This window comes from Pseudomonas cistanchae, assembly GCF_054483635.1.
On the sequence record NZ_JBTLWN010000006.1, the window covers coordinates 279,912 to 337,582 of the forward strand.

Genomic DNA, 57,671 nt, shown 5'->3' on the forward strand with positions numbered 1-57,671 from the left:
CACCTGGTCCAGTTGGCCCGTCTCGCGCAACAGCAGCATGATTTTGCGCACGAATGGCGAAGTGGCCGAATAAAGCAGGGTCGGTTTGGCGGTGTTCATGCCGTGGCTCCTGTGGAAATGATTGGCTGGTAGGGGCGATTCAGCCGTTTTGCTGTGGCGCGCGCTTGCGCTTCCAATCCTGCGGTAGTGCACTGCCATGGCCGGCCATTACACCCTGATCGGCGAGGTTGCAGCCTGGCACTCGACCAAAGTCGAACTGGCGGTTGCAGGGAGGGCTGCTACGTTACAGGAGGTCAATAACAAAAATAATCAAGGAGTACCCCATGTCCGTCTCTAAGCAAGAGGCCGCGAAGGCCTATTGGAAAGACAACCTGCGGTTGATGCTGATATTGCTGGCCATCTGGTTCGCAGTGTCGTTCGGCGCCGGAATCCTGTTCGTCGATCAGCTCAATACCATTCAGTTCTTCGGCTTCCCTCTGGGCTTCTGGTTCGCTCAGCAGGGTTCAATCTATGTGTTCGTGGCGATGATTTTCTTCTACGTGTGGAAGATGAATCAGTACGACCGCAAACACGACGTCCACGAAGAATAAGGCGCCGAGCATGGATACCCAGACTCTGATCTACCTGATCGTCGGCGCGACCTTCGCGCTCTACATAGGCATCGCGCTCTACACCCGGGCGGGTTCAACCAGCGAATACTACGTTGCCAGCAAGGGTGTACACCCCATCGCCAACGGTATGGCCACTGGCGCCGACTGGATGTCGGCCGCCTCGTTCATCTCGATGGCGGGGATTATCTCCTTCGTCGGTTATGACGGCAGCGTGTACCTGATGGGCTGGACCGGCGGTTACGTGCTGTTGGCCATGTGCCTGGCACCGTACCTGCGCAAGTTCGGCAAGTTCACTGTGCCGGACTTCATCGGTGAGCGTTATTACTCGCAGACCGCGCGCCTGGTGGCGGTGGTGTGCGTGATCTTCATCTCCTTCACCTACGTGGCCGGGCAGATGCGCGGTGTCGGTATCGTCTTCTCCCGCTACCTGGAAGTGGACATCAACACCGGCGTGATCATCGGCATGGCGATCGTGTTCTTCTACTCCGTACTTGGCGGCATGAAGGGCATCACCTACACCCAGGTGGCGCAGTACTGCGTGATGATCTTCGCCTACATGGTGCCGGCGATTTACATCTCGATGATGATCACCGGCAACCCAATCCCGCAGCTGGGCTTCGGCAGTGACGTGATCGGCACCGATACATCGGTAATTGAGCGTCTCAATGGGCTGGGTGCAGAGCTGGGCTTTAGTTCTTACACCGATGGCACCAAATCAACCATCGATGTGTTCTTCATCACCATGGCGCTGATGGTGGGTACCGCCGGTCTGCCGCACGTGATCGTACGTTTCTTCACCACCCCGACCGTACGTGCAGCGCGCTCGTCCGCCGGTTATGCGCTGCTGTTCATCGCCATCCTCTACACCACGGCTCCGGCTGTTGCGGCGTTTGCCCGTACCAACCTGTTGACCAGCATTCCGGGCGTCAGCTATGCCGATGCACCGCAGTGGGTGAAGAACTGGGAGAACTCCGGCCTGATCGCCTGGCTGGATAAGAACAACGACGGCAAGATCCAGTACGGCCCAGGCGCGCCGTTCGCAGGTGCTCCAACCTTCGCCGCCGAGCGCGGTGCAAATGGCGAGCGCGTGGTGACCAACGCCGCAACCCCAGCCGCAACCGAGCTGTATGTGGACCGCGACATCATGGTATTGGCCAACCCGGAAATCGCCGGGCTGCCAGGCTGGGTAATCGCCTTGATCGCAGCCGGTGGTCTGGCCGCGGCGCTGTCCACCGCGGCCGGGTTGCTGTTGGTGATCTCGACCTCGATCTCCCATGACCTGCTCAAGAGCAACCTGGCACCGAACATCAGCGAGAAGGGCGAGCTACTGGCCGCACGCATCGCAGCCGGTGTGGCAGTGCTGGTAGCGGGGTTGTTCGGGATTTATCCGCCGGCCTTTGTGGCGCAGGTGGTGGCCTTCGCCTTCGGGCTTGCGGCAGCGTCGTTCTTCCCGGCCATCGTCATGGGGATTTTCTCCAAGAGGATGAACAAGGAAGGCGCCATCGCCGGTATGGTCGTCGGCTTGGCCTTCACCTTCAGCTACATCGTCTACTTCAAGTTCATCAACCCGGCGATGGATAACGCCGAACACTGGTGGCTTGGCGTATCCGCCGAAGGTATCGGTACTCTGGGTATGATCTTCAACTTCGTTACCGCGGTCCTGGTAGCCAAGTTCACGGCGGCCCCGCCAGAGCATATCCAGCACATCATCGAAGACATCCGCATCCCTCGTGGTGCTGGCGCTGCCATCGATCACTAAGTTGTACCTGTAAACACAAACGCCCCGGTTTCCGGGGCGTTTGCATTTTTTTGTTGTAAGGACGATGCGCAATAACTGGCGCTATAAATTGTGGATAAGCCTGTTGATATCTCTCTGAGACCCTTTATTCACAAGGGCTGAACCTTGATGCGCAACTCTTTGCGCAGCGCTGCGCAGAGAGTTGCGCACTTTTATGTGAGGCTCCGCACGTTGTGACTTTTCTTTATTTCGGGTCACGCTATCTGATTGAATTTTAACTGTTTTTATTAAATGGCACGCTTATCGCTCTAATCCTGGCTCCCGGATCATTAGATCCATGACCCAAGGCAAGGAAAGCACTCATGCCAACTCCCGCGTATCTGTCCCTCGAAGGCACCAAGCAAGGCCTCATCACCGCTGGCACCTTCACCGAAGATTCGGTCGGTAACATCTTCCAGGAAGGTCATGAAGACCAGATCCTGGTTCAAGCCTTCAACCACCAAGTCATCATCCCGCGCGACCCGCAGTCCGGTCAGCCGACTGGCCAGCGCGTACACAAGCCGCTGATGATCACCAAGGTCTTCGACAAATCCTCGCCGCTGATCTTCAACTCCCTGACCTCCGGTGAGCGTCTGTCCAAGTGCCGTCTGGAGTGGTATCGCACTTCCTCCACCGGTACTCAAGAGCACTACTTCACCATCGAGCTGGAAGATGCCGTGATCGTTGACGTGCAGTCGCGTATGCCGAACTGCCAAGACCCGAACATGGCGCACTTCACTCACTTGGAAGACGTTTACTTCACCTACCGCAAAATCGTCTGGACCCACGAAGTCTCCGGTACTTCCGGTTCCGACGACTGGCGTACCCCGATCGCCAGCTAAGTTGGTGGTCGTGCGGTAATCACGTCGGCCAGGCATAGTCCTGGCCGACGTGTTTCAGCGAGGCCGACCGTGCCACGCGCCCCTGGCAATGCCGGAAAAAGTCGAATGCGCACGTTCACCCAGGCAACCTCTGGGTTAAAACGGCTGCGCCAGCTGCATCGATCGACGTTCGACGCTCGACTCATGGAACGAAAGAAGAGGAACAACGAATGTTCGCCCCTGCCAACCAGACCCATTTCAGCCTCAGCATCGAAGGCGTCAGTCACGATCTGCAGGTACTCGAATTCACCGGTCGCGAAGCGATCAGTCAACCCTTCGAGTTTGAACTGGAACTGGTCAGCGAACGTCCTGACCTCGACCTGGAGAGCCTGCTGCATCAGTCGGCATTCCTGACGTTCTCCCAAGCCGGCAACGGCATCCACGGGCAGATATACCGCGTCGCCCAGGGCGAATCCGGCAAGCGCCTGAGTCGCTACCACGTGACCTTGCGCCCGCAGCTGGCCTACCTGGCGCACCGCACCAACCAACGAATCTTCCAGCACCTGACGGTAGAGAAGATCATTAGCCAAGTGCTCGAAGAGCACGGCATCCAGGCCAATGCCTACCAATTCCAACTCGGCTCGATCTACCCCGAGCGCGAGTACTGCGTACAGTACGACGAATCCGATCTGCACTTCGTTCAGCGGCTGTGCGAAGAGGAAGGGATTCATTACCACTTCCAGCACAGCGAGCAGGGCCATGTGCTGGTCTTCGGCGACGACCAGACGCCCTTCCCGAAACTAGCGCCCACGGCCTACCAACAAGACAGCGGGCTGGTTGCCGATAAGCCGGTGATCAAGCGCTTCGGCGTGCGCGTGGAAACCCGCACCAGCCGGGTGACCCGCCGCGACTACGACTTTGAAAAGCCCAAACTGCTGCTCGAAGCCGAGGTCAAGAGCGCGTTCACGCCTGACCTCGAGGATTACGACTACCCCGGCCGCTTCGTCGAGCGCGAGCGGGGCAAACACCTCAGCCAGCGCGCCCTGGAGCGCCATCGCCACGACTTCGAACAGGCTCACGGCGATGGCGACCAGACGCTGCTAGTCAGCGGCCACTTCCTGGCGCTGACCGAGCACCCGCGCGCCAGCTGGAACGACCTCTGGCTGCTCACCGAAATCCACCATGAGGGCAAGCAGCCGCAGGTGCTGGAAGAATCTTTGACCAGCCATACCGAGGCCAGCGACGACTTCCAGCAGGGCTACCGCAACCGCTTCACCGGCACGCCCTGGACCGTGCTGTATCGGCCGCCGCTACACCACCCGAAACCACGCATCCTCGGCAGCCAAAGCGCCGTGGTCACCGGCCCCGTCGGCGAAGAGATTCACTGCGACGAGTACGGCCGAATCAAAGTGCAGTTCTTCTGGGATCGCGAAGGCCAAGCCGACGACAAAACCAGTTGCTGGCTGCGCGTGAGTTCAAGCTGGGCCGGCGACCGCTACGGCGCTATCACCATCCCGCGCATCGGCATGGAAGTGCTGGTCACCTTCCTCGAAGGCGACCCCGACCAGCCCCTGGTCACCGGCTGCCTGTACCACGCCGAACACGTCGTGCCTTACGACCTGCCAGCGAACATGACCCGCAGCGTATTCAAGACCCTCAGCAGCCCCGGCGGTGGCGGCTACAACGAAATACGCATCGAAGACAAAAAGGGTGCTGAGCAGGTCTACATCCACGCCGAGCGCGACTGGGACGAGAACATCGAGCACGACCAGAAAATCCGCATCGGCAACGAACGCCACGACACCGTCGAAGCCAACAGCTACAGCGAATTCAAGGCCGAAGAACACCGCACTACCCACGCCGACCGCAAGAGCGAAATCAAAGCCAACGACCACCTCACCGTCGGCAACAACCAACACATCAAGATCGGCACCGGCCAGTTCGTCAACGCCGGCAGCGAGATCCATTTATCCAGCGGTCAGAAAGTCGTGCTCGAAGCCGGCAGTGAACTGACCTTCAAAGCCGCCGGCAGCTTTATCAAACTCGACGCCAGCGGCATCACCCTGGTCGGGCCGATCGTCAAGATCAACTCGGGCGGTAGCCCAGGCAAGGGCTCGGGTGCGGCGCCGGTGTTGCCAGGCAAGGTCAAGCCGGCGGATGCGGATGTGCCGGGCGCAATACTCAAACAACGCCTGCGCGAAGATGTCCCGATTGTGGAGCTGTGTCAAAAGCCCAAGGGAGGGACACCCCTGCAATGCCCGCTTGCTGATTGCCCGTGTAGAGAGGCCATGAATGCAGGAGCGGACGCATGACGAATGCTCAGAGTTGGCTGTTGCTCGAATACAGGGACGATCTGCCGGAGAAACTCTACCGCTTAGGCGAAAATCCCGATCCGTATCGCCTGTTCGACGGTACTGAGCTCGCACCCTGCGTGGATCAAAGCCCCTTGCTGGTCAGCGTTGCGGAAAATCCCTCCCTTATGGCCGACTTCCTCGCGCAGCCACATGACTGGGCTGGTCTGCAGATCGACAGCGCTCAGCCTTTGTCCAACGTATTGCAGCACTTGCGGCATATTCTTTTTATTGGTTTCGACGGTTCGCGAAAGGGCGTTCTGCGGTACTCCAACCCACGAACCGCGAGCTACTTTTTCCCAGCTCTCGAAGGAGGGGATTTGGCCCTCTGGCTCGGCCCTATCCGCAGGTTAAGTTGGTATGGCGCTACCTGGCGCGAAAGCGCAGACCAGCAGGCCCTTTGGTACAGCCAGGAGAATCCGCACGCTGATCAGTGGCGGGCAATCGCTGGGCGAAAATCCTTTGTTTTAGATGAGGGCCAAGCGCAAGCCTTACAACGTCAACAAACCGAGAAGTTCCTATTTCACTGGTGGCAACAGCAATCCAGTCTTTCCTTTGCCGAGGCTTCCAGTTACCTGGAAGAAGGCATGACGAGCGGTTTTCTTTCGGCGGACTCACTGAGTACGTACTTAGCGATTCGCAGTGACCACCGGGGTGCCACTCCACCGCCCCGGCTGCCACAAGGTAGTGATGAAGTTCGCCTTAACCACCTCAAAACCAGCCTGGAACGCAGCGCGACCGACAAGGAAAGCCACGCATGAGCGCAAATGTTTGCTCCCTGAGTGCAGGCGCCGCCTGTGAGCCCGCCAAATTCATCGTTCAGGTCGTTGGTAAAAACCACCCGGAGAGCCAGCGCCTGGTTATCTATGACGAAACCGGACGCGAACAACAGGAGTGGCTGACCAAGCAGGACAAGCCCGAGCTACAAGAAAGCCCTAGCTTCAGCAGTGTTTTGCATGTGTGGGACTGGGAGAGTCAGCCCAAACGCCACCTATGGCTTGAAATTGCTGCCAGCGAAGGCGGGCCAATTCGCATTCCGCTACTCGACGATGTTCGCCCCACACCGCGTCAGGACGAGCATCAGCAGCAGTGGAATCAGATCGTACCCACAGTGCCCATGACGGCTTTGCCCGGCAGTAAAAGCTTCTATGATCTGGGCACCCCGGTTTTATTGCGCAGTGGCTATATCTACGTGTTCTATCGGAACGCTCTTTGGCGTGAACTGGAAGTGCGGGTCAAGGACGATAAAACCACCTACCACGACGTTCATGTCGAGCGTTATCGACAAGGCAAAGCGTTCAAAATCGGTGCACGCAAAGCCACTGGGCAAGCTCTAGATGACATCTGGTTGCCAGCGCAGTGGAACAACACGCAACGAACCGATTTGCAGCTGTGCTTTTCAGAGGTGCAACTCAGCGCTGCTCGTCTCAAGCGCCTGGAGCAGGATAAGGGCTTACGCAAACAGCGCTGCCAAAGCCCCGACTTGCGAGTTTCTCAGCGTGGGTTTAAGCGCCTGTACGAGGGCCAGCCCAACGGTAAGGACATGCTTGAGGCCTTTGCAGCTTTTAATGTGCGTGACTACGCCAACCAGAGCGCGGTGGCTAAAGCGCGAGTGGTACGGCTTAATCTTGAAATCAACGCCTTCCCAGTGAGCGTGGCGGCACCACAGCGCGTCCGTGAGCCAGGGTATGAGCGGCTGCTGGATCACCCGGGCCGGTATATTTGCGACCTCAGTGGTCAGTTTCCGGTCCAGAGTAAAAAGGCCGCCCAGGCTTACCTCGATAGCTGTGAGAAGGGCACGCCGCAAGAAGATACTCGCTTGCTTGAACTTGAGGCGTGGAGCGATTGCCTGGCGACGCTCGTCAAGTCCAAGCAGCCTGCGAGCAGCGATAAAGACACTGCCTCGGATGGAGCGGTGCTATGGGAAGCCCAGGCCGCGACAACCGATGTGCTAAGCAGTGCGCGCAGTCGTCAGCTTTGTGGCGTGTTGCTGGATGACCATATGCACCGCATGCGTCATCTGTTGTCACGTATCACGGGCCTGCAAAATACCCTGGCGTTTTGCGCACAAAGGGCTTCCCTGCATCGCAACCACGGCAGTGCCTTATTGCTACAACAGTTGGTGGTGCCGAACAGTTTGCAAGGGCAGCGCAACCCATTGCACCAGGCGCTGGAAAAGATCAACGAGCAAGGCAGGCGTGATATCAACCGCTGCACCGCGACCCCAGAACGAATCCTACTGTGGCGCGAACTGGCTTACATGCAGGACAACCTGAGCGACTACCTGGGCAAGAGCGACTACCAACAAACCCTGGCCGACCACCTGAGCCTGGATGGCTTTGACTACCTGGCGGCCTCGTTTGCCATTACCAGCTTGCTGGCCGCGCTTGCCGCCAGCCCTGCGCAGAGCGATCCGTTGGCGGTGAACAGCGATCTGACCGACGCTCTCAAGGGTTATAGCCTCTACAGCCCGAAAGCCAGCCAAGGTCAGGTGTTTCTCAGCAAGCTGGCCAATAATCCCCAGCACCCGCTGTACAGCATGCTCTGGCCAACCCTTGATCTGGATACGCTCTACGCCCCCTATCAGGCACCTGCAAAGAAGGAAGAGAACCAGGGCGATGGGCGCTTTCGGGCAACGGAATTAGCCCAATTTGAAAGCCAGGGCGCACCTGCGGCTAAACCTGACGACACGCTGGATACGAGCGTGCTGATTGGCTTGATGGCCTCCGGCAGTTTAAACAGCACGCTAACCGTACAGCTCAAAGCAGGTGCAAGCGCACTGGTAAGTCTCTATGAGCGCATCCAGGGCGCGGTCGATACCGCGCAGGCTGCAGTGGACAGCGCCAGTGGCGCCCTAAAACCCATACAAAAAGACGCCCAAGCCAGTGCCCGTAAGCATGCACAAGCCAACCAGGCATATGAGCAGCAGCGCACTGCACTCGCCAGCCAGGGCCGACGAATCAATGTGACCCTGCATGGCCAGGGGCTCGGCTTATTGCGCAGCACCTTGCCGCAGTTGTTTGGCGGGGCTGTGTTTATCCGCAGTGGGCGGGTCAATGTTCGGGAACATTATGTGTTTGGTCTGGAAGACCTGCCCAGCGCTCCGGCGCATCGCCCCACGCGCTTCTATGGCCAATACCTGGATGCCGAGGGCAATTTGCTGGCCACCACCAACGGGCGGCAGGCCGCCCGCGCTGGCCTTGATCAGACCAGTGACCATGTACTGGTGGCCATCCCCCGCAACAGCGCGACCGCCCGCATGATCAGAGCCTTGAACCAACAGTTCAATCAGGCCAGTCAGGCCGCCGCTCAAACCCAGGCCACCCAGGCCCGCCTGGTGCGCGCCGAAGGCGTGCTGCAGGAGGCGGTCGATGACCTCTCTGCCCGCAACGGTTCCAGGGCCTACCGGGTGCTTAACGCCAGGCCCTTTGCTGCTGGAGTGCTGATGCTGGAGCTTTGGAATGTGCGGACGGAGTGGAATTCATATCAGGCGAATCTGCAGGAGAAAAGCCAATCAAGAGCGCGCTGGGGGCTAGGAGGGGCTGCCCTTGATCTTGTGATTGCCATGGAAGCTTTGACCGTCAAGTTCGTCAGCAATCAGTCTATTTTGGCTTCAGCACGCAAGGTGTTGTTTACGTTTTCCGACGATGCCGCTGGCCGTATATGGGGCTCTACACTCGGGCCGAAATTCGCCAAAGAATTTACCGGCCGTCTGATCGGCCAAACTGTTGCAGGCTTTATATTCCTCGGCCTTAACCTGTACGACGCCTGGTATGCCTGGCAGTGGGGCGACGAGGCCATGTGGGGTTACCTGCTGATGGCCGGTGGTGGCGCGGTGGGGGTGGCCGCCGGGCTATTTACCGCCGCGCCGGTGTTGGGTCTTACCCCTCTGGGTTGGGTAGCCTTGATCATGATAGTCGCGGGTGCCGGAGTGGCATATTGGCTCAGCAGCAACCCAATCGAGGACTGGATGACCAACGGACCTTTCGGCAGCAGCGATAAAGCCGCCACAGCGCACTTGCGTGACCCGCAAGAGGCCTTCTACCGCTTGCTCGGGTTGTTCGCCGGCATCCGTATCCAGGTCAGCCAGAATCCCGACTACGACCCCAGGGCCAAGCTGGATGCCCATGCGGCTCTGCCCTATAGCATCAGTACAGCCACCACCTTGGTGCGTATCGAAAGCAACCTGCCGGGGCTGGTCGGGCAACTGGGTAGCCTCAACCTCAAGAGTGAGGCCCGCCTGCGTACCACAACCTCAACCTCCAGCCGCGGCGGCAATGTCGAGAGTTCGCGGGTCGGTGCCATCGCAAAACCTGTGGCACAGCGACCCTGGCCCAACGCGCTGGAACTCTACTTCACCACGCCAGCCACGCAGCAGCGCACGGATATGGGTTACTTGCACCGCATCTCGTACAGTTGGGCGGTCAAGGCGCAGTTCCAGTTGACCGACGCGAACGGTAAAACCTGGTACTTTCCGGCACCTTCGCCAAAAACAGTGGTGCTGGCGAGCGAAGCGCATAAACAACCCGATTTCAGCGATAGCGAGCAGCCCTTCTGGGCCAGCGAATAAGCCTTGGATACTCCACACGTGGCAAACGACAACACCTACTACGCCAGCACGGCCTATAGCCCGGCCTGCATCCCCGACCAGCCCCCATCGAGCGAGCGCTCCTGGCTGCGCAAGCTTGGGGCCAGCCGCCTGCCATGGGGCCGCACACAGGAGGTGGCACCGGAAAACATCATGACCGACCCAACCCCCAAGAGCATGCGTTTTTGGGAGCAATTCGATAAGAAGCGGGAAGAAGAAAAGGCCCTGGGTGCCTATAAAAAAAGGCCCATGGAAGGCGTTGAGTTGCACGGTGTCTTTGACCACGAGTGTTTTCGTTATGCGCTGTTGTCCAAGCGTTCGCATTTCTGGATGTATTTAAGTGGAGGGGGGCGATTTCTATTTTTTTTAGGAACAGCTCTTTTTATATTTGTTTATATTGCCGAGCTGAGCATCGTAAAAAACACATCTTGGCTAGAAACTACGGCTTCCTTTCTACCAACATTGCTCATGTTCTCCGGGGTGCCGTTGGCCTGTTGGGCCCTTGGCACATTAGTAATCCACAAATTCCCCCACTTATGGTTTAAGCCCTCTCGCGGCCCTATCTGGGAGCTCAACCGACGTACTGGCTTGGTCACTGTTTTCGACTACGACAATAACGGCGAGTACAAGCAAAACGGCACTATTGGTGAAATCACCGCGCCTTTCTACGAGTTTGACGCCTATCTCAGCACCTCGCCGGACCGCCAAGGCTTGCCGATGAACTTTCTTTATCTGGCCCACCGCTACCGCGATATCACCATTAATTTTGCCTCCCTGATGGCACCAGACCGCCTCCCGCAACCGCCATTGGCCCTGTGGGATTTTTTACAGAACTATATGGATATCAGCCGACCTTTGCAGGAGCTGCCCTGCTTCGAGAAATGCCGCCACCTCGACCCGGTCACCGCCGCGCATGATCAACAGACGGCGCGCGCACCGCGTTACTGGATCGACATGGCCGACGAGACCTTCGAGGCCAAGCTGAAAGAGATGTCCGGCCGCATCCACCTTATCGACACCATGCACCGCCCCAACCTGATGGCGCGGCATGTCGAGTATGTCGACTGAGAGTAAGTCGCGATGGGGTACTTTCCGGCACCCTCGCCGAAAACCGTGGTGCTGGCGAGCGAAGCGCACAAACAACCAGATTTCAGCGATAGCGAGCAGCCCTTCTGGGCCAGCGAATAAGCCTTGGATATCCACACGTGACGAACGACAACACCTACTACGCCAGCACGGCCTATAGCCCGGCCAGCATTCCCGACCAGCCCCCATCGAGCGAACGCTCCTGGCTGCGCAAACTCGGAGGCAGCCGACTCCCCTGGGGGCGCACCCAGGAGGTGGCGCCGGAAAGCATCATGACCGACCCTACCCCCAAGAGCATGCGCTTCTGGGAAGAGTTCGATAAAAAGCGGGAAGAAGAAAAAGCCCAGGGCACCTATAAGAAAAGGCCTATGGAAGGCGTTGAGTTGCACGGTGTCTTTGACCACGAGCGTTTTCGTTATGCGCTGTTGTCCAAACGCTCGCATTTCTGGATGTATTTATGTGGGGGGGCGGTTTCTTTTTTATCTCAACATTTTTTTATCTGTTTTTACCTATCTTGTTGCAGTTACTCAGTCGTATGAGCCTTGGGTGGATACAACAATAGATGTTGCTCCATTTTTTGCTTTTCTTTTGGGTACCCCTCTATTTTGCTGGGGCCTTGGTTCATTAGTTATCAACAAGTTTCCTCGTTTATGGTTTAAGCCCTCTCGCGGCCCTATCTGGGAGTTCAATCGACGTACCGGACTGGTCACCGTGTTCGACTACGACAATAACGGCGAATACAAGCAAACCGGCACTATTGGTGAAATCACCGCACCCTTCTATGAGTTCGACGCCTACCTCAGCACCTCGCCGGACCGCCAGGGCTTGCCGATGAACTTTCTTTACCTGGCCCACCGCTACCGCGATATCACCATCAACTTCGCCTCCCTGGTAGCCCCAGACCGCACCCCGCAACTGCCATTGGCCCTGTGGGATTTTGTGCAGAACTATATGGATATCAGCCGGCCCTTGCAGGAGCTGCCCTGCTTCGAGAAATACCGCCACCTCGACCCGGTCACCGCCGCGCATGACCAACAGACAGCGCGCGCACCGCGTTACTGGATCGACATGGACGACGAGACCTTCGAGGCCCTGCTGAAAGAGATGTCCGGCCGCATCCACCTTATCGACACCATGCGCCGCCCCAACCTGATGGCGCGGCATGTCGAGTATGTCGACTGAGAGTAAGTCGCGATGGGGTACTTTCCGGCACCTTCGCCGAAAACCGTGGTGCTGGCGAGCGAAGCGCACAAACAACCAGATTTCAGCGATAGCGAGCAGCCCTTCTGGGCCAGCGAATAAGCCTTGGATACTCCACACGTGGCAAACGACAACACCTACTACGCCAGCACGGCCTATAGCCCGGCCAGCATTCCCGACCAGCTCCCATCGAGCGAGCGCTCCTGGCTGCGCAAACTCGGAGGCAGCCGACTCCCCTGGGGGCGTACCCAGGAAGTAGCGCCGGATCATTTTTTGAGGGATGACACGCCAGAAGATATGCGCTACTGGGAGCAGGTCGATAAAAAGCGTGAAGAAGAAAAGGTCCTAGGTACTTATATAAAAAAGCCCATGGAAGGCGTTGAGTTGCACGGTGTCTTTGACCACGAGCGTTTTCGTTATGCGCTGTTGTCCAAGCGCTCGCATTTCTGGATGTATTTATGTGGGGGGGGGCGCTTCATATTTTTCTTGGTTACAACAATTCTATTAATCATGTTTTTATTTGAGTTACTTGATAATAAGTATTCCACATCTTTAGAAATGGCAATTTCTTATTTGCCTACATTTTCAATTTTTTCGGGTTTGCCATTGGCTTGCTGGGGCCTTGGCGCACTAGTTATCCACAAATTCCCCCGCTTATGGTTTAAGCCCTCTCGCGGTCCTATCTGGGAGCTCAACCGACGTACTGGCCTGGTCACTGTTTTCGACTACGACAATAACGGCGAGTACAAAAAGAACGGCACCATTGGTGAAATCACCGCGCCTTTCTACGAGTTTGACGCCTATCTCAGCACCTCGCCGGACCGCCAGGGCTTGCCGATGAACTTTCTTTACCTGGCCCACCGCTACCGCGATATCACCATCAACTTCGCCTCCCTGGTAGCCCCAGACCGCACCCCGCAACTGCCATTGGCCCTGTGGGATTTTGTGCAGAACTATATGGATATCAGCCGGCCCTTGCAGGAGCTGCCCTGCTTCGAGAAATACCGCCACCTCGACCCGGTGACCGCCGCGCATGACCAACAGACAGCGCGCGCACCGCGTTACTGGATCGACATGGACGACGAGACCTTCGAGGCCGAGCTGAAAGAGATGTCCGGCCGCATCCACCTTATCGACACCATGCACCGCCCCAACCTGATGGCGCAGCATGTCGAGTATGTCGACTGAGCATGGGTTGCGATGGGGTGCGTTCTCCGCACTATCCCGGCCCAATGTCATGGTGGAACATATTCTGATACAGCGTTAATTCACTCCCTATAACTTATATGAGTGCAATAAACCTTGAAGTTTACTGACGAAGTACAACAAATTCTGAATGGTCCTATCAATGCTGGCGTGCCCTGCGCAACCAAGTCGCTGACGCATGATCAGGCGGTCATTTTCAGCTTTTGGTTGATGATGGCTGGTAACGCATTTCTTCTGTATTTGCGTGGTGATCTGGCGGTGTTTTTGGTGACGGTGATTCCAATCGTCGCAATAGCGATGGTGATCCATTGGCTGACATCGCCTGAGCCGCTTAGTAGCACCCTGAGGATGGAAGTATCCCTGGCCAAGGACTGTTTCAGGTTGGCTGCTCACTTGCGGCTTAGCGATAGCCAGAATAGTAAGGACTTCAAGGTCAACGAGCAGATTCGATTGGCGCAGATCAAAGCCATGCATCCCTTCGTATTTAATGGCTGGTTATTTTGCAAAGCCCGAGGGTTTCTGCTGGAGCTGCATGACGGCAACGCCTTCTTTATTGCGCTCAAGGGTAAGAAGAACGAGGTTGACCGTTGTGTAGAACAACTCAACAGCGCCTTGCAGGGCTCGGCCATAGCGATGGGCAGACTAAGGACATTTCAGCGCTAACGGTTCTTCCCTCATCCCCAAGCCAGTCCCCCGTGAACATGGAACAGTAACGGCGAACGCAGCGGCTGCCGGGGAATTGGTACCTGCCACGCCACAAAACGTGACCCACATCTCGCTTCGACGCGGCTTATATCACCGACAATGCCGCGCCGGCCGGGACGCTGCTGCCTCTCGGCCACTCCATTGCCTCAATCCTCAAGGACGATGACCATGAAACTGCAACTCTCCCTTTCCGCGCTCGCGCTCGCCACCCTGCTTTCCGGCTGTCAGAACATGAGCCCCGACGCCATGCTGAACACCGGGCTGCAAGCCATGCAGGCTGCCACGCTCAGCGACGCTGAAGTAAAGGCCATGGCCGACGATGCCTGCGTGCAGATGGACGCCCAGTCGCCAATCGCGCCAGCCGACAGCACGTATAGCAAGCGCCTGGAGACAATCGCCAGCAACCTCGGCAGCCAGGTCAACGGCACCCCGATTACCTATAAGGTTTACCTGGTCGACGAGGTCAATGCCTGGGCCATGGCCAATGGTTGCGTGCGCGTGTACAGCGGCCTGATGGACCTGATGAACGACAACGAAGTGGAAGGCGTGCTGGGCCACGAGATGGGTCACGTTGCCCTCGGCCACACCAAGAAGGCCATGCAAGCGGCCTACGCCACTTCGGTAGCCCGTGGCGCCATTGCCTCATCTGGCAACAGTGCTGCAGTGGCGCTGTCCAGCTCGCAACTGGGCGATTTGGGTGAGGAGCTGATTAACGCGCAGTTTTCCCAGTCCCAGGAAAGCGCTGCCGACGACTTTTCTTTTGATCTGCTGAAGCAGCGCAACATTCCGCTGCAAGGTCTGGCCAGCGCCTTCGACAAGCTGGCTCAGCTCGGCGGCGGCGACAGCAGCATGTTTGACTCCCACCCAGGCTCGGCCGACCGCGCCGCGCATATCCGCGAGCGCATCGCTGCCAGCAAGTGATTCACGAAGGGGCCGCAGTAGCGGCCCCATTTGTTTCAAGAGTGGGCACCGCGGGGCGGCACGCACGGGCGAAACGCCTACTGATCAACTACCGTCATCCTGCCTGGTTGAATCACTATGGGCGGCACTTTCCTAGAAGCGAAAAGTCTCGAATGCGGTTCTATAAGAACCGCAACTCGGTTTAACGCTTATGGACTTGCCCCCGCAGCAACGGCCAGCAACCAAGCACGGCGGGGAGGGTCAGACCGGCCCAGGCGATGGCGTCCCATGGGCCGTCGCCGAGCAGGGCGCTGATCAGGCCCACTGCGCTTAGCAGGCCGATCAGTAGCGGCAGGGCGAAGGTCGAGCGGCGCCAGTTCATTGGCTGGCTTCCGCGGGTTCGAGGCGTTTGGCGGACGAGCGCTGGCGCACCCACCAGAGGTACAGGCCACTGCCCAGCACGACGATGGTCAGCACATCCAGCACGGCCCAGAGAATTTTCATCGGCATGCCGCCGTAGTCGCCGAAGTGCAGCGGTTGCGACATGGACAGCGCATCCATGTACCAGGGGCGCTCGGCGACGGCGGTTACTGCAAGGGTGCGCGCGTCGATCAGCACCGGTGTCCACAGGTGGGAGGTCAGGTGACTGCTGCCTTTCATGAACACGCTGTAATGATGCTCGCTGGAGAAGCGCGTCCCGGGGAAGGCGATGAAGTCCGCTTGCATGCCGGGCGTGGCGGCCGCGGCGATTTCCAGCACACCATTCACTGGCGCGCGCTGGGTGAGCGGCGGAGCATCGCGGTAGGGCTCGATCATCGCGGCGAGGGATTCGGTGCGCCAGGCGGAGATCAGCAGGTCGGCGCAGGCGCTGATCACGCCCGTCACGCCAACCACCAAGGCCCAGGTCAGGGTGACGATGCCGATCAGGTTATGCAGGTCCAGCCAGCGGGTGCGGGCGGATTTCTGCCGGCGCACTTCGGCGAACCGCAGACGGCGCATAAAGGGTGCGTAGAGCACCACGCCGGAAATGATCGCCACGACGAACAGCAGGCCCATGAACGCCAGCAGCAGCTTGCCCGGCAGGCCGGCGAACATGTCGACGTGCAGGCGCAGGATGACCATCAGCACGCCACCGTTGGCGGCTGGCATTGCCACGGCTTCACCATTGCGGGCGTCGAGCATGAAGGTGTGCGAGGAGTTGGGCTCGGTGCCGGCAGTCGCGGCGGTGATGGCGATCACGCCATTGGCTTCGTCCTCGTCATAGCCCAGGTATTGGATGACCTCGCCCGGCCGGTGGCGCTCGGCGGCGTCCACCAGTTGTTGCAGCGACAGGTGCGGCATACCGTCTGGCAGCTCGCGAAGCTCGGGCGCTTCGCCGAGCAGGTGTTCCAGTTCGTGGTGGAAGATCAGGGGCAGTCCGGTCAGTGCCAGCATCAGCAGGAACAGGGTACAGATCAGGCTGGTCCAGGTATGCACGGAGGACCAGCGGCGGATGGTGGTGGCTTTCATGGTCATTCCCAAAGCAAGGCCGGTCGGTCACCGGCCGTTGCGACTGCGGGCGTGGGCCCAGGTTTAGAACTCCAGCTGAGCAGAGAAGGTCAGGGTACGTGGTGCGCCCAGGTAGGAGCTGCTCAGCCAGTATTCCTTGTTCGCCAGGTTGCTGACGTTGGCGCGCAAGGTGAGGGCGTTGTCGGCGTTGAGCTGCGCGCGATAGCGAGCGCCTGCATCGAAGGTGGTGAAGGATGGCAGGCTATGGAGGTTGGCCTCGTCGCTGTATTGCTTGCCGGTGTAGTAGGCACCGCCAGTCAGGGCCAGGCCAGGCATCGCGTTAAGGTCGTACTCGGCGTACAGCTTGGCCAATTGAGAGGCGACGTTGGTCGGCTTCTGCCCTTCGCTGGCTGCGCCACCCGAGTCCTTCACCTGCGGATCAAGCAGGGTCACACCGCCGACCAGGGTCAGCTCGGGCAGCACCTTGCCGGTGATGCCGAGTTCCAGGCCATTGTTTTCCTGGCGACCGTCCTGCACGTAGTAGCCGGCATCGTTGATATGGGCATTGGGCTTGTCGATGTTGAACAAGGCCAGGGTCAGCAGGGTTTCGCCGACGGTGGCTTTGACGCCCACTTCGTATTGCTCACTGACCAGCGGCGCCATGGCTTCGTTTACGTTGAGAGCATTCCAGGGCGCTAGACCACCTGCCTGCAAACCTTCGATGTAGCTGGCATAGGTGGTCAACCAGGGTTGTGGCTTGTAGATCAGCGACATATTCGGAGATGTCTTCGCCTTTGCGTTATTGATGTCAGCGCTCAAGGTTTCAATGCGCGTGCGGGTCAGGCCAAGAATGCTCGACCACTGCTCGTTGAAGGTGATCACGTCACCGATCAACAGGTTGTCCGACTGCGTGCGAGACGCCAGGCGCTGGTCGCCCTGGCCGATATCGGCGGAAAAGTCCGGTTTGGCAATCTGCGGGTGCTCGCCGTAGGGCACGTTGATACCCATATCGCGGCCATATACCCCTGCATCGGTGTAATTACGCACCCGCGCCACATTGCCCTGATAGCCGAACGTGGTCTTGTGCTGAATGCTGCCGGTGGCGAACTCGGCGTCAAGGAACAGATAGCCCGAGGTCTCCTCAGTTTCCACCGGGGCAAAGGCATACAACGGCTGGGTGTAAGAACCGGTCGGCGTGGCGAGCTCAACGGTCGGACCGGTGTACGCGTATTCCTCGGTGAACTGGGTGTACGCCAGCGCGCCGCGCAGGGTGAAGGTGTCATCCAGGCGCCAATTGAAACGACTGCCAATGCGGTCATGCTCGCTGTCGGAGAACGCCCAACGCTGGCTGTACAGCTTGTCGTTGTCGAGGTCCTTGGCGTCCGGGCGGCGGGCCTGGTCGGCGAAATACCAGTAGCTGGTCAGGCCGCGGTTTTCGGTCTTCTTGTGCGAGGCATCGAACTGGATCAGCAGGTCGTCACTGACGTTCCAGTCCAGCGCAACGCTGATCATGTCCCGGCGGCGCTTCTGCAGATCGATGGCGGTCTCGCCATCCTGGGTCAGCAGGTTGACGCGGTAGGCGAACACGCCGGCGTCGTCGAGCGGCCCGCCGAAGTCGCCGTGCAGGTAATAGTTTTCGCCACCCGCATTGCCGAGCGTCACGCTGTTGTAGCGCTCGTAAGTCGGACGCTTGAGTACGTAATTGACCAGGCCGCCAGGGCTGGCCGGCCCGTACAGGAAGCCACTCAGGCCGGTGAGGACCTCGAGCTGCTGCATTTCTTCGATGAAGTTGCCACCGTCGTAGCTGTTGCTGAAGCGCAGGCCGTCATTGGCGATGCTGAGGTTCCCGGAGCCGCTGAAGCCGCGCATGCTCACCGCGCTGGCATAGCCGGCGGTGGTCGGTGAGGTGAATTGGGTGGAGGCGTTGAGCTTGAACACGTCATCGAGCGAGGTGGCCTGAATGTTTTGCAGCAGGTCCTGGGAGATCACCGACATTGAGTAAGGTGAGTCCTGCAGCGCCATGCCGCCCAGCGCACCGACATTTTTCACCGCCTCGCTGCGATACCCGACCGTTTCGCCGCCTTCGCCCGGTACGGCTGCGGTGACCGTGATCGCCGGCAGCGCCACGGTGTCTTGGGGCAACGGGGCCAGGCTGTACGTCCCGGCGCTGCTCTGTACCAGCTGCAGGCCGCTGCCACGCAACGCCTGCTGCAAGGCGGCGAGTGCGCCGTAGTCGCCCTCGACCGGCTGCGATTGCTTGTCGGCCGTCAGGCTGGGATCGATGCTCAGAACGATGCCGGCTTCGCTGGCAATCCGGTTGAGCGTGCTCGCCAGGGGCGCGGCCGGTAGCTGATAGCTCTGTGCGGCAGCGTTCGCGGCCATGCCGCCGAGCGCGATGGCGGCGGCCAACAGGGTGGGGTGGAACGGCTTGAATGGGCGAGACATTGCGAAAAGCTCCTAAGCGGTAATTAATCTCAATAACCTGTTGCCGTAGGAGATTGTGAAAGTGACAGGGGCATCGCGAAATTTTTTCAGGGGGCCAAACCAAGCCCACCGCTGATTCGATGCGAACGTGATTCTGGTTAATCGGCGGCGGGGACTATCCGCGTCCACCAACGGTTTGGCTGCTCGATTCGCACCGGCAGGCTCGGTGGCAACGCCGCCAATGCCTTGTCACTGTCGCGCAAGGGAAAGCTGCCGGTGATACGCAGGTTGGCGAGCGTCGGGTCGAGCTCGAGGTAGCCTGGGCGGTAGTCGTTCAGGGTGGCGATCAGCTCGGCAAGCCGCTGATTCTCCACTACCAGCATGCCCCGGCTCCAGGCATCCGCCGCCAGCGCCGCCGGTTGGATCGGCCCCAAGCCTTCTGGCCCGAGCATCACCTGTTCGCCCGCGCGAACCACTTGGCGCGTCCGGCCTGCACCTGGCTGCACGGCGACAGCGGATTCCAGCACGGTCAGGCGCGTGGCGGCGCCTTCGCGACGGACCAGGAAGCGCGTGCCCAGTGCCCGCAAGCTGCCCTGGGCGGTGTCGACGATAAACGGGCGCGTATCGCTGGCGGTATCCACCAGAATCTCGCCGCTGCGCAGCCGCAGACGGCGTTGCTGGGCATCGAAGTCGATGTCCACGGCGGTTGCGCTGTTCAGCCAGACCTGGCTGCGGTCAGCAAGCCGTAGCTCGCGATGCTCGCCCGGCGCGGTGAGCTCGTCGGCGAGGTAATCGCCGAGCGGTCGGTATTGATGCAGGCCGAACAGCAGCCCGGCGCTGAGCAGGATACCCAGCAACCCTGCGCCCGCAGCTCTGGGCAGGCGTCGCGGTTTGACCAGCAAGGCCTGCCGCGCGGAGTGCGCCATCGCAGCCGAGAGGTGGGTGTCGAGACCGTTGAGCTGCTGCCAGACGGTGGCGTGATCGGGGTGCATTGCCAGCCACAGGGCGAACTCGCTGCGCTGCTTGTCGCTGGCGTTGCCCGAGCTCAGGCACAGCTGCCACTCGATGGCGGCGTCCAGTACCGCGGCGGGAATGCTGTTCATTGCGGTTGCCCATACAGCGCGACATAGCACTGGCGAAGGCCCTGGGCCAGGTACTGGCGCACCCGCGACACCGATACGCCCAGGCGCCCGGCAATCTCGGCGTGGCCGAGGCCGTCCAGGCGACTGTAGAAAAAGGCCGCCCGCGCCTTGGGCGAGAGTTCGCCGAGCAGGCGATCAACCTTGTACAGCGCATCCAGCGCGATCGCCTGGTCTTCGGGGCTGGGTTGCAGCGCCTGCGGTTGCGCGGCGAGGTCGTCCAGGTAGCTGCGCTGCAGGGCGCTGCGGCGAAAGTGATCGACCAGCAGGCCTTTGGCGATGGTGGTCAGCAATGCCCGTGGCTCGCGGGTCTCCTGCAGGTCCGAACGGCCGAGCAGGCGCACGAAGGTGTCCTGGCTGAGGTCTTCTGCGCGCTCCGGGCTGTACAGGCTTTTACGCAGCCAGGCGAGCAGCCACTCGCGATGATCGCGGTAAAGCAGACCTACCAGATGCTGATGGGTGGAATCGCCGGGCGCCACGCTGACCTCGTCGTTAACTGCGCTGTGAGCATATCGAGAATTATTCGCATATGATCGCAGAGCGTGGCCAATAACCGCAATCGATGGCCGGGTAGCGCGCGATAGACGGCATGTTGCCAGCATCCGACGGGTGTCGCGTTCCAGGCGCAGGTTGCGCGAATGTATGAAATTACAACGAGTGCGCGTGTTGCCGGCGCCGCCAGCCTGCCAGGCGCTGTGCCAGAGCGTGCAGGCTGTCGAGCTGTTGCTGACGCGCCTTGCTGAACAGAATCAGCGCCAGCTCCGCGGTAACCAGCGCGTCCGCGCTGGCGTGATGACGCTGGTGCACCTGCAAGCCGAAATGCGCGGTCCAGTCGTCCAGGCCGCCGCGCAGAATGTTGGCCTGGGGGCACAGCATCGGCGCCAGCTCGGCGGCGTCCAGGAAAGGGTGACGTAATCGGTAGCCGAGGCTCTGCTTGAGCGCGCGCCCGAGCATGCGCTGGTCAAACCCGGCGTGAAATGCCAGCAACGGGCTGTCGCCGACGAACTCCATGAAATCCAGCAAGGCTTCGACCGGTTCGCAGCCCGCGGCGATGGTGCTCGGGGCCAGCTCGTGAATCAGTACGCTGGCGCTGACCTTGTGGTCGGGCCGTTGCAGGGTGCGCTCGAACTGCTGGCCCAGGTCGATCGCGCCGTTTTCGATCACCACCGCGCCGATTGACAGCACCTGGTCGCGTTTCATGTCCAGGCCGCTGGTTTCCAGATCGAGCACCACCACGCGTTGCACACTGAGCGGTTGTTCGCCGAGCGCAGCCGGCTCCGCCAGGGCCGCACGCCGCGTCAGTTGTGCCTCACGCAGCGACGGCCCGCGACGGCTGAACCAGGTGAAATTACTCATGCAGGGGCGGGCTCATAGCTCATAGCTCATAGCTCATAGCTCATAGTTGATAGCGCAGCGCCAGGCTGCTTTGCAGGCGCTGCGCCTGGCGAAAGGACTCGCGCAGGATGCGCCTGTCCAGGTGATTGAGGGTATCCGGGTCGACCCGGTTGGAGTAGGGCAGGCCGTTTTGCGCCTGCAACTGATGTTGCTGCATGCGTGTTTGCTGGATGAAGTGATACGCCTCCTCGTAGGCGGCGCCGTCCAGAGCGTCGATCACGCCGTTGCGGGTCAGGGTCTGCAACCGCTCCAGGGTGTTGCAGGCGCCGATGCCATTGGCCAGGGCGAGCAGGCGTGCGCCGTCGACGAAGGGGGTCAGGCCCTGGATTTTCAGGTCAAGGGTGTCCTTCTCGGCACCGCTGCGCGCCACCACAAAATCACGGAACAGGCCCACCGGCGGGCGATGGCGCAAAGCGTTCTCGGCCAGCATGTGCTGGAACAGGCTATTGCCGGCGATCAGGCCCAGCAGCTCCTCGCGCAGCTGATTGCAGCCTTCGCTTGGCCCCCAGACCAGGCGCAGGTCGAAGTAGATGCTCGAACCCAGCAGGTTCTGCGGGCTCGCTTCATGAACAAAGCGCCGGAAGCGTTTCGACCACTCATGCCGCGACAGGCACAGCTCAGGGTTGCCGGCCATGATGTTGCCCTTGCACAGGGTGAACCCGCATTGCGCGAGGCGCTGGTTGATCTCCGCTGCCAGTGGCAGCAACTGCCCGCGAATCCGCGCGGCCTCTGCGGCGTCCTGCGCCTCGAACAGGATGCCGTTGTCCTGGTCGGTGAGCAGGGTCTGCTCGCGGCGTCCTTCGCTACCGAAACACAGCCAGCTGAACGGGATGCCCGGATCACCCAGGTCTTCCAGGGTGAGCTCGATGACCCGGCAGACGGTGTGGTCGTTGAACAGGGTGATGATGTGGGTGATCTGCGTCGAGCTGGCGCCATGGGCGAGCATGCTGTCGACCAGTTGGCGAATGTCGGTGCGCAGCGCCGCGAGGGTTTCCACCGTGCCCGCGTGGCGGATGGTGCGGGCCAGGTGCACCAGGTCGACGCGCTGCAGGGAGAACAGGTCGCGCTCCGATACCACGCCGCACAGAGCGCCTCGCTCGACCAGGCAGATGTGGGCAATATGCCGTTCGGTCATGGCGATGGCGGCATCGAAGGCGCTGGCATCCGGCGCCAGGTAAAACGGTGCCGGAGTCATCAGCGCCGCTATCGGTTGCTCCAGCGAGCTGCCATCGGCGATGGCCCGACGCAGGTCGCGCAGGGTGAAGATACCTTGCGGCCGATGGGCTTCATCGACCACCACGATGCTGCCGACCTGTTGTTCGTGCATCAGCCTCACGGCCTCGCGTACTGCGCGCTGCGGGCCGCAACTGACCGGGCTGCGCATGGCCAGCTCGCCGAGGCGGGTTTCCAGGGAGTATTGCGAGCCCAGGGTTTGTGCGGCGCGCAGCTGCACCTGCTGATTGACCTGGTCGAGCAGGCTGCTCACCCCGCGCAGGGCAAAGTCGCGCAGCGGGTTGGACAGTGCGAACAGCTTGATGAATGCGGGTTTGTTCAGCAGCAGGCAGAAGGTGTCATCTGCCGCCAGGTGTTCGGTGCGCGTCGCCCGCTCGCCAATCAGCGCCGCCAGCGGGAAACATTCGCCAGTGGTGATTTCGAAGGTGGTCTCGGTGCCGCGGCGTGCCGAATGCGGGCGCTGACCGTGTACGCGGCCCTGTTTGACGATATAGAAGTGCTCGATGGGACCGTCGGTTGGCTTGATGATGGTCTCGCCTTCGCCATAGAAGCGCAGCTGGCAGTTTTCCACCAGGTAGGCCAGGTGCGCCGTCTCCATCAGATTAAACGGGGGGAATTTCTGCAGGAATTCCATGGTGCCCTGGATGTTCTGCAGCACCGCCGTCTTGCCTGCCTCGCTGAAGGCGTCCGCTGTGCTCATGTGCCGCCTCGCCCGTGGTGAAGTGTTTATGGTCGGCCCCGCCACGGCGGGTGCCCATTGGACGTAAGTCTAGGATCTGCTGGCGTTTTCGTGATCGTCCGGAGTGTTCGGTAGATCAATACGCCACAGCCCCCCGCCGGCCGGCACGTGCAGCCGCCCACGAGGCGAGCGCGGCGATGCGACGAAACCCGGGCGGTGCACTAGAGTTGAGTGCATACCCAAGGGGAGAGTCGTATGCCTGCGGTAATCTGGCTGGCCTTGTTTTTGAGTACGGCCGCGTATGCCGAAGATCCCATGCAGGCCGCCCTGACGGAGCTGCAGCCGAGTTCTTTGAGCAGCAGCGAGCAGCGCGCCGAGCTGGCCTGGTTCGTAGCCGCGAGTAAACCCTACCAGGGTGTGCAGGTGCGGGTGATCGCCGAGCGCATTCCAACGCACTGGTACGAGGCCAACGTGCTGGCGCCCTTGTTCGGGCAACTGACCGGCATCCGGGTGATTCACGAGGTCAGCGGCGAAGACGACGTGGTCAACAAGCTGCGTACCCAGCAGGAGACCGGCCTGTCGCTATACGATGCCTACGTCAGCGACAGCGATCTGCTGGGCCAGCATTTTCGCGACAATCAGGTGCAGGTGCTTTCCGATTTCATGACCGGCGAAGGCGCCAGCGTGACCTTGCCGACCCTCGATCTGGCCGACTTTATCGGTCTGCCGTTCGTGACTGCGCCTGACGGCAGGCTGCACCAGTTGCCGGACCAGCAGTTCGCCAATCTCTACTGGTACCGCCAGGACTGGTTCGCCCGGCCCGAGCTGCGCGAAGCGTTTCGCCGGCGTTACGGCTACGAGCTCGACGTGCCGCAGAACTGGACCGCCTACGAGGACATTGCGGCCTTTTTCAGCGAGCACGTCAGGGAACTCGACGGCGCCCGCGTGTATGGCCATATGGATTACGGCGGCTTCGACCCCTCGCTCGGCTGGCGGCTGTCGGACGCCTGGCTGGGCATGGCCGGGGTCGCCGACACCGGCCTGCCGAGCGGTTTGCCAGTGGACGATTGGGGTATCCGCGTGGAGGGTTGCCGTCCGGCGGGCGCCAGCGTGGCGCGGGGTGGTGCCCTGGACAGTCCGGCGGCGGTGTACGCACTGCAACAGTACGTTGACTGGTTGCGCCGCTATGCCCCAGCCGATGCGCAGAAAATGTCATTCAATCGTGCCGGCAATGCGGCCGCCCAGGGTCATATCGCCCAGCAGATATTCTGGTACACCGCCTTCACCGCCGATTACACGGTACCGGGATCCGCCGTGGTCGATGGTGAAGGCAAACCTAAATGGCGGGTCGCGCCATCGCCCCGTGGCGCCTACTGGCGGGATGGGATGAAGTCCGGCTATCAGGATGTGGGCGCCTGGACGCTGCTCAAGGCCACGCCGCTGCGCCAGCGCCAGGCCGCATGGCTGTATGCGCAGTTCGTGGTGTCGAAATCGGTGTCGCTGCGCAAGACGCTGGTGGGGCTGACACCGATCCGCCGGTCCGATCTGAATGCCCCGGCATTACTCGCCGCCGCGCCCAGGCTGGGCGGTCTTGTCGAGTTCTATCGCAGCCCCGCGGCGCAGCGCTGGACGCCAACGGGCGCCAATGTGCCCGATTACAGCGGCATGGCCAGCCTCTGGTGGCGTCAGTTGTACCCTGCGGTCAGCGGGCAGCTCAGCGCCGGGCAGGCCATGCACAACCTGGCCGTCGCCTTCGATCAGCACTTGCTCAAGGTTGGCGAGCGCCAGCGGCATCCCTGCGCGCCCAGGCTCAACCCGCCGCGTGAGCCGGCCTACTGGTTGCAGCAGGCCGGCGCGCCGTGGCCGCAGCTGGCCGACGAGCGCCCGCCGGGACGTACCTTGCCCTACGAGGAGGCCCTGCGTGCCTGGGACTGATCGCGTGTCGAACGGCCATGGCGCGCGCTGCCGGCTAGCCTTTGCGCGCACGCGCGTTGGCGGTCGAGTGGGCATGCTGGTTGCGCTGTTGGTGCTCAGCCTGCCGCTTCAGGCCGACGTGCAACTGTACGCCTGGGAGCGCCCACCGCTGGTGCAGGAAACCGCCGATGGTCTCGGTGCGGGCCTGGTGCCGGAGCTGACTGGGGAGCTGTTCCGCCGTGCGAAGACGCCCTACCGGTTACGGTTCATGCCGTTGCAGCGGGCGCTCAAGCAGGTGAAACAGGAGCCCGACAGTTGTGTCCTGCTGGTGGAGCGCCAGCAAGAGCGTGAGCCCGGTTACGTCTGGGTGGGGCCGATGTTGATTTCCCGCCTGGGGCTCTACGCCCGTTCCGATGATCCCCTGCGCCTGCTCAGCCTGGAACATGCACGTGGCCTGAGCATCCTCAGCCACCATGGCTCCGGCGCCGGCGAGTACCTGCAGGGCAATGGGCTGGAGGTGCTCTATTCGAACAAGGAATCGCTCAACCTGAGCATGCTGCAGCGCAAGCGTGCACGTTTGTGGGCGACCAGTGCGGCGGTGGTGGGGGTGGCCGACCCGGCGCCGCGCGAGGTATTGCCCTTCCTGACGCTGATGGAAGATATCGCCTGCCACCCGCAGCTCGATCCGGAATTGCTGCGGCGTTTGCAGGTGGAACTGCGGCAGATGTATGTCGAAGGCTGGGTGCAGGCGCTATACCGCCGGTATGGCCTGCAACTGGAGTAAGGTGTCTGGCGTGCGGGAGTGGCGTTGCCACTCATCGAATATTGGCGGCTGTACAGAGGTGAACCATGGCGTTACTCAAGACCATCCAGGCGCGTTACACGGTGATTTTCATCGCCATTATCGCGGTCATCTTCGTCCTGACCGAGGAGGGCATTCGCCATTTCATCACGCCGAAGCTGAAGGCCTCCGAAGAGCAGCTGGTGCTGACCAAGGTCAACAAGATCGCCGACACCATTCTGTTCGAACTGGCGAAAGTCGAAGCGCAATCGCGCAGCATCACCCAGACCATCCCGCTGCTCGACAGCGATAGCATCGATCGGGTGGTGCCTGGCCTGGTCGACCAGTACGGCGACCCCAAGGTGTTTGGCGGCGGTATCTGGCCGCTGCCGCAGAAGCGTTCGGAACGCGACAAGCACAGCACCTTCTTCCACCGCGATGCGTCCGGCAAGATGATCGTCAACACCTACTGGAATTCCGACGAGTCGCTCAAGTATTACGAGCAGCCCTGGCACCGCGACGGCATGCAGGCCCCGCGCGGGCAATGCGCCTGGGCCGCGGCCTACAAGGATGACGCCAGCGCCCAGCCGCGCACCAACTGTGCAATGGCCATCAGCAAGGACGGCGCACCGTTTGGCGTGTCGACCATCGACGTGACCCTGGGCTTCTTCAACAGCCTGGTGGCGGAAAAGGAGCAGGAAATCCAGGGCGAGGTGATGATCGTCGAGCCAGACGGCAAGGTGCTGAGCAACCAGGCGCGGATTGGCGGCGAAATCGTGTTGCGCAACGTGTCGGAGCTGACAAGTCAGTCACCCTTCGTCCGGCAGATTCAGGACAGCCTCGGCAAGATTGGTAATGACGCTCTGCTCGAGCACGAGTATCAGGGCAGTGATGGCGAAGACTGGACCTTCTACCTGCAACCGATCGAAGGCACGCCCTGGTTGCTGGCCGCCGCCTTGCCGACCCGCTTGCTTACCGAAAACAGCAGCGACGTGTTGAAGACCCTTGCGCTGCTGCAGATACCCATGGTGATTCTGCTGCTGGCCGCAATGCTGTTTGCCATTCGCCAGCTGATGCATCGTCTGCACGCCCTGCGCGGCAGCATCGACTCGTTGTCGGCCGGCGACGCCGACCTGACCCGGCGTATCACGCTCAAGGGCGAGGATGAAATGGATGCGGTCGGCAGCTCGGTCAACCGCTTCATTGCCTATCTGCAAACCATGATCGCCGACGTTGGCCAGGCGTCCGTGGTGATCGCCGATGAGCTCAAGCAATTGCAGCGGCAATCGCGCCATACCAATGAGGTGCTGTCGCGTCACGCCTCGGAGACCGACCAGGCGGTAACCGCGATTACCGAGATGAGTTCGACGGCCGACAGCGTGGCGCAAAGTGCTACCGAGACGGCGAGCTTCACCCGTACCGCCAACGACAATGCCGAGAAATCCAAACTGGTGGTGGCGGAGGCCTCGCGCAGCGTATTGGCCCTGGTCGATGAAGTGGCGCGTGCCACCGCACGGGTTCAGGACATGCAGCAGGACGCCCAGCGGATCAACGACGTACTTGGGGTGATCGGCGAAATCGCCGGGCAGACCAACCTGCTGGCGCTCAACGCCGCCATCGAGGCCGCCCGTGCCGGCGAACAGGGCCGCGGTTTTGCCGTGGTCGCCGACGAGGTCCGCGCACTGGCCGGTCGCACTCAGCAAAGCACCTCGGAAATCAACGAGATGCTCAGCAAGTTACAGCAAGGCGTGGGTTCCGCAGTGCAGGCGATGGAACAGACCCGTGCGAGCTGTCAGGCCACGGCGGACACGACCTCGCGGGTCAACGTCGGCCTCGACGACATGGCCTCGGCGGTCGGTCGCATCCACGACCTCAGTGCGCAGATCGCCACTGCGGCTGAACAGCAGAGCGCGGTGACCGAGGAAATCAACCAGAACATGGTGGCGATCCGGCACATGGTCGATGAGCTGGTCAGCGGCGGGCAGCAGTCGGACAAAAGCACCGATGCGCTGCTCGCCTCCAACAACCGCCTGGTTGAGTTGGTCAATCGCTTCAAGGTGAAGTAGCAGCCAGCGCGCCGCTCAAGGCGCGCGTTTAAACAGAACGCAGTGCAAAAAAACCGCCCCGGAGGGCGGTTTTTTTATGCAGCACGTACAGGGCTCGCTCTGCAGGTTGCCCGCCGGAGCAAGCCTAGAAACGACAAAGCCGGTGGCGGAACCATCGGCTTTGTCGTGCGGCTGCTGAGAAGACGCTCTCGTCGATCAGGGCAGGGTGAACAGCACCTTTACCTGATCGGTGACCGCCGCGTTGTCGACGTAACCAATCGCATCGACTTGGCCCGCCACTTTTGCGAGCACCGCCGCGTCATCGGCTTCGCTCGGCAGGGGCTGACCCTTGCCGGTGAAGACCAGGCCGGACCAGTAGGACTTCAGCTGTGACTCGTTCTTATTGGTCACCGTTGCATAGAACGCTTCCTTGGTCGGGTTCCAGGCCTTTTGGTCAATGCCTTTGAGCGACTTGTCCTTGCCCAGGAAGATGTTGGCCACTTCGGCTTGCGAGGGTGCTTTCGGCGCGCCCGGATTGACGATCACCGCGACCTCGGCGTGTGCCAGGCTGCCACAGGCAAGCACTACGGCCCCGGCCAGCGCTCGGATAAACAGATTCATCTCGAAACTCCTCAGAATACGAAGTCGACGCCGACGCTGATAATGTCGCCGTCGAAGTTACGTGCCGGCACGCCAAAGCCGGTTGTCGCGTTAAGCGCGTTGTCGAAGCTCTCCTGAGCGCCGCGCACGAATACGCCGTCGTAACCGCCACGGGTGTCGACGCGCTTGTATTCGCCCTTGATGATCACGTTTGCCAGCACGTTGTAGTTGAGGCCGTAGGTCCAGGAGTTCTGACGGCCGCCATCGTCCAACTGGGCGTAGGTGACGTGAGCGAGGAAGTCGCCAAAACGGCGGCCGCCCATCAGGTAGAAGGCTTCGACGCTTTCGGCGTTGTCGCGCTCGATAACCCGACGTGTCCATTCGTTGGCAGTCAGCCAGGTGCCGTTGTCGTATTGGTAACCGATCGAGGTGAACTTGCCTTTATTGCCATCCAGGGCATTGAACGAGGGACGCAGCGGCCCGAAGGGGCTGCTGACATTGGCTTCGACGTCGATTTCAAGGTCCGCTTCGACGTAGCCGACGCGCAGGGTGCCGAAATCGTTGATGGCGAGGCTGACGTTGCTGGCGAAGATCTTCTTGTAGTCGATGTCGTGCATGGCATCGATGGCGAAGTAATCGCGGTTTTCCGCCTGGCCGCCAGCGACCTGGAAGGTTGCCGAACCGAAGGCGAGTGGCAGCGTATAGACCGCATCGAAACCTTCGTAGTTGGACAGCTGGACCTGGCTGTACACCTCGTCCGGCAAGCGCAGCCAAGGGTAGGTGAAGCCGACGTCGAGGGTTTCCGAGTACATGTACACCGGCGTGCGCAGACGCCCGCCACGCACCATCAGGTTGTCGTTGGCCTGCCAGGACAGATACAGCCACTCGAGATTGGGCTCCCAGGTGTCCTGTGCAGCCTTGGCCGTCGCCTGGGCGGTAACGCCGAGCGTGTCGGTCAGGCCGTACTGGAACTGACCGCCAAGCTTGCTCAGCTGTTCGCCACGCCATGAATCGGTGGTCTGGCCGTTGACGCCATAGCTGCGGCCGTCGTCTTCACCACCCAGGTGGGTGATGCCGGCGGTGCCGAAGCCGTTGAAGCGGTATTCGCCTTGTTCGAGGGCGAAGGCAGGTGCGCTGGCCAATGTCATGGCGAGCGCGATCGTGCGAATGGTCATCGCAGGGATGCTCCTAGTTAAGTTAGACGCGAAATTGGGCAGTGGCCGCGCGCAGGTGGTCTCCGGTGCTGACCAGCTGTTCGCCGAGGCGTGCGGTGGCCTCTGCTCCATGGGCGGTTGCTTGGGCATCCTGCTGCAACACTTGGGTATCTTGTTGAATGGAACTCGACAGACCGATCTGCTCTTGAGTGAGCTGGGCAATACCGGCATTCAATTCGTTGATCTGCCCGACGGCCTGGGCGATGGCCTCGAGCACAGCGGTGGCCTGCACCGATTGTTCGATGCTGGTCTGAGCTTTCTCGCCGTTGAGGGTCATGACGTTGAGTACGCCGTTGGCACTGGCCTGCAAGCGCTGGATGATCTGCTGAATTTCAGCAGTGGAAGCGGCCGTCTTTTGCGCCAGATTGCGCACTTCGTCGGCGACCACGGCGAAACCACGGCCTTGTTCGCCGGCACGGGCTGCCTCGATGGCAGCGTTCAGCGCCAGCAGGTTGGTCTGCTCGGCGATGCTGCGGATGACTGTGAGGACCGAGCCGACCTGCTGCGTTTCTTCTTCCAACTGCTGCATGGCCTGCACGGCGCCCATCACACTGCTGCCCAGGTCGCTGATGCTGGTTGACAGGCTGCCGATGTTCTGCCGCGCTTCGACAGCGCGCCGCGACGCATCGCCGGCTTCATCCGAGGCCTGGCGTGAACGCTGGGCGACTTCCTGGATGCTGCTGGTCATGGTCTGTATATCGCGGCCAATCGAGTCGGTGTGGCCCTGCTGCGACTTGGCGTTCTCTTCGGAGTCCTGGGTCAGGCAGTAGAGATCCTTGGACATCCCGGCCAAGGGGCCGGCGGCCTCGATGATCTGGCGAATGGTGCCTTGCAGCTTGTCGAGGAAGCCGTTGAACAGACGGATCATTTCGCCGATTTCGTCCTGCGAATCGACCATAACCCGGCGAGTCAGATCGCCGTCACCGCGGGCAATCGCCTGCAGCGATTCGATCACTCCATGCACGTTGGCCATGATGCCGCGAATGACCAGCCAGGAGCCGAGGCTGACCAGTGCCACCAGCAGCACGGTCAAGATAATGCCAACCCGCGTCGTTGCAGCGTTGTCAGTCCGGGCTTGCGCCAGCGTCTGTTGAAAGTCCTGATAGGCGTGGCTGCGGAAGGTTTCGCCGAGTGCCTGAGCGGCGCTCAGGTCGCTGGCCATGCGGTCGAGATTGGGGCGCAGGTCATCGAAGCTGGCGCTACCGGCAATCAATCGGGCAGACGCGTCGAGCGCATTGTCGGCATAGCGCTGAACGGCAGCGCGCCAGGTGTCCAACTCCGCACTACGGGCCGGCTGGGCCTGGATCAGCGCCTGCAGTTGCTGCTGGTAGTCGACAATGGTTTGCAGCACTTGGCGCGCTTCGCCGAGGGTTTCCTGCTCGCCGGCCGCGACGGCGCTGTTGAGCAGGCCCGGAATGCGCGAGAACTGGAACAGCGCGGCATCGGCTTTTTCCAGGGTGGGGTAGCTGTTGGTTTCCAGCGCGACCAGGCGTGTGTCGTTGGCCGATAACTGCAGCGAGGTATAACCGACATAGAGCAGCAACCCGAGCAGTGCAACCGCGGGCAGCAGTGACAGCTTTAAGGTCAGCGATAGGTGTTTGAACATACGACAGGGTGCTCCAAATCGGGGGCGCGAATAATGCTGGAGTTCGTGGCGCGGCAAACAGCCACTAGAGCGGTCAGTGCATGACCGATAGGAGTCATTTCCGTCAGAGCTGAAGTATCGGCCAGGTTTTTACTTGCTTGACAGTGAGCCGACGAATGACCGGAAGTGTAAAAGGCAGCGCAACGACGAAGGCCTATCCCAGGTCGGCGCTATGCCCGCATCGCGAGTGCGTCGAGCGGTGGAAGTCTGCTCGTAATCGCTTTTGGGGCCGCCTTATGCGGTGGAAATAAAAAAGCCGCCCCGAAGGGCGGCTCGGTGTGCGGGCGTTGCGCTTACAAGCCGTTGGCGGCCTTGAACTCGCGGCGGCGGCGGTGCAGCACCGGCTCGGTGTAGCCGTTCGGCTGCTTGGCACCTTCGACCACCAGTTCCAGGGCAGCCTGGAAGGCGATGTTGCTGTCGAAGTCCGGCGCCAGCGGACGGTACAGCGGGTCGCTGGCGTTCTGACGGTCAACCACCGGGGCCATGCGCTTGAGGCTGGCGACGATCTGCTCTTCAGTGGCGATGCCATGACGCAGCCAGTTGGCCAGCAGCTGGCTGGAGATACGCAGAGTGGCGCGGTCTTCCATCAGGCCGACATCGTTGATGTCTGGCACCTTGGAGCAGCCGACGCCCTGGTCGATCCAGCGCACTACATAACCGAGGATGCCCTGGGAGTTGTTGTCCAGTTCATTCTGGATTTCCTCGGGCGTCCAGTTGGTGTTCTGCGCCAACGGAATGCTCAGGATGTCGTCCAGCGAGGCGCGCTCGCGCTTGACCAGTTCTGCCTGACGGGCGAACACGTCAACCTTGTGGTAGTGCAGCGCGTGCAGGGTAGCGGCGGTCGGCGACGGTACCCAGGCGGTGTTGGCGCCGGCCAGCGGGTGCATGACCTTCTGCTCGAGCATGCCGGCCATCAGGTCGGGCATGGCCCACATGCCTTTACCGATCTGCGCGCGGCCTTGCAGGCCGGTGGCCAGGCCGATGTCGACGTTCCAGTTTTCGTAGGCGGCGATCCACTTCTCGGCTTTCATGGCGGCCTTGCGCACCACGGCGCCGGCTTCCATGGAGGTGTGGATCTCGTCACCGGTGCGGTCGAGGAAGCCGGTGTTGATGAACACCACGCGCTCGCTGGCGGCCTTGATGCAGGCTTTCAGGTTGACGGTGGTGCGGCGTTCTTCGTCCATGATGCCGACTTTAAGGGTGTTGCGCGGCAGGCCGAGGACGTCTTCGACGCGACCAAAGATCTCGGTAGTGAAGGCGACTTCTTCCGGGCCGTGCATCTTCGGCTTAACGATGTAGACCGAGCCGGTGCGGGTGTTCTTGCGGCTGGTGTTGCCATTCAGGTTGTGGATGGCGATCAGGCTGGTGAACAGTGCGTCCTGGATGCCTTCCGGAATCTCGTTGCCCTGGGCATCGAGAATCGCCGGGTTGGTCATCAGGTGGCCGACGTTACGCACGAACAGCAGGCTGCGACCGTGCAGGGTCAGCTCGCTACCGTCGGTCCTGGTGTAGACGCGGTCCGGGTTCATGGTGCGGGTGAAGGTGGTGCCACCTTTGGCCACTTCTTCAGCCAGGTCGCCCTTCATCAGGCCCAGCCAGTTCTTGTAGACCACGACCTTGTCGTCGGCATCGACGGCGGCAACCGAGTCTTCGCAGTCCATGATGGTGGTCAGCGCGGCTTCCATCAGCACGTCTTTGACGCCGGCGGCGTCGGTCTGGCCGACCGGTGTGCTGGCGTCGATCTGGATTTCGAAGTGCAGGCCGTTGTGCTTGAGCAGTACGGCGATAGGCGCGTCGGCAGCGCCCTGGAAGCCGACCAGCTGCGCGTCGTCACGAAGACCGCTGTTGCTGCCGCCCTTGAGGCTGACAACCAGCTTGCCGTCGACGATCTTGTACGCGGTGGAATCGACATGGGAGCCAGCAGCCAGCGGCGCGGCCTCGTCGAGGAAGGCGCGAGCGAAGGCAATCACCTTGTCGCCGCGAACCTTGTTGTAGCCACGGCCTTTTTCGGCGCCGCCTTCTTCGCTGATCACGTCGGTGCCGTACAGGGCATCGTACAGCGAGCCCCAGCGGGCGTTGGAGGCGTTGAGGGCGAAGCGCGCGTTCATCACCGGTACGACCAGCTGCGGACCGGCCAGGCGGGCGATTTCTTCGTCGACGTTCTGCGTGGTGGCCTGGAAGTCAGCCGGCTCTGGCAGCAGGTAGCCGATTTCCTGGAGGAAGGCTTTGTAGGCGACCGCATCATGGGCCTGGCCGGCACGGGCCTGATGCCATGCGTCGATCTGCGCCTGAATCTGGTCGCGCTTGGCGAGCAGAGCACGGTTTTTCGGGGCCAGCTCGTTGATCACGGCTTCGGCGCCTGCCCAGAATTTATCGGCGGTGATGCCGGTACCGGGGATGGCTTCGTTGTTCACGAAGTCGAACAGTACTTTGGCGACCTGCAGGCCACCTACTTGAACGCGTTCAGTCATCACTTGCCTCACTCTGCTAGCTCTTCAGCTCTACTCGATAGCCGCTTCGGACCTGGGATTCAGTCTTGTAGTCCAAGGCGCGGCATACTACATCAAGATCTTGGGAAAATCAGGGGGCGCGCGTCGCTCTGCGACCAGAAGGCGCCTTGCAGTCACTTAATAGACGTGTGGTATCCAAAAAAGCCGATTATTGTTTCATAAAAAGTTAAAACGGGTACACGATTAATTGCGTCATTTTGCTATCAGCGCTACCTGCTGTGTCGGCCGGCGGCGCCTGCCTATACTGCGGCTTCATTTGCTGGAGACCTTCAATGCGCACATTCGCAGCCGGCCTGGCTGACCTCGATGACCTCACTGCGTTATTCGCCGGCTACCTGACTTTCTATGAGAAAGACAAAACCCTGCCACAGATTCGGCGTTTTCTCGCCGCGCGGCTGGAAGGCGGCGACGCTGCATTGTTTATCGCGCGGGACGAGCAGGGCGTGGCGTTAGGGTTCGTCCAGCTCTACCCGCTGTTTTCATCCCTCGAGTTGGCGCCTGCCTGGTTGTTGAATGATCTGTATGTGGCCGAAAGCGCGCGTCGGCGTGGTGTCGGCGAGGCCTTGATGAATGCTGCCCGCGCGCATGCCGAGGCTACTGGCGCATGCGGCTTGCAGCTTGAGACGGCGAAGAGCAACCTGGCGGGACAGGCACTTTATGAGCGTCTGGGCTATGTGCGCGACGAGGTTTTCTATACTTACTGGCTGAGCCTCGGCTAACGCCGGTCGATTGCCTCCGCACCCAATCAGCTAAACGCTGTCCCAGGCGTGTCGCCTAGCAGCACGCCAGTCACGAAGCAGGAGTCGAGCATGGATCATCTGGTACTCACGGTAATTGCCCAGGACCAGCCCGGGCTGGTCGAGCGGATCGCCCGTTGCATCAATAGCCATGGCGGTAACTGGCTGGAAAGCCGCATGTCGCGCATGGCCGGCCAGTTCGCCGGAATCGTGCGGGTGGACGTGCCGCTGGAGTCCCATGCCGGGCTGGTCAAGGCACTGGAGGAAATGAATGCCCATGGCATTCGCGTGCTGCTGGCCGCGGGTGGGGTCGAGCCGCCGATGACCTGGAAGCTGATCCTGCTCGATCTGGTTGGTAACGATCGCCCCGGCATCGTTCGTGATATCACGCGCCTGCTTGCCGAGATGGGTGTCAACCTGGAAAGCCTGGACACAGAGGTATTGCCGGCGCCGATGAGCGGCGAGTTGTTGTTCCATGCCGAAGCCTTGCTCGCGGTGCCGCAAGGGCTTGCGCTGGATGACCTGCAAAGCAAGCTGGAAACCCTGGCCGATGACCTGATGGTCGAACTGAACCTGCGCGCCGAGGACTAGCGCGAACGACGCCCGGTATCTTCGAGGCCTGCAAAATCGTAGGGTGGAGATGCCGAAGGCTTGTCCGCCATCTCAGGCACCAACGGCGGACAAGGCTCCGCCGTGTCCTCCCTACCAAAGCGGGTTGGCCTTGCATGTTACGAACGCCCGGTAGTGGCCCGTAGGCTAGGTAAGCACAACCCCAGCCGTACGACGCTTACTCGATAACCGGCTTTACCCGCTTGCTCATGCTCAGCCAGATATCCAGGCTGTAGATTGCCAGGCCCGCCCAGATGCAGATAAATGCCAGCAGGGTGCTCGGGTCAAAATGCTCGTCGAACAGGAAAATCGCCTGCAGCAGCACCAGTGTGGGCGCGATGTACTGCAGAAAACCCAGGGTGGTGTAAGGCAGGTGGCGTGCGGCGGCGTTGAAACACACCAGCGGAATCAGGGTGATAGGGCCCGCAGCGATCAGCCAGAGCGCCTCCGAAGTGCTCCAGAACGCCGGTTGCGTACTCATGGCCGCGGGGTGCAGCAGCAGCCAGCCCAACGCCAGCGGTAACAACAACCAGGTCTCCACCACCAGGCCGGGCAATGCGGCAACAGGTGCCTGCTTGCGGATCAGCCCGTAGAAACCGAACGTCAGCGCCAGCACCAGCGATACCCAGGGAATGCTGCCGACCTGCCATAACTGCTGCATGACGCCCACGGTCGCCAGGCCGACCGCCAGCCACTGCAGGCGGCGCAGGCGCTCGCCGAGCAGCAGCATCCCAAGCAGCACGTTGACCAGCGGGTTGATGTAATAACCCAGGCTGGCTTCGAGCATGCGTTCGTTGTTCACCGCCCACACATAGACCAGCCAGTTGCTGGCGATCAACACGCCGCTGAGCGCCAGCACGGCAAGCCGCTTGGGATTGTCACGCAGCTCGCGCAGCCAGCCCGGGTGCTTCCACACCAGTAGCAACAGTGCACCGAACAGCGCCGACCAGAGCGCGCGATGGACGATAATCTCCAGCGACGGCACGCTCTGAATGGCCTTGAAGTACAGCGGAAACATGCCCCAGATGATGTAGGCAGTCAGACCGAGGAAGTAGCCGCGGCGCGGGTTGACGGTGGCCATGCAGAATCCTTGGTAAGGCGGCTGACGAGAGGCAGGATTCTAGCCGCGACGTGCGGTACCTGTCTGTTCGTTCAGCTTTGCCAACGCATAGGCCCAGGCGATTGTCGTAACGCTGGCGTTACGGTTCAGGGTAATTCCCTTGCCTAGCTCGCGAGCTTTTGAGCAGGCTGTAGGGTGCGCTGTGCGCACCTGTCTGCGTCGCAGACTCTTGGTGCGCATGGCGCACCCTACAAGCCTGCGGCATGTCCCTGGACTCTAGAACAGCTTCAGCGGCTCTTCGTCCATGGCCGACAGTTGCTCGCGCATGATCAGCACCTGATCGCCCCAATAGCGCTCGGTTCCGAACCAGGGAAAGCTCATGGGGAACGCCGGGTCGTCCCAGCGGCGCGCCAGCCAGGCGCTGTAGTGCATCAGGCGCAGGGCGCGCAGGCCCTCGATAAGCGGTAGTTCGCGCGGATTGAAGTCGTGAAACTCCTGGTAACCATCCATCAGTTCGGACAACTGGCCGAGCCGCTCGTGGCGTTCGCCGGCCAGCATCATCCACAAATCCTGCACCGCCGGGCCCATGCGGCAGTCGTCGAGGTCGACCATATGGAAGGTCTCGTCGCGGCACAGCAGGTTGCCGGGGTGGCAGTCGCCGTGCAGCCGTATGGCCTGCACCGGGTTGTTGGCAAACAAAACGTCGAGGCGTTTGAGCAGGTCACGCGCCACGGATTCATACGCCGGCAGCAGGCTGCGCGGAATGAAGTTGCCGTCGAGCAGGGTGGCCAGGGATTCGTGGCCAAAATTGGTGACCTGCAAGGCCTCGCGGTGGGCGAAAGGCTTGAGCGATCCGACCGCATGCAGGCGGCCGAGCAACTGGCCGAGGCGATACAGCTGGTCCAGATTGCCTGGCTCCGGCGCCCGGCCGCCGCGCCGCGGGAACAGGGCGAAGCGATAGCCGGCGTGTTCGAACAGGGTCTCGCCATCGCGCATCAGCGGTGCCACCACCGGCACCTCGCATTCGGCCAGCTCGAAGGTAAAGCTGTGCTCTTCGCGAATCGCCTCGTCGCTCCAGCGCTGCGGCCGGTAGAACTTGGCGATCAGCGGTGTCTCGTCCTCGATGCCAACCTGGTAGACGCGGTTTTCGTAACTGTTGAGGGCCAGCACGCGGGCATCGCTGAGGTAGCCGATGCTTTCCACGGCATCCAGCACCAGATCCGGCGTGAGGGCGGCAAATGGATGGGACATGGGCGACTCCAGCTAAATTGGCCGCCGAGTTTAGCGCTTATCCAGAGCGCGGCGCGCGCCGCCGAGTCGATTAACGCTGTGCGCTGTGCATCGCGATGTTCTGGTCGTACAGGTCGATGCGGCTGCATGCGGCGCCGTCGGCTCAATCCCCCGGTTTCGGCGTGCGCGCCAGGCAATAGACGTCGACGCGTGCCGCGCCGGCTTGGATGAGTTGGCGCGCCAGGGCTTCGGCTGTGGTGCCGGTCGTCAGTACATCGTCCACCAGCGCGACATGCAGGCCCGCGACCCGACTCTCGGGTGCCAGGGCAAACGCGTTGCGCAGGTTGCGTTTGCGTGTGGCGGCGTTCAGCTGCTGTTGCGCCGGGGTGTCGAGCACCCGTTTCAGCCAATGGCATTGCACCGGCAGGGCTAATTGTTCGCTCAACCATTGGGCGAGCAGCTGTGCCTGATTGAAGCCGCGCTCGCGTTGCCGGCGATTGGCCAGGGGAACCGGCAGCAGCACATCGGGCCTGGGCAGGCCCTCGTCGAAGGCATGGCGCAAATGTTGTGACAAAAGCTCGCCGAGCAGGCGTCCCAGTGGCCACTTGGCCTGGTGCTTGAAGCGGGTAATCAGGCTGTCGACCGGGAACGCGTAACACCAGGGCGCTTCCACTCGCTGAAAGCGGGGTGGCTTGGTTTGACAGGCGCCACAGCGGATGCCTGTGACCGGCAGCGGGAGCGCACAGACCTGGCAGTGCCCGCCAAGCCAGGGCAATTCCGCCTCGCAACTGGTGCAGATGGCCAGTGCGGTGTCGGTCGGCTCGTCGCAGAGCAGGCAGCAATGTTTGTTTTTTAACCAGTTGTAAACCTGGTATTCGCCACTGGGTTGACAGCGCATAAGCCTTCCATAACTATGCCGAACATCCGTGTCACGCCTCTGACTGTAGCAAGGCGTCGCCAACAACAAGGAATAAAACCATGAGCGCTATCGCCGCCGCCCACTTGCGTCACGACTGGACTCTCGCCGAGGTCAAGGCGCTCTTTGAACAACCCTTCAACGACCTGCTGTTCCAGGCGCAGACCGTGCACCGCGCGCACTTTGACCAGAACCGCGTGCAGGTGTCGACGCTGCTGTCGATCAAGACCGGCGCCTGCCCGGAAGACTGCAAATACTGCCCGCAATCCGGCCACTACAACACCGGCCTGGAGAAGGAGAAACTCCTGGAGGTGCAGAAGGTGCTGGAAGCGGCCGCCGAGGCCAAGGCTATCGGCTCCACCCGGTTCTGCATGGGCGCTGCCTGGAAGCACCCGTCGGCCAAGGACATGCCCTACGTACTGAAGATGGTCGAAGGGGTCAAGGCCATGGGCCTGGAAACCTGCATGACCCTGGGCAAGCTGGATAAAGAGCAGACCGCTGCACTGGCTGCTGCCGGCCTGGACTACTACAACCACAACCTCGATACCTCGCCGGAGTTCTACGGCAACATCATCACCACCCGCACTTACGCCGATCGCCTGGAAACCTTGGCCTATGTGCGCGATGCGGGGATGAAGATTTGCTCCGGCGGTATCCTTGGCATGGGCGAATCGCTGGACGACCGCGCCGGCCTGCTGATTCAGCTGGCCAACCTGCCTGAGCATCCGGAGTCGGTGCCGATCAACATGCTGGTCAAGGTCAAAGGCACGCCGCTGGCCGACGAGCAGGACGTCGACCCGTTCGACTTCATCTGCATGCTCGCCGTGGCACGGATCATGATGCCGCAGTCTCATGTACGCCTTTCCGCCGGCCGCGAGGCGATGAACGAGCAGATGCAGGCCCTGGCGTTCTTCGCCGGCGCCAACTCGATCTTCTACGGCGAGAAACTGCTAACCACCGCCAACCCGCAAGCCAGCAAGGACATGCAGCTGTTCGCCCGCCTCGGCATCAAGCCCGAAGAGCGCGAAGAGCATGCCGACGAAGTGCACCAGGCGGCCATCGAGCAGGCGCTGGTCGAACAGCGCGACTCCAAGCTGTTCTATAACGCCGCGGTCTGAAGTCAGGCGGTGGATGAGCTTCGCGTCAGCTACGCGCCCCGATTCACCCGATGTAGTCCTTTGTAGGGTGGATAACCCGCTTGCGGTTATCCACCGGATCTTGCCATGAGCTTCGATCTTGCCTCTCGCCTCGCCGAGCGTCGCACCGCCAACCTCTATCGCCAACGCCCTTTGCTTGAATCGCCGCAGGGGCCGTTGGTGCAAGTTGATGGTCGCCAACTGCTGGCCTTCTGCTCCAACGACTACCTGGGCCTGGCCAATCATCCGCAAGTGATCAAGGCCTGGCGCGCTGGCGCGGAAAAATGGGGCGTCGGTGGCGGCGCCTCGCACCTGGTGATCGGTCACAGCACGCCGCATCACCAGCTGGAGGAGGCACTCGCTGAGTTCACCGGGCGGCCCCGGGTGCTGCTGTTTTCCACCGGCTATATGGCCAATCTGGGTGCGGTCACCGCGCTGGTCGGCCAGGGCGATACCGTACTGGAAGACCGCCTCAACCACGCATCCTTGCTGGACGCGGGCCTGCTTAGCGGGGCACGGTTCTCCCGTTACCTGCATAACGACGCCGTGAGCCTGGCCAACCGACTGCGCAAGGCCACTGGCAATACTCTGGTGGTGACCGACGGCGTGTTCAGCATGGATGGCGACCTTGCCGACCTGCCGGCGCTCTGTGCCGAAGCGCGGGTCAAGGGCGCCTGGGTGATGGTCGACGATGCCCATGGTTTCGGCCCGCTGGGCGCCACCGGCGGCGGCATAGTCGAGCATTTCGGTCTGGGCGCGGATGATGTGCAGGTATTGGTCGGCACCCTGGGCAAGGCCTTCGGCACTGCCGGCGCCTTTGTTGCCGGCAGTGAGGAGCTGATCGAGACCCTGGTGCAGTTCGCTCGGCCCTATATCTACACCACCAGCCAACCGCCGGCGCTGGCCTGCGCCACTCTGAAAAGCCTGGAACTGCTGCGTAGCGAGCACTGGCGGCGTGAGCATTTGAATGCCTTGATCAAGCGCTTCCGCGAAGGCGCCCAGGCGATTGGCCTGCAATTGATGGACAGCGCCACGCCGATCCAGCCGGTCCTGGTCGGCGACAGCGCTCGCGCCCTGCAGTTGTCGCAGCTGTTGCGTGAGCGCGGCTTGCTGGTTACCGCGATTCGTCCGCCAACCGTGCCTGCGGGTAGCGCGCGTTTGCGGGTGACGCTCTCGGCGGCCCATAGCCAGGCACAGGTGGATTTGCTGCTGGAGGCCCTGGCGGAGTGTTGGCCATTGCTGACTCTCGAAGGTGATGTCGTCCATGCGTGACCGGCTGGTTCTATTGCCCGGCTGGGGTCTAGGTACGGCGCCGCTCGAGCCGCTTGCGGCGGCCTTGCGTGGCCTCAATCCGCGACTGCATGTCGAGATCCAGCCACTGCCGTTACTCGACTCCAGCGACTCCGCCGACTGGCTCGGCGAGCTGGACGCCAATCTGGCGCAAGACGCCTGGCTTGGCGGCTGGTCCCTCGGTGGCATGCTCGCCGCCGAGCTGGCGGCGCGACGGGGCGAACATTGCGCCGGTCTGCTGACCTTGGGCAGCAACCTGTGCTTTGTTGCCGAAGCGGATTGGCCGAGCGCCATGGCCCCGGAGACCTTCTCCGCTTTTCGTCAGGGCTGCGCGACCGATGCGTCTGTCACGCTGAAACGCTTCGCCTTGCTCTGTGCCCAGGGCGCGAGCGACCCGCGCGGGCTGTCGCGGCAGCTGCAGGCGGCCGCTCCCGCGGTGGCGCCAGCTCATCTGCTGGCTGGTTTGGATCTGCTGGCTGCCCTGGATACCCGTGCGGCTGTGCAGGCCTTTGTCGGCCCGCAACTGCATCTGTTCGCCGGCCAGGATGCGCTGGTGCCTGCCGACGCAGCTCAGGCTCTGCTGGCGCTGCTGCCTGATGTTGAAATCGGCCTGGTCGACAATGCCAGCCACGCCTTCGCCCTTGAACGCCCCCACGAACTGGCCGCCGCGATCCAGGCGTTTCTGCACGAGGCCGGCGATGATTGACGCAACCCGTAGGGTGCGCTGTGCGCACCGCTTCAGTGGCCCCCATGGTGCGCACGGCGCACCCTATGTTGAGGGCAGCCTATGACTGAAGCCTTCCAGGCTGGCGGCCTGCCGGATAAGCGCCAGGTTGCCGCCTCGTTTTCCCGCGCCGCCGACTCCTACGACAGCGTCGCCGCGTTGCAGCGGGCGGTGGGTCATGAGCTGTTGGCGCGTCTGCCCGAGTCCTGCACGCCTGCGCGCTGGCTGGACCTGGGCTGCGGCACCGGCTATTTCAGCCGCGCTCTTGGCCGGCGTTTCGCCAGCGCCGAAGGCGTGGCCCTGGATATTGCCGAGGGCATGCTGCGCTATGCCCAACCGCTGGCGGGTGCGCAACACTTCGTTGCCGGCGATGCCGAACGCCTGCCGCTGCGCGATGAGTCATGCGACCTGCTGTTTTCCAGTCTGGCGCTGCAATGGTGCGCGGACTTTGCCGTGGTATTGGGCGAGGCCCGACGGTTGCTGCGGCCGGGCGGCGTATTGGCCTTTAGCAGCCTGTGCGTCGGCACCTTGCAGGAGTTGCGTGACAGCTGGCAGGCGGTGGATGGCTTCGTTCACGTCAACCGCTTTCGCCATTTCGAGGACTACCAGGGGCTGTGCGCCGCCAGCGGCTTGCAACTGCTGAGCCTGCAAACCCAACCGCAGGTTCTGCACTATCCGGATGTTCGCAGTCTCACCCATGAGCTCAAAGCCTTGGGCGCCCACAACCTCAACCCCGGTCGGCCCGGCGGCCTGACTGGGCGCGCGCGCATGCTGGCGCTGCTTGCCGCTTATGAGCAGTTCCGCCAACCGCAGGGGCTGCCGGCGACCTACCAGGTGGTTTACGGCGTACTGCGCAAGGAGCATCAAGCATGACTGCGGCTTATTTTGTCACCGGCACCGACACTGAAATCGGCAAGACCACGGTCGCTGCGGGCCTGCTGCATGCCGCACGTATGGCCGGGCTGTCCACCGCCGCGGCCAAGCCAGTGGCATCGGGTTGCCAACGCACCAGCGATGGTTTGCGCAACGACGACGCCCTGGCCCTGCTCGGTGAATGCACCCTGGCACTGCGCTATGAGGAGGTCAATCCACTGGCCTTCGAGCCGGCAATCGCCCCTCATCTGGCCGCCCGCGAAGCCGGTGTGTTGTTGGACGTTGAGGCGCTGCGCGGTCCGGTACAGGCCATTCTGGACAAGCGAGCGGATTTCACCCTGGTCGAAGGTGCCGGCGGTTGGCGGGTGCCATTGGCTGGGGAGGCAGCACTGTCCGATCTGGCGATTGCGCTCGACTTGCCGGTGATCCTGGTGGTCGGCGTTCGTCTGGGCTGTATCAATCAGGCGCTGCTGACGGCCGAGGCGATCGCCCGCGATGGCCTGGTATTGGCAGGCTGGGTGGCCAATCTGGTCGACCCGCAAATGAGCCGGCTGGAAGAAAACCTGGCAACACTTGCCGAACGGTTGCCTGTGCCATGCCTGGGGCGGGTGCCGCACTTGAGCCAGGCGACGCCAGGGGCTGTTGCGCCTTACCTGAAGCTAGCCGCACTTGGCCGCTGATTAAACGCTCAAGCGATATAAGAAGGCTTTTTGCCATAGCCTTTTGCTCGTACGTGTTTGCGGCAAACTCTGCTTCAATGACGTTACTGGCAATTGTGCAGTGGAGCTTCAATATGCAAATTTCAGGTAGTGCCTTCAATTCGGGTATCAGCACCATTCAATCGGGGCAGCGCCGCGTCGATCAGGCGGCAACGGATATCGCCCGTACCGCCTTGCCTGAGCCGCAGCAGCAGGTGCAAACCCCACCGCAAAATCAGGTCAATCAAGCGCCGCAGGCGGCCGCCGAAACAAGCCCGGATCTTGCCGAGAGTCTGGTTGCACTGCGAGTCGGACAGAACGAAGCGCAGGCCGGCGCTCGAGTCGTCGATACCGCCGATGAAGTGTTGGGCACCTTGATCGACGTCGAGGCCTGACGGCGTAGCACCTCGATCTACCGCGGCCGACGCGGGCAGGAGATACCAGCATGCAAATCGGCGGCGCCTCGTCTTATTTCGCGCCCACACCTTTCTCTGCCCAGGCCCGCGTTCCTTCCCCCAGCGCTTCACCCGAAACCTCGCCTGATCTGAGCCGCGCGGCACAAGCGCCGGCCACGCCTGCGCCATCGCTAGGCGATGAGCAGGCGCCTTCCGGGCGTGAGGAAGCGGATAAGAACGGCGAGCCGGCCGCGCAGGCTGACAAAGGCAAAGAGGCTGCCAGCAATCCCCAGGCGCAACGCCTCGAGCAGCTGGAAGTCGCCAAGCTGGTCAGGCTCGATCAGGAAGTGCGCACCCACGAGCAAGCGCATGCAGCTGTCGGCGGACGTTATGCCGGCGCGCCGAGTTATACCTACGCCACAGGTCCGGACGGCAAGCGCTATGCCGTTGGCGGTGAAGTGAGCATTGATTCCGGCGCCATACCCGGCAATCCCGAAGCGACATTGCGCAAGATGGAAGTCGTTCTGCGCGCCGCCCTGGCGCCAGCCGAGCCTTCTGCCCAGGACCTGCAGGTGGCCGCCCAGGCGCAGGCGCAGATGGTCCAGTCTCGCGCCGATCTGGCGGCGCAGCAGCGCACAGAAGTCACCGCAAGAGCCGAAAAGGCCAAGCCCGAAGATGAGCCGGGCGAGCCAGTAAAGTCGAATTCCGCAACGGAGTCCGCTGCGTCGCCGGCTTCGGCTCGGTCAACGTCGCAATCGCCTTCGGCGCTTGATCTGTATCGCCGTACAGGTGAGGCATCGCAGCCGACACCGCTGATCGACTTCGTTGCATAAGAAGTAACCAGCGACGCTTGACAAGGGATAGGCGTAAACGTATGTTTCAAACGCCTGTTTGATTGCTGCGCTGCAAAGCCAGCCAGCAGTTGCTCACAACTCCCAGTGCGACCGCATAGTCGGTCACCTAAACACCAAGAATTCCACCGCAGAGGTTAACCGCTATGCCTGATTACAAGGCCCCCTTGCGCGATATCCGTTTCGTACGCGACGAACTGCTCGGCTACGAAGCGCATTATCAGAGCCTGCCTGGCTGCCAAGACGCGACTCCGGACATGGTCAGCGCCATTCTCGAAGAAGGCGCCAAGTTCTGTGAACAGGTGCTGTCTCCGCTGAATCGTGTAGGTGACACCGAAGGTTGTACCTGGAGCGAGTCCGGCGTTAAGACGCCGACCGGCTTCAAAGAAGCCTACAAGCAGTTCGTCGAAGGCGGCTGGCCAAGCCTGGCGCACAACGTTGACCACGGCGGCCAAGGCCTGCCGGAGTCCCTGGGCCTGGCGATCAGCGAAATGGTCGGCACCTCGAACTGGTCGTGGGGCATGTACCCAGGCCTGTCGCACGGTGCGATGAACACCATCTCCGAGCACGGCACCGACGAGCAGAAGCACACCTACCTGACCAAGTTGGTATCCGGCGAGTGGACCGGCACCATGTGCCTGACCGAACCGCATTGCGGCACCGACTTGGGCATGCTGCGTACCAAGGCCGAGCCTCAGGCTGATGGCTCGTACAAGGTTTCCGGCACCAAGATCTTCATTTCCGCTGGCGAACACGACATGGCCGATAACATCGTCCACATCGTGCTGGCCCGCCTGCCCGACGCGCCACAAGGCACCAAAGGCATCTCGCTGTTCATCGTGCCGAAGTTCTCGGTCAATGCTGACGGTTCCGTCGGTGCGCGCAACGCGGTTTCCTGCGGCTCGCTCGAGCACAAGATGGGCATCCACGGCAACGCCACCTGCGTGATGAACTTCGACGGCGCTACCGGTTACCTGATCGGCCCGGCCAACAAAGGCCTGAACTGCATGTTCACCTTCATGAACACGGCCCGCCTGGGTACTGCTCTGCAAGGTCTGGCTCACGCCGAAATCGGCTTCCAGGGCGGCCTGAAGTACGCTCGCGAGCGTCTGCAGATGCGCTCCCTGACTGGCCCGAAAGAGCCGGAAAAAGCCGCTGACCCGATCATCGTCCACCCGGACGTGCGTCGCATGCTGCTGACCATGAAGGCCTTCGCCGAAGGCAACCGCGCGATGGTGTACTTCACCGCCAAGCAGGTTGATATCGTCAAGTACAGCCAGGACGAAGCTGAGAAGAAGCAAGCCGACGCGCTGCTGGCTTTCCTCACGCCGATCGCCAAGGCATTCATGACCGAAGTCGGCTTCGAAGCCGCCAACCACGGCATACAGATCTATGGTGGCCACGGCTTCATCGCCGAGTGGGGCATGGAGCAGAACGTTCGCGACAGCCGTATCTCCATGCTGTACGAAGGCACCACCGGTATCCAGGCCCTCGACCTGCTCGGTCGTAAAGTGCTGCAGACTCAAGGCGAAGCGCTGAAAGGCTTCACCAAGATCGTGCACAAGTTCTGCCAGGCCAACGAAGGCAACGACGCGGTCAAAGCGTTCGTCGAGCCGCTGGCCAAGCTGAACAAAGAGTGGGGCGAGCTGACCATGAAAGTGGGCATGGCCGCGATGAAAGACCGCGAAGAAGTCGGTGCCGCTTCGGTGGACTACCTGATGTACTCCGGCTACGTCTGCCTGGCCTACTTCTGGGCCGACATGGCGCGCCTGGCGGCCGAGAAAATCGCTGCCGGCACTGAAGACGAAGCTTTCTACAAGGCCAAGCTGCAGACTGCGCGCTTCTACTTCGCGCGCATCCTGCCGCGTACCCGTGCCCACGTAGACGCCATGCTGTCGGGTGCCAACAACCTGATGGATATGGCCGAAGAAGACTTCGCGCTGGGCTACTAAGCTCCCGCGTTTCGTCTGACGAAAACCGCTGTCCTCACCGGCAGCGGTTTTTTTTGCCCGCAATTCGTCGAGAAGTTCTCTGATTTGCGCCAATGCGCCGTGCTTAAGAACGCCTGCGCAGGCAAAATGCCAGCCTGCCGATTGCCCTCCTTGCGCTCTGGAGCTTCCCTTGTCGCGCCATGCTGCTGTGCGCTTCAGCCATTTTCTGCCTTCGTTGCTGCTGCTCGGCGGCGGGCTGATGGCTGCCAGGCTGGCGAGCCTCAACGAGTTTTTCACCTCGCTGTTCAATGTGCTGCCTACGCTGTTGCTCTTGCTGGGCGGGACTTTTTGCCTCGTTTATAGCCGGCAGCGCGAGCTGTTTCTGTTGCTGGTGCTGTACTTCGGCTATTTTCTGCTGGACACGCAGGTCGATCATTTTCGCCAGGCGGGCCAGGTGCGCGGTGACACGGCCCTGGTCTTTCACTTGTGCAGCCTGCTGTTGCCATTGCTTTATGGCCTGTATGCGGCCTGGCAGGAGCGCACGCACCTGCTGCAGGATCTGATCGCCCGGGCCGCTGTGCTGCTTGCGGTTGTCGCAGTCAGCGCGGCCCTGGCGCAGCGCTATCCCGAGGAGCTGTTGCGCTGGCTGGCGGTGATCCGTTGGCCGGCCCTGCGTGCCGGCTGGATGGAGCTGGTGCAACTGGCCTATCCGCTGTTCGTGCTCGGCTTCATCCTGCTGCTGATGCAATACCTGCGGGCGCCGCGGCCCTTGCATGCGGCGCAACTGGTGGGCCTGGCCGGGCTGTTCTGGCTGTTGCCGAATACCTTCGTGCTGCCCCACGCGCTGCACGTCATGAGCAGCATCATCATGCTGATTCTGGTCGCGGCGGTCGCCCACGAGGCCTATCAAATGGCGTTTCGCGACGAGCTGACCGGGCTGCCTGGCCGCCGCGCATTGAACGAGCGGTTGCAAAGGCTGGGTCGCAATTACGTGATCGCCATGGCGGACGTCGACCATTTCAAGAAATTCAACGACACCCACGGCCATGACGTAGGCGACCAGGTGCTGCGCCTGGTCGCCGGGCAACTGCGCAAGATCGGCGGTGGTGGCAAGGCCTACCGCTATGGCGGCGAGGAATTCACCCTGGTGTTTCCCGGTAAGACCCTGGAACAGTGCATGCCCCATCTGGAGGCCGTGCGCCAGGCAGTGGAAGCCTATCGGCTGCAGCTGCGCGACAAGACCAGCCGTCCCCAAGATGACAAGCAAGGCCGGCAGAAACGCAGTGGCACGAACGCCTCCCAGGCGTCGGTGACCGTCAGCCTGGGTGTGGCCGAGCGTGGCGCCGAGCAGCGCAGCCCGGAACAGGTCATCAAGGCTGCCGACCAGGCGCTCTACAACGCCAAGAGCGCGGGGCGTAACTGCATTCGCAGCCATGGCCAGCGGCGCGGTGCGGTCCGCTTGCCTGGCGCTTGACCAGGGCAGGTTATGGCGCTGCATTCAGCAGCCACAGGGTCATTGTTGCGATGACCTGAGACGTCGTAGCGTGGGCCATCGACCCGCGCCCCGTGCGCCTGCTGCCGGAGTAGATCATGCCCGAATACAAAGCCCCGCTGCGCGATATGCGCTTCCTGATCGACGACGTTTTCGATTTCCACGCCAGTTACGCTGCACTGGGTGCCACCGATGCGACGCCGGACATGGTCAACGCCATCCTCGAAGAAGGCGCCAAGTTCTGCGAGCAGGTGCTGGCGCCGCTGAACCGCTCCGGCGACGAGGAAGAGTGCCGGTTCGACAACGGCGTGGTGACGACGCCCAAGGGGTTCAAGGAAGCGTTCGCCCAGTACGTCGAGGGCGGCTGGAACGGCCTTGCGGCTGATCCGGCCTACGGTGGCCAGGGTCTGCCGCACTCGCTGGGTCTGCTGATCAGCGAAATGGTCGGCGCCAGCAACACCTCCTGGGGCATGTATCCGGGCCTGACCCATGGCGCCATGTCGGCCATCCATGCCCACGGCAGCGAAGACCAGAAGCAGACGTACCTGACCAAGCTCACCGAAGGTCGCTGGACCGGCACCATGTGCCTGACCGAGCCGCAATGCGGCACCGATCTGGGCATCATCAAGACCCGCGCGGTGCCCCAGGCCGACGGCAGTTACGCGATCAGCGGCACCAAGATCTTCATCTCGGCCGGCGAGCACGACATGAGCGAGAACATCGTTCACCTGGTGCTGGCCAAACTGCCGGATGCCCCGGCGGGCACCAAGGGCATTTCGCTGTTTATCGTGCCGAAATTCCTCCCGGCGGCGACTGGCGAAGCGGGCGAGCGCAACGGCGTCAGCTGTGGCTCGATCGAGCACAAGATGGGCATCAAGGCCTCGGCCACCTGCGTGATCAACTTCGACAGCGCCACGGGCTTTCTGATTGGTGAGGCCAACAAGGGCCTGAACTGCATGTTCACCATGATGAACCACGCCCGCCTGGGGACCGGCATGCAGGGCCTGTGCCTCGGTGAAACCAGCTTCCAGGGCGCGCTCAAGTACGCCAACGACCGGTTGCAGATGCGCGCGCTGAGCGGTCCGAAATCGCCGGACAAACCGGCCGATCCGATCATCGTGCACCCCGACGTGCGGCGCATGTTGCTGACCATGAAGGCCTTCAATGAAGGCAACCGGGCACTGGCCTATTTCTCCGCACAATTGCTCGACCAGGCGCACCGCAGCGCCAGCGCCGAACAGCGCGAGGAAGCGGAAAACCTGCTGGCGTTCCTGACGCCGATCTGCAAAGCCTTCATGACCGAGACCGGCCAGGAGGTGACCAACCACGGCATGCAGGTGTTCGGCGGCCACGGCTACATTCGCGAATGGGGCATGGAGCAACTGGTGCGGGATTGCCGCATCGCGCAGATCTATGAAGGCACCAACGGCATCCAGGCGCTGGACCTGCTCGGGCGCAAGGTGCTCGGCAGCCAGGGCAAGCTGCTACGCGGCTTCACCAAGATCGTCCACACGTTCTGCGCCGCCCAGACCGAACACCCGCAGCTCAAGGGGTATGTTGGGCAACTGTCGGCGCTGAACCAGCAGTGGGGCGAGCTGACCCAGAAACTTGGGATGGCGGCGATGAACAACCCCGACGAAGTCGGCGCGGCCTCGGTGGATTACCTGATGTATTCGGGCTACATCATCCTGGGCTACTTCTGGCTGCGGATGGCGGTGGTGGCCCAGACGAAGCTCGACGCCGGTGAAGGTGATGCAGCCTTCTATCAGGCCAAGCTGGCCACCTGCGCGTTCTACTTCAAACGCCTGCTGCCGCGGACCGGCATGCACCTCGCGGCGGCCGAGGCAGGAAGCGACTGCATGATGAGTCTACCGGCCGAGCATTTCGGCCTCTGACGAGCGGCAGATGTGCTGACAAGCCCGCCAATTGGCGGGCTTTTTCGTGGCTACGAGGCAAATCCATAACGTGGCCAATCGGTCACGACGCGACCCTATGTGTCTGAAAAGTTGTTCGGGTAAACTCCGGCGTCTCCTGTATTGCCCGTCGTTTCGTTCGAGGATTGCACCATGGCTGACTACAAAGCTCCCCTGCGCGATATGCGCTTCGTGCTCAATGAAGTGTTCGAAGTTTCCAAGCTGTGGGCCGAACTGCCAGCCCTTGCCGAGGTGGTGGATGAAGAAACCGCCAGTGCGATTCTCGAAGAAGCCGGCAAGATCACCGCAGGCGTAGTGGCGCCCCTCAACCGCAGCGGCGACGAAGAAGGCTGCTCCTGGAGCAACGGCGCGGTGACCACGCCGGCGGGCTTCCCCGAGGCGTACAAGAGCTATGCCGAAGGCGGCTGGGTCGGCGTCGGCGGTGACCCCTTGTTCGGTGGCATGGGCATGCCGAAAGTCATCTCCGCGCAGGTGGAAGAAATGGTCAACTCGGCCAACCTGTCGTTCGGCCTGTACCCGATGCTGACTGCCGGCGCCTGCCTGTCGATCAACGCCCACGCCAGCGAAGAACTGAAAGAAAAATACCTGCCGAACATGTACGCCGGCACCTGGGCCGGTTCCATGTGCCTGACCGAGCCCCATGCCGGTACCGATCTGGGCATCATCCGCACCAAGGCCGAACCCCAGGCCGACGGCAGCTACAAGGTCAGCGGTACCAAGATCTTCATCACCGGCGGCGAGCACGACCTGACCGAGAACATCATCCACCTGGTGCTGGCCAAGCTGCCCGATGCACCGGCCGGGCCCAAGGGCATTTCGCTGTTCCTGGTACCCAAGTTCATGGTCAACGCCGATGGCTCCCTGGGCGAGCACAACGCGCTGTCCTGCGGCTCGATCGAACACAAGATGGGCATCAAGGGCTCGGCGACCTGCGTGATGAACTTCGATGGCGCCACTGGCTGGATCGTCGATGCACCGAACAAAGGCCTGGCGGCAATGTTCACCATGATGAACTACGAGCGTCTGGGCGTTGGCATCCAGGGCCTGGCGACCGGCGAGCGCTCCTACCAGAGCGCCATCGAATATGCCCGCGAGCGCATCCAGAGCCGCGCGCCGACTGGCCCGCAGGCCAAGGACAAAGCCGCTGACCCAATCATCGTGCACCCGGACGTGCGCCGCATGCTGCTGACCATGAAGGCGCTGAACGAAGGCGGTCGTGCCTTCTCCAGCTACGTTGCCATGCAGCTCGACACCGCCAAGTTCAGCGAAGAACCCGCCACGCGCAAACGCGCCGAAGAGCTGGTCGCGCTGCTCACCCCGGTGGCCAAGGCGTTCCTCACCGACCTGGGCCTGGAGACCACCATCCACGGCCAGCAGATTTTCGGCGGCCACGGCTTCATTCGCGAGTGGGGTCAGGAGCAACTGGTTCGCGACTGCCGCATTACCCAGATCTACGAAGGCACCAACGGTATTCAGGCCCTCGACCTGGTCGGGCGCAAGGTGATTGGCAGCGGTGGCGCGTTCTACAAGCATTTCGCCGAAGAGATCAAAGCCTTCACCGACTCCGCCGATGCCTCGCTGGGCGAGTTCGTCGAGCCGCTGAAGGGCGCCATCAGCAACCTGGAGCAGATGACCGCGGACCTGCTGGAACGCGCCAAGAGCAACCCGAATGAAATCGGCGCAGCGTCGGTCGAGTACCTGCACGTGTTCGGCTACACCGCGTACGCCTACATGTGGGCACTGATGGCGAAAGCCGCGCTGGGCAAAGAGGCGCAGGACGATTTCTACGCCAGCAAGCTGGGCACCGCGCGTTTCTACTTCGCGCGCATTCTGCCGCGCATTCACTCGCTGAGTGCCTCGGTCAAAGCCGGCAGCGAAAGCCTGTACCTGCTGGATGCCGCGCAGTTCTAAGCGTCGATGACAGAAAAAACCCGCCTAACCGGCGGGTTTTTTTATGGCTGAGATTCAGTCGGCGATCAGCTTGTCGACCAGGGCGGGGTCGTCGATGAGGCGATTGCGCGTGCCCTGCAGTTGTTCGATCTTGTCGTTGCGGGCTTTTTCTTCCGCGTCGGGCGGATCGAGCTGGTGCCATTGCTTGAGCAACTGAGCCTGGCCGGTGATGGGCAGGTCGTATTCGATGTGCATGTAGAACATCGCCCTGGCGATATTGCCCTTGGCCGCATCACGCGGCTCGACTTTGCGAAACGCGCTTTTCAGCTCGCAGCCGATATCCGCGAACTTGTTCGGCGTGTCATCGGGCAGGTCGGCGAACTGGGCATTGCGTCTGGCCTGCTCGATCTGCTTCAGCGCGGGATATAGATTGTGCAGGTCGGCTTCGATGTAGGGATAACGCGGGTTCATGATGCTGCACTGGCGATCAGTGATGCAGCGCAGCGAGGCTTTCAACTGCTTGATGCTGTAGACCGCGCTGGCGGTCAACAGCTCACTGCTGCCGGTGAAGCCCTTGGCGCAATACAGCGACGTTCCGCCGTTGGCGTAGACGTCGCTCCACAGCAGGCGCTCGCTGGTTTCCAAGTCGGCAATCCGATCCTGGCCGTTGGCTGTGACGAATGGAGCAAGGAAGGCTGCGAGACAGCCGAAAACCGCGACGAGCGTGCGCTTCATAGGGCCCCGATGACCGCGTAGCAGAGGTCTGTTGTTTTTGTAGGACGAAGGCAGTGTAACAAGACTTCCGTCACAGATTATAGGTGGCGGCAGCGGTGATGGCATTTTGTACGCAATGGCTTACATGGCGCGCTGCCGATAGCCTCTATGGCAGCCACTGATGCACGCGTAGTCTTGCTTCCCAAGGACGTAGCGCAGGAAGCGCGATTCTCAATACGGATACGCTGGATTGCCGCCAGGAAGGCGAGCGGATCACGGATGTCAACACTCAGTCTGCAAAGGCCCCGCACCAGCGGGGTTTTCTTTTTGTGGCGCCAAAATTCTCACCACCCATCCGGCCGCTGGCTATTGCCCCAGCAGGTGGAGCAGTGCGCTCGGGGAAAAGCCGGTCCAGCGTTTGAACGAGCGGCGGAAGTTGGTGGTGTCCTGGAAGTGCAGATAGCCGGCGACTTCCTCGTTGCTGTAGCCCTTCACCTGATAGAGATAGAGCGCGACGTGCTTGCGCACCAAGTCGAGTTGTTCCTGAAAGTGTGTGCCGTGCTTTTGCAGCTTGCGCTTGAAGGTCGCCGGGCTCATGTCGAAGGCATGGGCCACCGAGTCGAGGTTCAGCGGCTCGCGGATATGCGCCTGCAGGTAGGCGTACAGGCGATCCAGCAGGCTGGCGCGAAAACCCAGCTCGGTCAGTTGCCGCTGGCTCTGCTGTTGCGCGACCTGGCCGGCAGTGGCCGACGCCATGGGCCATGGGCGGTGCAGGTAGTCGACGGCGATGCTCATCATGTCCAGCTGGCGCTCGAACTGCACCTCTTCGCCCAGGTTGACCCAGTACTGCTCGATATAACGCGGTTGCCCGTGACTGAAATGAAACCGCCAGGGCAGGCGTTCGCCAGACAGCCAGCGGCTGGTCGCGCTGACCGCTGTCATGCTCGCTTCCATCAGAAAGCGGCGTTGTTCGCCGCACCCGCAGGCATCCAGCCAATACAGATAGGCGCGTTGTTCATCAATCAACAGCCGTGGCGCGAGCAGCGGACTCAGCAACGCGCGCTGGCGAACCAGCAGTTCCAGCGCCTGGTGTAGGGTGCCGGCGTGGCGCAGGGCATGGCTGGAAGCATCGTAGTGCCCGGGCAGCAGGCGCTGGCCGAAGAGGAAGCTGGTGTCGTCGGCATTCAGCAGGCGGCGGCTGTTGTCGATCAGCTTGAGAAACTGCTGCGGGCTGATGCGCACCTGGCCGGCAAGGATGTCGTCATAGAACAGCCCGGTGCCGCGCAGCAGCCGGTGGGTATCGACCTCGCGACTGATCGCCAGATCGATCAGCGCCGCCGGCTGGTAATGCGCCGCGATAAAGCGGCTGTCGCATTCGTACCAAGGCGTTTTCACGGTCATGGTGGTGGCCTCAGGCGCACTTCGCGGCAGGCACGTGCTTGGCCCGCGCAAGCGCCAGATTGAGCCGTTGCAGCAGGCTTTCCGGGCTGTCCTGCAGGGCCATCACCACCGCCACGCTGGCGCGCAGGTGCAGGCGCTCGCCATGCTGGTCGCTCTTGTAGGCGAAATGCTGCACAGCGTCCTGCAGCTCGCGCGCCAGCTGGCCCGCCTGCTGCTCGCCAGTATTCGGCAGCAGGGCGACGAAGCGGTCACCGGCCAGCCGGCAGAGCAGATCCTGGCGGCGCAGGTTGAGCACCAGCAACTGCGTCAGCGCCTGCAGCAGCCGATCACCCTCGGCATGGCCGTACTGACGGTTGACCGCGCTGAAGCCATCCAGGTCGAGAATCACCAGCGACAGCGGTTGCCGCTCGCGCTGTGCCTCGTGCAGCGCCTGTTGCAGCTGCAGGCGCAGGTAATCAGCGCCGCCGAGCGGGGTGACCTTGTCGAACAGCCGATGCTCGCGGAACAACCGCTCGCGTTTCTCCATCTGCACGCTGATCGCCAGTTGCTCGCGGTGCCAGTGATAGATGCCCAGCGTCATCAGGACGAACCCCACCGGCATCGGCCCGGATTCCAGCCATTTGTCCCAGGTGATGCCCTCCGGCAGGTGGATGAGCTCGTCCACCGAATCCATCCACAGCGAGAGAAACAGGCAGGCCAGGCCGTAGAACAGCAGGTTGGTGACTTGCCCGGCAGGCCGACTTTTCAGCAGCAGGCAGGCCCACGTCAGCACCAGCAGCGCCGAACCGCCCTCGCCAATGATGTCGGTCCAGTGCCATTCCGCCAGGGGCTTCACGCTGCCTGCGATCAGGTGCGCGAGCAGGCCGAAGTGGGCCACCAGCAACAGCCCGGCGAGTTTCCAGGCATGAAATTTAAGCAGCGGCGGCATGAGCGCAATGCTCCATGAAGTGCGATAGGGCGCCAGCTGAACAGATGAATGTGACACTTTGGTTGCGCCGTCAGGAGGTCGTTTTAGCTCAGGGCAACGGCTGAACATTGACACGTCCGGCCCCGGAATGCCGGCCACCCGCGGCAATCTGCAACAGCGCCCAGACCGCAGTCGTGGCGTGGGCACTGGCAGGGGAGGTCGCTCCCGTCGGAGGGCTGAAGCCATACAAAAAAGGCCCTGTACGAGTAGGCCGAATGCAGCGCTTATCACCAACCCGTTCATCGACCACACCCTGATCTGCAGGTCATTTCGGCTCAAAGTGCCGGGAAAAGTCGGCGAAAAACCGCGATTCAGCGGCGCTCGCCGTGGCCTGTCACAGAACCGTCATCCACCCTATCTAGCGTCTGCTCCCCAGTAGCCCGGCCATCGGTGCCCGGCGGATTTCGCTCTTGGGAGGTAAGCAGTGAACATACGCAGAAGCACGGCCCGTCGTGCGGGTTTTCACATCAGCGCCCTGGCGTTGGCCATTGCTACAAGCGGCGCGGCGTTTGCCGCCGAGCCAGCCACCGAATACGTCGAGGTGGTCGGCCAAGCCGTCAGCATCGACAAGGCGCTTAAAGAACAACGCAGTTCCGACAACGTCGAGAGCGTGGTGCACGCCGACGGCATCGGCCAGTTGCCAGATGACAACGCCGCCGAAGCGCTGCAGCGTATTCCTGGCCTGTCGGTTGAGCGTGATCAGGGCGAAGGGCGTTTTGTCAGCGTGCGCGGCATCGGCCCGGATCTGAACAGCGTGACCATCAACGGCACCCTGGTGCCCTCGCCGGAAAGTGATCGCCGCGCGGTCGCTCTGGATGTCTTGCCCTCGGAGCTGGTGCAGTCGCTGACGGTGGTCAAATCCCTGACTCCGGACATGGACGCCAACTCCCTCGGTGGCACCGTGGAAGTGGAGAGCCTGTCGGCCTTTGATCACGAAGGACTGTTCTATACCGGCAGCGCCGAAGGCAGCTACGACGAGAACACCGAACAAACCAGCCCGAAGTTCTCCGGCGCGATTAGCGACCGTTTCAGTCTGGGCGACGGCATCGACAACTTCGGCGTGGCCGCAGCCTTGAGCTGGCAGGAACGCGACTTCGGTTCGGATAACGTCGAAACCGGCGGCGCCTGGGACTTCAGCGATGGCGCCCGGCTTGAGGAGCTGGAGCAGCGCGACTATGAAATCACCCGCGAACGCACGGGCTTTGGCCTGAACTTCGACTACAAGCCCGATGATCTCTCCAGCTATTACCTGCGCACCCTGTATAGCCGTTACAAGGACACGGAAACCCGCAATGCCGCAGGCGTCGAGTTTGCTGATACGCAGCTGCCTGGTGAGCGTGGCGACGCCGAAGGCTATCGCGAGCTGAAAAGCCGCGAGGAAACCCAGGAAGTACAGTCCTACGTACTCGGTGGCGAGCGCATGCTCGGCTTGTGGACTATCGGAGCCCAGGCTGGCTACAGCCGCTCCAGCGAAGACAGCCCGGAAGGTATTGCCGGCGCGACCTTCGAGGGCAACGACGACTTCACCGACGCAGGCTTTGGCGACACCAAGAAGCCGCGCCTGAGCATCGACTCGGCATTCTACGACCCCAGCAACTTCACCCTCGACAGCGTCGATTGGGAAAAGCAGAAGACCACCGATACCGAGCACAACATCAAGCTCGACCTGGCACGCGACTACGACCTCAGCGGTTATGCATCCCAGGTCAAATTCGGCGGCAAGCTCAGCCGCCGGGAAAAGGACAACGACCTGGAAGCCTGGAGCTATGAGGATTTGGACACCTTTGGCCTTACCGACGCTCAGCTCAACCTCAGTCAGTTCAGCAAGGGCTCAGTGGAGTACGGCCTCGGCCGCTTCGGTCCCGGTATCAGCGACAAGGCCATCGAGCGCCTGCTCGGCGGCTTGAACAAGGCCGACTTCTATAACGAAGAAGAGTCGCGGGTGAATGACTTCGAAATGAGCGAAGACATCAACGCCGCCTACCTGATGAACAGCCTCGACATCGACGACTGGCGCTTTATCGCCGGGGTTCGTTACGAGGGCACCGAGTTCGAGGCCAAGGGCAGCGGTATCCGCGATGGCGTCTTCGAAGACACCGAAAGCGATACGCGCTATGAGCACTGGTTGCCGGGCTTTCACGCGCGCTATCAGCTTAATGCCAGCACCCAGCTGCGCGCGGCCTGGACCAACACCGTGGTGCGGCCGACCTTTGGCCAACTGGCGCCAGGCTTCGTGATCGATGGCGACGAAGCCAGCTTCGGCAACCCGGAGCTTGATCCACTGGAGTCGATGAACCTCGACTTTGGCATCGAACACTACATGGGCCGTGCCGGCGTGGTGTCGGCGTTCGTGTTCTACAAAGACATCGATAGTTTCGTCTACAACACTGACCTGGCCGGCACCGGTGAGTGGGTCGGGTTCGACGAAGCGCTGAGCTTTGCCAATGGCGACAGCGCCGAGCTGTATGGCCTGGAGCTGGCCTACTCGCAGAAATTCGACTGGCTGCCTGC

The 57,671-nt window shown here is 61.7% G+C and carries 46 protein-coding genes and 2 pseudogenes (2 of these 48 cut by a window edge); 30 read left to right on the forward strand and 18 right to left on the reverse strand.

Annotated features, from left to right (window positions below; genetic code table 11):
* Window positions 1-99 carry the 5' portion of a glutathione S-transferase family protein gene (locus ACX0MV_RS17640; RefSeq protein ID WP_458983826.1) on the reverse strand. 531 nt of this gene lie to the left of the window's left edge, so only the first 99 of its 630 coding nucleotides appear in the window; it begins with the start codon at window positions 97-99; its stop codon lies beyond the left edge, outside the window.
* A gap of 224 nt (window positions 100-323) precedes the next feature.
* Between ACX0MV_RS17640 and ACX0MV_RS17645 the strand changes: the two genes are divergently transcribed.
* From ACX0MV_RS17645 to loiP, 12 genes are all read left to right on the forward strand, one after another.
* A complete protein-coding gene (locus tag ACX0MV_RS17645; RefSeq protein WP_458983827.1) occupies window positions 324-590 on the forward strand; it encodes a DUF4212 domain-containing protein in 267 nt (88 codons plus the stop codon).
* 10 nt (window positions 591-600) lie between these two features.
* A complete protein-coding gene (locus ACX0MV_RS17650) occupies window positions 601-2,370 on the forward strand; it encodes a sodium:solute symporter family protein (RefSeq protein WP_458983828.1) in 1,770 nt (589 codons plus the stop codon).
* Between the two features lie 341 nt (window positions 2,371-2,711).
* Window positions 2,712-3,230 carry an Hcp family type VI secretion system effector gene (locus ACX0MV_RS17655; RefSeq protein WP_458983829.1) on the forward strand — a complete coding sequence of 173 codons (519 nt, stop codon included), beginning with the start codon at window positions 2,712-2,714 and terminating at the stop codon, window positions 3,228-3,230.
* A 209-nt stretch (window positions 3,231-3,439) separates the two neighbouring features.
* Window positions 3,440-5,521: a type VI secretion system Vgr family protein gene (locus ACX0MV_RS17660; protein WP_458983830.1), complete on the forward strand. Its 2,082-nt coding sequence runs from the start codon at window positions 3,440-3,442 to the stop codon at window positions 5,519-5,521.
* Window positions 5,518-6,321: a DUF4123 domain-containing protein gene (locus ACX0MV_RS17665; RefSeq protein WP_458983831.1), complete on the forward strand. Its 804-nt coding sequence runs from the start codon at window positions 5,518-5,520 to the stop codon at window positions 6,319-6,321. The genes ACX0MV_RS17660 and ACX0MV_RS17665 overlap by 4 nt, the downstream gene beginning before the upstream one ends.
* Window positions 6,318-10,130: a toxin VasX gene (locus ACX0MV_RS17670; protein ID WP_458983832.1), complete on the forward strand. Its 3,813-nt coding sequence runs from the start codon at window positions 6,318-6,320 to the stop codon at window positions 10,128-10,130. Before ACX0MV_RS17665 ends, ACX0MV_RS17670 begins: the two co-directional genes overlap by 4 nt.
* A gap of 18 nt (window positions 10,131-10,148) precedes the next feature.
* A complete protein-coding gene (locus ACX0MV_RS17675) occupies window positions 10,149-11,216 on the forward strand; it encodes a hypothetical protein (protein ID WP_458983833.1) in 1,068 nt (355 codons plus the stop codon).
* Between the two features lie 137 nt (window positions 11,217-11,353).
* Window positions 11,354-11,773, forward strand: a complete 420-nt coding sequence (locus tag ACX0MV_RS17680) for a hypothetical protein (RefSeq protein WP_458983834.1) — start codon at window positions 11,354-11,356, stop codon at window positions 11,771-11,773.
* A 172-nt stretch (window positions 11,774-11,945) separates the two neighbouring features.
* A complete protein-coding gene (locus ACX0MV_RS17685; RefSeq protein WP_458983835.1) occupies window positions 11,946-12,416 on the forward strand; it encodes a hypothetical protein in 471 nt (156 codons plus the stop codon).
* Window positions 12,417-12,554: 138 nt separating this feature from the next.
* On the forward strand, window positions 12,555-13,622 hold the full coding sequence (locus ACX0MV_RS17690; RefSeq protein ID WP_458983836.1) for a hypothetical protein: 1,068 nt from the start codon (window positions 12,555-12,557) through the stop codon (window positions 13,620-13,622).
* Between the two features lie 114 nt (window positions 13,623-13,736).
* Window positions 13,737-14,303 (forward strand): hypothetical protein, encoded by a 567-nt coding sequence (locus tag ACX0MV_RS17695; protein WP_458983837.1) that lies wholly within the window; start codon window positions 13,737-13,739, stop codon window positions 14,301-14,303.
* A gap of 210 nt (window positions 14,304-14,513) precedes the next feature.
* Complete coding sequence (gene loiP, locus ACX0MV_RS17700; RefSeq protein WP_458983838.1) at window positions 14,514-15,266, forward strand: metalloprotease LoiP; 753 nt, start codon at window positions 14,514-14,516, stop codon at window positions 15,264-15,266.
* Between the two features lie 181 nt (window positions 15,267-15,447).
* Here loiP and ACX0MV_RS17705 read toward each other — a convergent pair whose 3' ends face one another.
* The 7 genes from ACX0MV_RS17705 to ACX0MV_RS17735 form a co-directional block, all read right to left on the reverse strand.
* The gene (locus tag ACX0MV_RS17705) at window positions 15,448-15,627 is read right to left on the reverse strand and encodes a hypothetical protein (protein WP_458983839.1); all 180 of its coding nucleotides are present in this window, start codon (window positions 15,625-15,627) and stop codon (window positions 15,448-15,450) included.
* The gene (locus tag ACX0MV_RS17710; RefSeq protein WP_458983840.1) at window positions 15,624-16,754 is read right to left on the reverse strand and encodes a PepSY-associated TM helix domain-containing protein; all 1,131 of its coding nucleotides are present in this window, start codon (window positions 16,752-16,754) and stop codon (window positions 15,624-15,626) included. The genes ACX0MV_RS17705 and ACX0MV_RS17710 overlap by 4 nt, the downstream gene beginning before the upstream one ends.
* 63 nt (window positions 16,755-16,817) lie before the next feature.
* On the reverse strand, window positions 16,818-19,178 hold the full coding sequence (locus ACX0MV_RS17715; protein WP_458983841.1) for a TonB-dependent siderophore receptor: 2,361 nt from the start codon (window positions 19,176-19,178) through the stop codon (window positions 16,818-16,820).
* Window positions 19,179-19,315: 137 nt separating this feature from the next.
* Window positions 19,316-20,260: a FecR domain-containing protein gene (locus ACX0MV_RS17720; protein WP_458983842.1), complete on the reverse strand. Its 945-nt coding sequence runs from the start codon at window positions 20,258-20,260 to the stop codon at window positions 19,316-19,318.
* Complete coding sequence (locus ACX0MV_RS17725) at window positions 20,257-20,775, reverse strand: RNA polymerase sigma factor (protein WP_458983843.1); 519 nt, start codon at window positions 20,773-20,775, stop codon at window positions 20,257-20,259. The genes ACX0MV_RS17720 and ACX0MV_RS17725 overlap by 4 nt, the downstream gene beginning before the upstream one ends.
* 169 nt (window positions 20,776-20,944) lie before the next feature.
* Window positions 20,945-21,652, reverse strand: coding sequence for a 3'-5' exonuclease (locus tag ACX0MV_RS17730; protein ID WP_458983844.1), 708 nt, complete (start codon window positions 21,650-21,652; stop codon window positions 20,945-20,947).
* Window positions 21,653-21,692: 40 nt separating this feature from the next.
* Window positions 21,693-23,624, reverse strand: coding sequence for a putative nucleotidyltransferase substrate binding domain-containing protein (locus ACX0MV_RS17735; protein ID WP_458983845.1), 1,932 nt, complete (start codon window positions 23,622-23,624; stop codon window positions 21,693-21,695).
* Between the two features lie 234 nt (window positions 23,625-23,858).
* On the opposite strand from ACX0MV_RS17735, the gene ACX0MV_RS17740 reads away from it, so the two are divergent.
* The 4 genes and pseudogenes from ACX0MV_RS17740 to ACX0MV_RS17755 form a co-directional block, all read left to right on the forward strand.
* Entirely contained in the window at window positions 23,859-25,538 is a 1,680-nt protein-coding gene (locus ACX0MV_RS17740) for an ABC transporter substrate-binding protein (RefSeq protein ID WP_458983846.1), read from the forward strand.
* Entirely contained in the window at window positions 25,525-26,301 is a 777-nt protein-coding gene (locus ACX0MV_RS17745) for a substrate-binding periplasmic protein (protein ID WP_458983847.1), read from the forward strand. Before ACX0MV_RS17740 ends, ACX0MV_RS17745 begins: the two co-directional genes overlap by 14 nt.
* 65 nt (window positions 26,302-26,366) lie before the next feature.
* A pseudogene (locus ACX0MV_RS17750) lies at window positions 26,367-27,503 on the forward strand (cache domain-containing protein); the annotation flags it as partial.
* A gap of 285 nt (window positions 27,504-27,788) precedes the next feature.
* Window positions 27,789-28,364 (forward strand): annotated as a pseudogene (locus tag ACX0MV_RS17755) (methyl-accepting chemotaxis protein); the annotation flags it as partial.
* Window positions 28,365-28,559: 195 nt separating this feature from the next.
* Here the strand turns inward: ACX0MV_RS17755 and ACX0MV_RS17760 are convergent.
* The 4 genes from ACX0MV_RS17760 to ACX0MV_RS17775 form a co-directional block, all read right to left on the reverse strand.
* The gene (locus ACX0MV_RS17760; RefSeq protein ID WP_458983848.1) at window positions 28,560-28,964 is read right to left on the reverse strand and encodes a type 2 periplasmic-binding domain-containing protein; all 405 of its coding nucleotides are present in this window, start codon (window positions 28,962-28,964) and stop codon (window positions 28,560-28,562) included.
* 11 nt (window positions 28,965-28,975) lie between these two features.
* Window positions 28,976-30,118, reverse strand: a complete 1,143-nt coding sequence (locus tag ACX0MV_RS17765; RefSeq protein ID WP_458983849.1) for a hypothetical protein — start codon at window positions 30,116-30,118, stop codon at window positions 28,976-28,978.
* A 22-nt stretch (window positions 30,119-30,140) separates the two neighbouring features.
* Window positions 30,141-31,763: a methyl-accepting chemotaxis protein gene (locus ACX0MV_RS17770; protein ID WP_458983850.1), complete on the reverse strand. Its 1,623-nt coding sequence runs from the start codon at window positions 31,761-31,763 to the stop codon at window positions 30,141-30,143.
* Window positions 31,764-32,095: 332 nt separating this feature from the next.
* Window positions 32,096-34,273, reverse strand: a complete 2,178-nt coding sequence (locus ACX0MV_RS17775; protein ID WP_458983851.1) for a malate synthase G — start codon at window positions 34,271-34,273, stop codon at window positions 32,096-32,098.
* 311 nt (window positions 34,274-34,584) lie between these two features.
* Between ACX0MV_RS17775 and ACX0MV_RS17780 the strand changes: the two genes are divergently transcribed.
* Both ACX0MV_RS17780 and ACX0MV_RS17785 read left to right on the forward strand, forming a co-directional pair.
* A complete protein-coding gene (locus tag ACX0MV_RS17780; RefSeq protein ID WP_458983852.1) occupies window positions 34,585-35,031 on the forward strand; it encodes a GNAT family N-acetyltransferase in 447 nt (148 codons plus the stop codon).
* A gap of 90 nt (window positions 35,032-35,121) precedes the next feature.
* Window positions 35,122-35,640 (forward strand): glycine cleavage system transcriptional repressor, encoded by a 519-nt coding sequence (locus ACX0MV_RS17785; protein ID WP_458983853.1) that lies wholly within the window; start codon window positions 35,122-35,124, stop codon window positions 35,638-35,640.
* 196 nt (window positions 35,641-35,836) lie between these two features.
* Here ACX0MV_RS17785 and rarD read toward each other — a convergent pair whose 3' ends face one another.
* The 3 genes from rarD to ACX0MV_RS17800 form a co-directional block, all read right to left on the reverse strand.
* A complete protein-coding gene (gene rarD / locus ACX0MV_RS17790) occupies window positions 35,837-36,739 on the reverse strand; it encodes an EamA family transporter RarD (RefSeq protein ID WP_458983854.1) in 903 nt (300 codons plus the stop codon).
* Between the two features lie 255 nt (window positions 36,740-36,994).
* Window positions 36,995-37,969, reverse strand: a complete 975-nt coding sequence (locus ACX0MV_RS17795) for a serine/threonine protein kinase (protein WP_458983855.1) — start codon at window positions 37,967-37,969, stop codon at window positions 36,995-36,997.
* 142 nt (window positions 37,970-38,111) lie between these two features.
* Window positions 38,112-38,846, reverse strand: a complete 735-nt coding sequence (locus ACX0MV_RS17800) for a ComFC family protein (RefSeq protein ID WP_458983856.1) — start codon at window positions 38,844-38,846, stop codon at window positions 38,112-38,114.
* 80 nt (window positions 38,847-38,926) lie between these two features.
* Between ACX0MV_RS17800 and bioB the strand changes: the two genes are divergently transcribed.
* The 11 genes from bioB (at window position 38,927) to ACX0MV_RS17855 (ending at window position 52,099) form a co-directional block, all read left to right on the forward strand.
* Window positions 38,927-39,982 carry a biotin synthase BioB gene (gene bioB / locus ACX0MV_RS17805; protein WP_458983857.1) on the forward strand — a complete coding sequence of 352 codons (1,056 nt, stop codon included), beginning with the start codon at window positions 38,927-38,929 and terminating at the stop codon, window positions 39,980-39,982.
* Between the two features lie 105 nt (window positions 39,983-40,087).
* Complete coding sequence (gene bioF / locus ACX0MV_RS17810; protein WP_458983858.1) at window positions 40,088-41,272, forward strand: 8-amino-7-oxononanoate synthase; 1,185 nt, start codon at window positions 40,088-40,090, stop codon at window positions 41,270-41,272.
* Window positions 41,265-41,996: an alpha/beta fold hydrolase gene (locus tag ACX0MV_RS17815; protein WP_458983859.1), complete on the forward strand. Its 732-nt coding sequence runs from the start codon at window positions 41,265-41,267 to the stop codon at window positions 41,994-41,996. The genes bioF and ACX0MV_RS17815 overlap by 8 nt, the downstream gene beginning before the upstream one ends.
* 81 nt (window positions 41,997-42,077) lie before the next feature.
* Window positions 42,078-42,887, forward strand: coding sequence for a malonyl-ACP O-methyltransferase BioC (bioC, locus tag ACX0MV_RS17820; protein WP_458983860.1), 810 nt, complete (start codon window positions 42,078-42,080; stop codon window positions 42,885-42,887).
* A complete protein-coding gene (gene bioD / locus ACX0MV_RS17825; RefSeq protein WP_458983861.1) occupies window positions 42,884-43,567 on the forward strand; it encodes a dethiobiotin synthase in 684 nt (227 codons plus the stop codon). Before bioC ends, bioD begins: the two co-directional genes overlap by 4 nt.
* A 113-nt stretch (window positions 43,568-43,680) precedes the next feature.
* Window positions 43,681-43,980, forward strand: coding sequence for a hypothetical protein (locus ACX0MV_RS17830; RefSeq protein ID WP_458983862.1), 300 nt, complete (start codon window positions 43,681-43,683; stop codon window positions 43,978-43,980).
* Window positions 43,981-44,030: 50 nt separating this feature from the next.
* Window positions 44,031-44,813 carry a putative metalloprotease CJM1_0395 family protein gene (locus ACX0MV_RS17835; RefSeq protein ID WP_458983863.1) on the forward strand — a complete coding sequence of 261 codons (783 nt, stop codon included), beginning with the start codon at window positions 44,031-44,033 and terminating at the stop codon, window positions 44,811-44,813.
* 164 nt (window positions 44,814-44,977) lie between these two features.
* A complete protein-coding gene (locus ACX0MV_RS17840) occupies window positions 44,978-46,783 on the forward strand; it encodes a phenylacyl-CoA dehydrogenase (protein WP_458983864.1) in 1,806 nt (601 codons plus the stop codon).
* A 169-nt stretch (window positions 46,784-46,952) separates the two neighbouring features.
* Complete coding sequence (locus ACX0MV_RS17845; RefSeq protein ID WP_458983865.1) at window positions 46,953-48,236, forward strand: GGDEF domain-containing protein; 1,284 nt, start codon at window positions 46,953-46,955, stop codon at window positions 48,234-48,236.
* A gap of 116 nt (window positions 48,237-48,352) precedes the next feature.
* Complete coding sequence (locus ACX0MV_RS17850) at window positions 48,353-50,149, forward strand: acyl-CoA dehydrogenase C-terminal domain-containing protein (RefSeq protein WP_458983866.1); 1,797 nt, start codon at window positions 48,353-48,355, stop codon at window positions 50,147-50,149.
* A 171-nt stretch (window positions 50,150-50,320) separates the two neighbouring features.
* Window positions 50,321-52,099: an acyl-CoA dehydrogenase C-terminal domain-containing protein gene (locus tag ACX0MV_RS17855; protein WP_458983867.1), complete on the forward strand. Its 1,779-nt coding sequence runs from the start codon at window positions 50,321-50,323 to the stop codon at window positions 52,097-52,099.
* Between the two features lie 54 nt (window positions 52,100-52,153).
* Here the strand turns inward: ACX0MV_RS17855 and ACX0MV_RS17860 are convergent, their stop codons facing one another.
* The 3 genes from ACX0MV_RS17860 to ACX0MV_RS17870 form a co-directional block, all read right to left on the reverse strand.
* Complete coding sequence (locus ACX0MV_RS17860) at window positions 52,154-52,813, reverse strand: endonuclease I family protein (RefSeq protein ID WP_458983868.1); 660 nt, start codon at window positions 52,811-52,813, stop codon at window positions 52,154-52,156.
* Window positions 52,814-53,158: 345 nt separating this feature from the next.
* Window positions 53,159-54,193 (reverse strand): AraC family transcriptional regulator ligand-binding domain-containing protein, encoded by a 1,035-nt coding sequence (locus ACX0MV_RS17865; protein WP_458983869.1) that lies wholly within the window; start codon window positions 54,191-54,193, stop codon window positions 53,159-53,161.
* A 10-nt stretch (window positions 54,194-54,203) separates the two neighbouring features.
* Complete coding sequence (locus ACX0MV_RS17870; protein ID WP_458983870.1) at window positions 54,204-55,121, reverse strand: GGDEF domain-containing protein; 918 nt, start codon at window positions 55,119-55,121, stop codon at window positions 54,204-54,206.
* 463 nt (window positions 55,122-55,584) lie between these two features.
* Between ACX0MV_RS17870 and ACX0MV_RS17875 the strand changes: the two genes are divergently transcribed.
* Window positions 55,585-57,671, forward strand: partial view of a TonB-dependent receptor gene (locus ACX0MV_RS17875; protein WP_458983871.1) — the 5' portion only. Its footprint extends 421 nt past the window's final position; only the first 2,087 of its 2,508 coding nucleotides appear in the window; it begins with the start codon at window positions 55,585-55,587; its stop codon lies beyond the right edge, outside the window.

What these genes read in the sequence shown, in the direction of transcription:
- bioF (WP_458983858.1), top strand. Translation starts at nt 40,088, where the DNA reads ATGAGCTTCGATCTTGCCTCTCGCCTCGCCGAGCGTCGCACCGCCAAC.
- ACX0MV_RS17835 (WP_458983863.1), top strand. Translation starts at nt 44,031, where the DNA reads ATGCAAATCGGCGGCGCCTCGTCTTATTTCGCGCCCACACCTTTCTCT.
- loiP (WP_458983838.1), top strand. Translation starts at nt 14,514, where the DNA reads ATGAAACTGCAACTCTCCCTTTCCGCGCTCGCGCTCGCCACCCTGCTT.
- bioD (WP_458983861.1), top strand. Translation starts at nt 42,884, where the DNA reads ATGACTGCGGCTTATTTTGTCACCGGCACCGACACTGAAATCGGCAAG.
- ACX0MV_RS17740 (WP_458983846.1), top strand. Translation starts at nt 23,859, where the DNA reads ATGCCTGCGGTAATCTGGCTGGCCTTGTTTTTGAGTACGGCCGCGTAT.
- ACX0MV_RS17795 (WP_458983855.1), bottom strand. Translation starts at nt 37,969, where the DNA reads ATGTCCCATCCATTTGCCGCCCTCACGCCGGATCTGGTGCTGGATGCC.
- ACX0MV_RS17705 (WP_458983839.1), bottom strand. Translation starts at nt 15,627, where the DNA reads ATGAACTGGCGCCGCTCGACCTTCGCCCTGCCGCTACTGATCGGCCTG.
- ACX0MV_RS17735 (WP_458983845.1), bottom strand. Translation starts at nt 23,624, where the DNA reads ATGAGCACAGCGGACGCCTTCAGCGAGGCAGGCAAGACGGCGGTGCTG.
- ACX0MV_RS17765 (WP_458983849.1), bottom strand. Translation starts at nt 30,118, where the DNA reads ATGACCATTCGCACGATCGCGCTCGCCATGACATTGGCCAGCGCACCT.
- ACX0MV_RS17645 (WP_458983827.1), top strand. Translation starts at nt 324, where the DNA reads ATGTCCGTCTCTAAGCAAGAGGCCGCGAAGGCCTATTGGAAAGACAAC.
- ACX0MV_RS17730 (WP_458983844.1), bottom strand. Translation starts at nt 21,652, where the DNA reads ATGAGTAATTTCACCTGGTTCAGCCGTCGCGGGCCGTCGCTGCGTGAG.
- ACX0MV_RS17815 (WP_458983859.1), top strand. Translation starts at nt 41,265, where the DNA reads ATGCGTGACCGGCTGGTTCTATTGCCCGGCTGGGGTCTAGGTACGGCG.
- ACX0MV_RS17660 (WP_458983830.1), top strand. Translation starts at nt 3,440, where the DNA reads ATGTTCGCCCCTGCCAACCAGACCCATTTCAGCCTCAGCATCGAAGGC.
- ACX0MV_RS17655 (WP_458983829.1), top strand. Translation starts at nt 2,712, where the DNA reads ATGCCAACTCCCGCGTATCTGTCCCTCGAAGGCACCAAGCAAGGCCTC.
- ACX0MV_RS17780 (WP_458983852.1), top strand. Translation starts at nt 34,585, where the DNA reads ATGCGCACATTCGCAGCCGGCCTGGCTGACCTCGATGACCTCACTGCG.
- ACX0MV_RS17720 (WP_458983842.1), bottom strand. Translation starts at nt 20,260, where the DNA reads ATGAACAGCATTCCCGCCGCGGTACTGGACGCCGCCATCGAGTGGCAG.
- ACX0MV_RS17800 (WP_458983856.1), bottom strand. Translation starts at nt 38,846, where the DNA reads ATGCGCTGTCAACCCAGTGGCGAATACCAGGTTTACAACTGGTTAAAA.
- ACX0MV_RS17870 (WP_458983870.1), bottom strand. Translation starts at nt 55,121, where the DNA reads ATGCCGCCGCTGCTTAAATTTCATGCCTGGAAACTCGCCGGGCTGTTG.
- ACX0MV_RS17715 (WP_458983841.1), bottom strand. Translation starts at nt 19,178, where the DNA reads ATGTCTCGCCCATTCAAGCCGTTCCACCCCACCCTGTTGGCCGCCGCC.
- ACX0MV_RS17760 (WP_458983848.1), bottom strand. Translation starts at nt 28,964, where the DNA reads ATGAATCTGTTTATCCGAGCGCTGGCCGGGGCCGTAGTGCTTGCCTGT.
- ACX0MV_RS17670 (WP_458983832.1), top strand. Translation starts at nt 6,318, where the DNA reads ATGAGCGCAAATGTTTGCTCCCTGAGTGCAGGCGCCGCCTGTGAGCCC.
- ACX0MV_RS17775 (WP_458983851.1), bottom strand. Translation starts at nt 34,273, where the DNA reads ATGACTGAACGCGTTCAAGTAGGTGGCCTGCAGGTCGCCAAAGTACTG.
- ACX0MV_RS17855 (WP_458983867.1), top strand. Translation starts at nt 50,321, where the DNA reads ATGGCTGACTACAAAGCTCCCCTGCGCGATATGCGCTTCGTGCTCAAT.
- ACX0MV_RS17840 (WP_458983864.1), top strand. Translation starts at nt 44,978, where the DNA reads ATGCCTGATTACAAGGCCCCCTTGCGCGATATCCGTTTCGTACGCGAC.
- bioB (WP_458983857.1), top strand. Translation starts at nt 38,927, where the DNA reads ATGAGCGCTATCGCCGCCGCCCACTTGCGTCACGACTGGACTCTCGCC.
- ACX0MV_RS17770 (WP_458983850.1), bottom strand. Translation starts at nt 31,763, where the DNA reads ATGTTCAAACACCTATCGCTGACCTTAAAGCTGTCACTGCTGCCCGCG.
- ACX0MV_RS17850 (WP_458983866.1), top strand. Translation starts at nt 48,353, where the DNA reads ATGCCCGAATACAAAGCCCCGCTGCGCGATATGCGCTTCCTGATCGAC.
- ACX0MV_RS17665 (WP_458983831.1), top strand. Translation starts at nt 5,518, where the DNA reads ATGACGAATGCTCAGAGTTGGCTGTTGCTCGAATACAGGGACGATCTG.
- bioC (WP_458983860.1), top strand. Translation starts at nt 42,078, where the DNA reads ATGACTGAAGCCTTCCAGGCTGGCGGCCTGCCGGATAAGCGCCAGGTT.
- ACX0MV_RS17650 (WP_458983828.1), top strand. Translation starts at nt 601, where the DNA reads ATGGATACCCAGACTCTGATCTACCTGATCGTCGGCGCGACCTTCGCG.
- ACX0MV_RS17860 (WP_458983868.1), bottom strand. Translation starts at nt 52,813, where the DNA reads ATGAAGCGCACGCTCGTCGCGGTTTTCGGCTGTCTCGCAGCCTTCCTT.
- ACX0MV_RS17710 (WP_458983840.1), bottom strand. Translation starts at nt 16,754, where the DNA reads ATGAAAGCCACCACCATCCGCCGCTGGTCCTCCGTGCATACCTGGACC.
- ACX0MV_RS17865 (WP_458983869.1), bottom strand. Translation starts at nt 54,193, where the DNA reads ATGACCGTGAAAACGCCTTGGTACGAATGCGACAGCCGCTTTATCGCG.
- rarD (WP_458983854.1), bottom strand. Translation starts at nt 36,739, where the DNA reads ATGGCCACCGTCAACCCGCGCCGCGGCTACTTCCTCGGTCTGACTGCC.
- ACX0MV_RS17830 (WP_458983862.1), top strand. Translation starts at nt 43,681, where the DNA reads ATGCAAATTTCAGGTAGTGCCTTCAATTCGGGTATCAGCACCATTCAA.
- ACX0MV_RS17785 (WP_458983853.1), top strand. Translation starts at nt 35,122, where the DNA reads ATGGATCATCTGGTACTCACGGTAATTGCCCAGGACCAGCCCGGGCTG.